We start from the raw sequence: 51,065 nt of genomic DNA, 5'->3' as shown, positions 1-51,065 counted from the left end.
TATCGGGGCGAGCCGATTTGAACGGCCGACCCCCTGCTCCCAAGGCAGGTGCGCTACCAAGCTGCGCTACGCCCCGAGCCTTTAGGAAGTAACACACGCACGATCGGCTCTCAACCGACGATCGTGCCCGCGTCGATTTTGTTCATCGATGTTTTCATGCGATCGAGCACCGCGCACGCGAGATCATTGTGGATAAGTGCGCATCGTAAATTCCGAGCGCGGAATCTCCGGCGCAATTCTGAACGAAACATGAATGCGGCGGAACGCATCACCTCTGTCGACACAATGGCGCGGAATGCCCCAGTGCAGTCGGTCTACGCAATCCACCGGATGCATCTTCGAAATGTTTTGGATTGTGAGATTGCATCCAGCGGAGAGGTCGCAGATTGCAAAACTCGCGATTTTCTCTGGAAAAGTGGCCGAATTCGAGACTGTCAGATGTCCGGCGTCGCAGAAAGAGAAAAAAATTGCTGGCGACGGGTAGTATTTGTTTCGGCTTTTTCGAGGCACAATGTTTGCTTCACCTATTCTCGCGCTGACAATCTCCTCCCCCGAGACCCAGCGCCTGTCCCCAAGCCAAGGCCGGGCTACTTGAACCGTCGGCTCCCCACCGCGGTCCCCACTCGTAGCCCGGCCGTTCTTTTTTCCTTCAATTGGTTTAGATTGCGAGTCGCGTTTCCGCCCCGGCATTTGTGCCTCGAAATTTCTGCTAATCTAGCCGCATCCGGACGCTGTCCGGCCGGGGGTCATATCGCTCGCTTGAGACGACATCTGTGCGCATCGCTGCTCGCGATATTCGCGGCAGCGGTTTCTGTTGCGCTCAGCGGATGCTGGATGGCGGCGGCACAGTTCGCGCCGCTCGCCGCCAACCTGGCCGAGGACGTCGGCGGCGGAGCCCTTGAGCTGGCCGCCGGCGTCGGCGCATCTACACATGCGGAAGCCACGCGCGCAAGGGAGGAGGAAGACGAGCGCCAAAGTGCAATGAACAGCGGCGACAACTGCGACCAGCTCGAAGTCGAAGTTCCGGATGTGATCGAGTTGCGAAGGAGCGCCACCGGAGCGCCCGAGTATCGCGAGCTGGAGATCAGCGATTCGCTCGCCCAGCGCCAGTGGCTGCCGCTAACGGACAGAGAAACAACGCCGGATGGTTGGCAGCCGGCGGTTAATTTTCTTCAAATGAATTTCTCGCCGCCCCTGGGCGCGGTGGTCCCTGAAACGGCGAGCAGCTTCCTGGCGTACACCCCCTCGAAAGTCATCACGGCCGCCGACGGCGATCGGCTCACTGCAATGACCTCGAATTTCGGCAAACCAGTCGGCACGTTCACCTGGAACGGCAACTTCTACCATTGCAACTTCTACCATTACGTGGTGACCAGCACTCTCCCATGCTATCCCCCGCCGCCCGAGCGGATCGCGCAGGATACCCCTGCCCGTCCCGGCCTCTAGATCGTTACTGCGGTATCGGTCGCGATGAGTGTCAGGCGCTGTCCCGCGCGTAGCGTCGTGGGATGCGCCATCCGCCGGGAGCCCTCAAATTTGCGCGCTGGAGAATGAACCGGCGCACGGCGCGGCGCGCTTCGTTGGCGCTGGCGCAGATCTGAAAACATCCCGCATTGATGAGAGCGTCGGACTGCTCCAGCGCTGCAGGACCGCCCGCAATGATCGTCACGCGCGACGAGATCGCTCGCAGCGCCGGCACCAGTTCGAGCGTCGCCGGGATACACTCGGCGGTCATGCACGAGATGAAGACGAAGTCCGGCGCGAACCGTTTGACGAGATCGCAAATCTCTGCCGGCGATTTCCCCTCGCCGGCAAAAGTCGCTACCACGCCCTCTTTGCGCAGCAGCTCGAGCAACATCAACAGCCCCAAAAAGTGGACCTCGCCGGGCGCCATCACGCCGAGCACTCGCACGCTCGGAGAAATCCGCGTCTTCGCAAACCGGTTGCCGAGTTCGGCGATCAACTGATGCGTCGTGTCGATAATCAGCCGCTGGTTCTCGTCGCTGATGTGGTTCTCCGCGCGCTCCTCACCCATCAGTTCCAGCGCCGGCTGAATCACTTCGTCAAAGGTGCGTTCGAGTCCGTTCTCATCGCAATAGGCGACGGCAACATCTCTCGCTCCGTCCGGGTTGAGTTCAAGCAGCATGCGGTAGAAGTCGTGGTAGTCATCGAGAACCCGGTTCGCCCCGAGCAAAATCGAAAGGAACCCCAGCGGTGGTATGAAGTCGCCGGCAACCTTCAGGCAAGCGGTCAACGGCGTCGAAAGCAGCAGCCCCGGGATTCCCCACAGCCATGACCAGTACATCGCCGAGATCAGCAGCGCCACCGGTGAGACGTCGATTCCGTGGCCGATGATAAACGGTTCGCCAAGCTGCGTCGCGACCTGATCGAGAATCACGAAGGCGCCAAGTATCTCGAGCGCCTTGCCCCATCCGGGGAACATCGCAAACGCGACCAGCGCCGGCAGCATCGCCGAGCTGATCGCGCCGACGTACGGGATGAACCGCAGCAGGAATGCGACCAGGCCCCACAACGGCGCGCTCGGCAGCCCAAGAAGCCAGGCGACGCTTCCGCAGGCGACTCCGTAAGCAAGATTGATGGCGGAAAAAAGTAGCAAGTAGCGGCCGACGGTGTAGCCCGCCGTTTCTATCGCTTGCGCCGCGATCGGAACTCTCCCTCGCGCCGCGAGCCGTACGAATCGATCGCGCAAATCCTTCCTGCTGTACAGCAGAAAAAACAGCAGCATGACGATCAGCAGCGCATTGACGATGCCATCGACGATCGGAGCCACCGATTTCAGGCTGTCGCTGAGAGTCGCAGGAACCGGGATCGCCATCACCTCGCGCGGCTGCCGGGGAGCGGGATTCGCGCCCGCCACCCGGTGCTGCACGTCGGTAACCGCCCCCTTGATATGCTGGAGCCATAGTGGCGAGGTCTTTTCGAGCGCCACCAGTTTGTTTCCGATATTGTCCGAGTATTCGGAGACCTGGTCGGCGACTGCCGTCAGCTCAACAGTCAGAAAGTAGCCCATCGACGAAATAATGCCGATCGCAACGAGCACTACCAGTGCCGCGCTTACGAGGCGGCCGCAGTAGGGCTCAAGGCGGGTTGCGACGGGACTGAAGACTACGCTCAGAATCGATGCAATCGCCAGCGGAAGCAAAACCGGTCTACCGAAGTACAACGCCGCGGTACCGACGATCATCGCGCAAATCGGCACCGCAACCCACAACAGCGAGAAGCCATCGTCACTCTCGCCGTAAACTTGCTCTGTTTCCTTTTCGATTTCCGGCATGAAGGATCTATCCGACTGACACTGAGCTATGCGCCACTACCCCCCTGCTTTTGAGATACATCCTAAGCAGCAACTGAGCCAAGTAGATACGTTCGACGCTCCACTGATTGCGACGTTGGGTATGTGTGGAACTTTTTCCGGGCAATTTCGATCCGAAAACTGTGCACTTGCCTGAAAAGCCCGGCTTTCTCTGCACTTTTTGGCGATTTTGGGTGACTCTGCCGGCTTTTCACGATACTCTAGAACAAGCATCGCGATTGCCCTACTGGATTTCCCTCGCCGCGAATTATAAGAAGGCAGGTCCGGGGAACGCTGACGGCTAAAGGCCCCGGGAACGCGATCGCGATACGATTCGCGCTGAGAGCGCGCGGGAGGTTGCAAGTCATGCCGGCTCGTTCGATATCTACCGCCAGTCTGACCTTCGGACTCGTCTCGATCCCGGTCCGATTGTTCCCCGCCACCAGTTCCAAATCAGTCTCGTTTCATCTGCTGCATGCGCCCGACATGAGCCGCATCCAGCAGAAGATCTATTGCCCCAAGGAAGACAAGCTCGTCGATCGCAGCGAGCTGGTCCGCGGCTACGAAATCGAAAAAGATCGATACGTCACCTTCACCGACGAGGAACTGAAAAAACTCGAAGCGCAGGCCGATCGCGCGGTTGAGATAACCGGCTTCATTCCCGCGTCGGAAGTCGATCCGGTGTACTTCGAGAATTCGTACCTGCTCGGATGCGAGCCGACTTCCGCCAAGGCTTACCATCTGCTGCAGGAAGCGATGACCAAGGCGGAGCGGGTAGGCGTCGCGAAATTCACCATACGCGGTAAGGAACGGGTCGTCCTGATACGTCCCTACGACGGCGGCCTGATGCTGCATACGATGTACTACAACGACGAGATTCGATCGTTCGGCGAGATCGATCACGGCGCCAATGCGCCCGTGAAGGAATCAGAGCTGAGCCTGGCGCAGCGCCTGCTCGACGACCTCACCCAGAAGAAATTCAATCCGTCCGAGTTCAAGGACAACTACCGCGAACGGGTGATCGGAGCGGCCGAACAGAAGCTCGCAGGCCACGAGCTGACCGAGCCTGCGCCCGAAGTGCGCCATGGCAAGGTGATCGATCTGATGAGCGCGCTCAAAGAATCGCTCAAAAAACGCGGCGTCTCAGTCAACGAAGATCGCGAAGAGGCGCCTGCCACAGCGGAAGGCGAGCAGCGCAAGGTTGCGCAAGGATCGCGGAGAGCACCGCGCACCCGCCGCGCCCGCTAGCAGCTGAATCGCGCGCCGACTTTGCTTATGGATGCGGGGTAATCGCCAGGATCGTCATCTGCCCTGTCTTCGGACCGTAGCAGAAGAATACTCGAAAAGCCGCTGGGGTTTTATTCTCCGCGTACGCCTCAAAGACCTTCTGGCCTTGCGGTCCGGAAAGCTTCGAGTACTCATGTGTATTTAAACTCGAATGGCGGGGATTCGTTTCCAGGAGTCCCAGTGTTTTCTGAACGGCGCGAAGTCGTTTGGCGGCACTGGCGTCCTTTGCCAGCAGCGAAAGCGCCTCTCGTGCAGCTGGCGTGAAAACCAGGTGAAACTTCCGCACCCGACCCGCACCTAGTCAATATCGTCGTCTGCGTATTTCTCGAACGATCCCAGGTCTACTAGTTTCCCCTCTCGAGCCTCTTCCAGACCTCTCACGACCATTTTCAGCGCTTCACGGTTCCGGTACAGCCAAAGCTCGTGCATCGGCACTGAGATCTCTGGTGAAAGCAGCACTTGCCCCGCGTCATTTACGTAGATGCCGAATCGAATTGCGGGATCCAATTCACCACCGAGTTTTTGCTTCAGGGATTCCAATATCTTCGCTAGAGAGACCCGTTTCCGTTCGTCGAGTGATGTCTCGCCGATTCGCTTAAAGTTGTCGTTCAATACCGTGGTAGCCGTATGGGCCATCTCTTTTCCCTTTTGTGTCAATGTTTCAAATACAATAATAGCAAATTGAGAATTCGTGTCAAATGTGAAATTACCCACAGGTAACACGCCTGACCAAAAGCAGTTGCGGGAAACCACTCAAGCTATTTCAGAAGGGGGGATGAACTTTTCAGCCTGACCTTTCCCGATTTTGCGTGCTAAGTATAAGGCATGCACATCCGTCAGAATGCCTCATACATGAAAGGCTCGCTCGAAATCGGGAGGCGCACGCTCCCTGCAGAAATAATTTTTGACGGAACGAAACTACCGATGGTAGCGGGCCGTCCGAAAAACCTCCACAGATGGTATGAACCGCAGCCTCCTCCCTCCGAGTCCGGTTCCCCTTGCCGGGCGGGAAGGAGTTAGGGGTTAGGTTGCCGGAAGTGTTCTCCCTACTCGCCAACCAACCATGTCGCTGACCAAGTACCGACACAAACGCAGCGCCGAAAACACTCCCGAGCCTTTCGGACGGGAAGTCCCAACCTCTCTTTCCACCGCCAGCGGCACCTTCGTCGTTCAGAAGCACGCCGCGCGGCGCCTCCACTACGATTTTCGACTCGAGATGGAAGGCGTCCTGCGCTCGTGGGCGGTCCCCAAACGACCGTCGATGAATCCCGCCGACAAGCATCTCGCGGTCGCCGTCGAGGACCATCCGCTGGAATACGGCGACTTCGAGGGCGTCATTCCTCCCGGCAATTACGGAGCGGGCTCTGTCATCGTGTGGGATCGCGGCGTGTATGACGTTATCGATCCTCCTGGCGATGCGGCCGACGCGGTCCGCAAGGGAAAAATCGACATCAATCTGCACGGCTTCAAGCTCACCGGCGCGTTCACGCTCGTCCGCACCGGCGGCCGCGCCAATGCCGGCCCGAAGGACAAGCAGAACTGGCTGCTGATCAAGAAGCGCGATCAATACGCGACTACGGAAAACGTTTTCGAAGCGCACCCGCGCTCGGTCCTGTCAGGCTTGACGCTCGAGGAACTCGCCGATGCACCGGCCGCGGAGCGCAAGCTCGCCGGCAATCTCGCGCGCAAGCATCTGCCCGAACTGGGCGCCAAGCTTAAGCATTCGGATTTCCCGCTGACCCTCGCCAAGACAGTTAAAGACCCTTTCGACAATGACAAGTGGCTATTCGAAATCAAGTATGACGGCGTGCGCGTACTGGCTATTCGAGAAGGCGAGAGTACTCATTTGTACGCGCGCAGCGGCACCGACATCACGAATCGATATCCGGAGGTTGTCCTCGCGTTGAACTCAATCGCGCTCGACCGATTCGTGCTCGATGGCGAGATCGTCGCGCAGGACGAGCGTGGGCGGCCGAGCTTCCAGCTCTTGCAAAGAAGAATGCACGTCAACAACGCGCGGCAGATTGCCCGCCTGAGCCTGGCGGTCCCCGCCAGCTACTACGTCTTCGATCTGCTGGGCTTCGATCGTTTCGACACGCGCACGCTGCCGCTCGAAGAACGCAAGCGTCTTCTGAGCGAATTGGTTCACAACGAGGGGCCGGTCCGCTACTGCGACCATGTGATCGGGCGCGGCAAGGATTTCTATGCCGCGATCTCGGAGCACGAGCTGGAAGGAGTGATCGCCAAACTGCGCGACGCACCTTATCGCGGCATGCGCACGGGAGATTGGCTGAAAATCAAACGGCCGCTGACCCGGCAATTCGTGATCGGCGGCTACAGCGATCCCGACGGCACGCGAACCCATTTCGGCGCGCTTCTGCTGGGTCAATACGAAGCGGACGGCGTGCTGCGATACACCGACAAAGTCGGCACCGGCTTCAATCAGGACAAGCTGCGCAAAATCCATGCGATGCTAGCGGAGCGCGCGCAATCGACGTCGCCGTTCCGCAAACCCGCCATCGGAGAGCCCCTGCCTGAAAAGAAGGCGCATTTCGTTAGGCCAGAGCTGGTTTGCAACGTTCGCTTCACCGAATGGACCGACAGCGGCGGCATCCGCCAACCCAGTTTTCTAGGCTTGGCCGAAGACACCGATCCTCGCGATTGCATCTACGACGGCCCCGGCGCTCAGCTGGAAGCGCTGGAAGATGCAGGAGATGCCAGGATGCCCGATCCTGAACAAAATGGAGGCGCCGAACCGAAAGGACGCAAAGGCCCCGGCGACGCCGCGACGCCCTCGGCCTCCGCACCGAAGGCGTCGGTGACCAATCCCGAGAAAATATTCTGGCCGAACGACGGCTACACCAAGGGCGACCTGGTCGCATACTATCGCGCGATTTCGAAATGGATGCTGCCCTACCTGAAAGACCGGCCCGTGATGCTCACGCGGTATCCTGACGGAATCGAGGGCAAGATGTTCTATCAAAAGGATGCGCCCGCATTTGTGCCCCATTGGATTCGCACCGAGAAGATTTATTCCGAGGACTCGCAGCGCGAGATTTCGTACTTCATCCTGGACAGCGAGGAGGCGCTCGCCTACGTGGCGAACCTCGCGGCCATCACGATTCACATGTGGTCGTCGCGAATCCCGCACCTCGAGCGTCCCGACTGGCTGCTGTTCGACATCGATCCCAAGGGCAGCACGACCCGCCATGCGGTCGAAGTCGCGCGCGAGGTAGCCGCAGTGTTGCGCGAGGTCGGGCTGGAACCTTGCCTGAAGACTTCGGGACAAATGGGTATTCACGTAGTAGTGGGACTTGCGCCGAAATATACTTACGATCAAGCGAAGATGTTTTCTGAGTTAGTATCGCAGGTAGTAGTCAATCGTGTGCCGGAAATCGCCACGATCAACCGCAATCCGCGCTCGCGCAACGGCCGCGTATATATCGACTTCCTGCAGCTCGGCCACGGCAAAACGATCGCGGCGCCATTCTCGGTACGCCCGATGCCGGCCGCTCCCGTCTCCGCACCGATGACGTGGAAGGAACTGAAGCCCTCGCTCGACCCCACCATCTACAACATCAAAACTATGCCGCCACGCATGTCCCGCCTGAAACGCGATCCGTTCCTCGACGCAATCGAAAAACACGCCAGCCTGGAGGACGCCCTGCCCCATCTCGAGTCGCTCCTGAGCCGCTCCGAGAGCCGGCCTCAGGTCACTCCTTAGACTTTGGCGGCGCGGTCACTTCGGTGAACGCACGAATCGCCTCGACCGCGGTCGGCACGCCGCTGTACTGCGAAACGTGGACGATCAGTTCCTTGATTTCCTCGGGCGCGATGCCGACGTTTAACGCGCCGCGCATGTGAAGCCGCAGCTCGGGTCCGCGCCCCAGCGCCATCAACGTCGTCATCGTCAGCATCGAGCGCAACTTGACGGGCAGACCTGGGCGATTCCAGATCGTGCCGAACAGTTGTTCGTTGAGAAAGTTAGCGAACCCTTCGTCGAAGTTTCGCAGGAACGCGTCGCCGTCCTGCGCGGCCTTCTCGCCCCACAACTTCGTGCGCAACTCCATTCCTTTTCTTGCAGAATCATCTGCCATGAGAAATCCTCCGCGATAATTTTGTAGTGTTATGCGTTGCGGATCATCAGGCCGCCGTCAACCGGGATGATCGCACCGGTGATGTACGAAGCGGCGGGGATGCAGAGGCTGAACGTGATGTGGGCGACTTCTTCCGGATAGCCGTATCGCTTCAAGGCGGTGCGGCGCTTGGCGAAAATCGTCTTGTGCTCTTCCGGAATCGCGTCTGTGAGCGCGGTGCGAATCGGTCCGGGGCAGATGCAGTTGACTGTAATTCCTTCCGGCCCGAGATCGACCGCCAGCGCGCGCGTGAGTCCTATGACTCCCGTCTTTGCGACCGCGTAAGGGCTGTCGCCCGGGGTCGCGCCGAGGCCTTCGGTTGATGCGATGTTGACGATGCGAGCGGCGTCGGATTTGCGCAGATGCACCAGCGCGGCGCGTACCATCCGCTGTTGCGCGGTCAGCAGGCCGGCGAGCGTGCGGTCCCAGATACGGTCGTAGTCGTCGGCGCCGAGCGGGGAGAAGCCGCCGAAGCCGGCATTGTTGATTAGGATATCGAGGCGGCCGAAGCGTGCGGCGACTTCCGCAACGACGCGCTTGATCTCGGCGTGGTCGGAGACGTCGAGCCGCCAGCCATGCGCGGTTCCTCCAGCGGCCGCTATTTCCTCGACAACGCGCGCGACGCCCGCCTCGTTGATATCTGTAATCGCGACGAGCGCGCCTTCTTGCGCAAACAAGTGAGCGGTCGCACGGCCCATCCCGCTGGCGGCGCCGGTGACGAGGACTGCGCGTCCCTTCACCGAGCGGTTAAGTTTTTTGACTGGATCCATTTCAATTCTCCGTTTCGAAAAAAACACCCTGACGATTGTCGAGCTATCACACTCGATGTTAGTTGGGGTAGTGAAGCGAGTGATCGTCACGACCTACGGAGAAAACTGTATGGAATTCGAACGCGCAAAACTCGACATCGAAGGACCGGTCGGAATTGTAACGCTCAACCATCCTGAAGTGATGAATGCGGTATCGCCCGAGATGCTTGGCGGTCTGATGAAGACGCTTGAACACGTCAAGGATCCCCGCAACGGCGTGCGATGCATCCTGATGACTGGTGCGGGGCGCGGCTTTTGCGCCGGCGCCAACCTGCAGCCGAGCGGCGGCGGTCCCAGTGGCTCGCGCGATGCCGGCTCGGTGCTCGAAACTCAGTACCATCCGTTTTTGCGCCGGCTGCGCGAACTCCCGATACCGTTCGTCACGGCGGTGAACGGCGCGGCAGCCGGCGTGGGAATGAGCTTTGCGCTGATGGGCGATCTCGTGCTCTGTGCGCGCTCGGCGTACTTCCTGCAGGCGTTCAGGCGCATCGGTCTGATTCCCGACGGCGGCTCGACCTGGATTCTGCCGCGGCTGATCGGCAAGGCCCGAGCGATGGAGCTTTCGCTGTTGGGCGAGAAATTGCCGGCCGAGAAAGCGCTCGAATGGGGCCTCGTCAATCGAGTCTTCGATGACGCGGAGCTGGTTGGCAAAGCTAAAGAGTTCGCGCGCGATCTGGCAAACGGCCCGACGGTCTCGCTCAGCCTGATTCGGCGGCTGTATTGGGAGAGTGCCGACAATACATATGAAGAGCAGTTGAACCTGGAGCGCCAGATGCAGCGCAGGGCCGGTAACTCGGCGGACTTCCAGGAGGGCGTGCGCGCATTCCTGGAGAAGCGTCCCGCGAAGTTCAGAGGCGAGTGATATGGCCAACAGCGAACAAGATCGAGAAGCGCGGCTCGCGCAAGTGATCGAACCGGCGCTCGAACCCGAACTGCCGATCGTCGATCCGCATCATCACCTGTGGGACCATCCGGACAGCCGCTACATGCTCGACGAGATTTTGCGCGACATCAACTCGGGGCATCGCGTGCTCGCGACGGTGTTCGTCGAATGCATGTCGACGTATCGCGCCGACGGCCCGGAATCGATGCGTCCGGTGGGCGAGACCGAGTTCGTCAACGGTATCGCGGCCCAAAGCGCGAGTGGCCAATATGGCGAGACTCGCATCGCGGCGGGAATCGTCGGCTTTGCGGATTTGACACTGGGAGAAGCAATCGCGCCAGTGCTTGAGGCGCATATCGCCGCGGCACCCCTGCGGTTTCGCGGGATACGGCATGCAGGCGGCTTCGACGCGAGTCCCGACGTGAGAAACTCGCACACCAACCCGCCGGCGGATTTGTACGAATCGGAGCGGTTCCGCGAAGGCTTCGCTCGGCTGAGCGAGTTGGATCTCACCTTCGAGGCGTGGCAGTACCATCCGCAGATGCCGGCGGTGACTGCGCTCGCGAGGAGGTTCCCGGATACGACGATTGTGCTCAATCACTTCGGCGGACCGCTGGGAATCGGTCCCTACGAGGGTCGGCGCGCGGAAATATTCGGCGAATGGAAGAAGAATATCGCGGAGCTCGCGCGATGCCCCAACGTCATGGCCAAGCTCGGCGGAATCAACATGCCGGTGAACGGATTCGGCTGGCATCGGAGGCCCACGCCCCCGAGCTCGGACGAATTGGTGTCGGCGACTCGCGACTACTATCTCCACACCATCGAGCATTTCGGCCCGCGACGATGCATGTTCGAGAGCAACTTCCCGGTGGACCGGGTTTCGTGCTCGTACGCCGTGCTGTGGAACGCGTTCAAGAAGATCGTGGCGGGTTTCACGAAAGACGAAAAAGCGCAGCTCTTCCATCGCACTGCTGCCGAGGTTTATCGCCTGAAGCTGACTCAGTTGTCCTGATAGCCAGCCAAATCTGCCTGTTCCGTTCGATTGAACGAAGCGTTCAATCGCTTGTGACGCCTTATTTGTGACGGCTCAGACCGAGCCGATGAGGCAGGTGGCTTATGGCGACGATGCTTACTAGGGACCGGGCGACGCAAGTTCACGAGTTGATCGATCATACGAAGGATTCTGAAATACCGGGGTGGGAGGTTGCGCTGGACCGCCTTATCGGCGAGCCGGTCTGCGCGTTCTTCGTGGCGATGGCTGTCATGTGGGTCGTGACTGCGATCGCCGGAATCTTTGGATAGCTGCTACACGTTGACGGTGCTCATGTCGTGGTAGCGTCCGCCGGCGGCGAAGCCCTTGGGCGCGACTTCCGCGATGCGGGCGAGATCGCTTTTCGATAGCTGGACTTTCACAGCCGCGACATTCTCTTCGAGATAAGTGCGGCGCTTGGTGCCGGGAATCGGAACCATGTCGCGTCCCTGCGCGAGCACCCACGCCAGCGCGAGCTGACTCGGCGTGATTCGTTTCTCGGCGGCGATTTCCTTGATGCGGTCGACGACCTTGAGATTCCTTTGCATATTCTCGGCGTCGAACCGCGGCGAGATTTTGCGCCGCATGTCGTCGTCCGGCAGCTCGCGAATGTTGCCGCTGAGGAACCCGCGGCCGAGCGGGCTGAACGGGACGAATCCGATCCCGAGCTCGCGCAGCGTAGGAATCACGTCGTCCTCGTAGTCGCGCGTCCACAGCGAGTATTCCGATTGCAGCGCCGTAATGGGATGAATCGCGTGCGCGCGGCGAATCGTATTTACGCCCGCCTCCGACAGTCCGAGGTAGCGGACTTTTCCCTGGCGTACCAGCTCAGCCATCGCACCGACGGTTTCCTCGATCGGCACCTTCTTGTCTACGCGATGCTGGTAGTAGAGATCGATGTAGTCGACGCCGAGGCGCTTCAGCGACGCATCGCAGGCGGAGCGCACGTACTCGGGACGGCCGTTGATCGCGCGCTTGCCGTCGGGCAGGACCTGGTTGGCGAACTTGGTCGCGATGATGACGCGGTCGCGATATTTCTTGAGCGCTTTGCCGACCAGCTCTTCGTTATGCCCGACACCGTAAACGTCGGCGGTGTCGAAGAAGTTGATGCCGAGCTCGACTGCGCGCTCGAGCGTCGCGGCGGATTCGTTGTCGTCGCGTGGACCGTAAAACTGCGACATCCCCATGCATCCGAGGCCCAGCGCCGACACTTCGAGTCCCTGCGTGCCAAGTTTTCGCTTTTCCATGACTGATGTCCTCGACTTTATATTGACATAGCGGAATCGATGCGCTGAGCGAAAGCGCAGTTTCACTGTTACTTCGTGGCGCAGGCCGCGGACGAGTGCGTGTGAACAGTATCGTTGCCAATTTCTGTCGGTGACAACGAACTGCTAAAATTGTAGTCTGGTTGTAGCGGTGGTGGGCCTTCACTTTCTCACTGGCCCGCTTGGACCGCATTCGAGAGGGAGGGCTCGAGACGATAGTGCGGCGCCGGTTGCGGTTGGTATCCTCACTTTGGACGATTGCGTCGTTCATCGCGGCTGCGATCTTTGTTGCGGCAAGTGCCCATGCCCAGATGACCAGCGGCGATGTCAGGAGCCGCGAGCATGTGAGCAAGCTGGTGGTCACGCCAATTCTGCTCGCCTTCAACAAGATCGATCTTTCCAGCCAGACTGTATCCGAGACAAAGTCCTTCATCGTTGAGGACACCGGCCGGATTGCACTATCTGTGACCGTCGCTCCCGCAAGCGGGAGCCCTTGTTTCAAGATCGCGTCGGGACAGGGTGCGTCGCGCTCAGAATGACGGCAAGCAGGCCTAGTCGAAATCCAGCTTCACGCCTGCCAGCACGTTTATCGTCGGCGCCTTAAATCCGAACGCCTGCGAATAGTTGCGGTCCATCAGGTTGTTCACGCGCGCGAAGACCTCCTCATCGCGCACGTGGCTCAGCGGGATTCCCATCGTGTAGGACACTACCGCGTTGACGAGGCTGTAGGCCGGGTGATTCGCGACCGTGGACTCGACCGTGATGTCCTCGCGATCGCCGATGAAGATGTAGTTCAGGTTGGCGGTGATTTTGTCGTGCGGCAGGAAAACCGCGCTGCGCACGTATTCCAGCAGCGCCGACGCCGTATGCTTCGCCACCCGCAGCGGCTGGGCCGTCGAGCCGCGTGTATCGGCGTGCGTCTCGTCGAGCACGGTCACGTTGCCGCTGAGCGTCAGCCCGGTGGCGATTGTGAGGCTCGGGACGATCTCGACGCCTTGCACGTCCACGCGCGCCGCGTTGCCCGCTACCGAGCCGAACACACACGAGGACGGGCTGGATTTGCATGGCACGGTGACAATCAGATTTTTCACGCGGCGCGAGAAGTAGGTCGCGGTGAGAGAGGCGCGCTCGCCGAAGTTGGTAGTGAATCCGCCGTCGTATTCGCTGGAAATCTCGGGCTTCAGATTGGGGTTGCCGAAGTTCGGGAAGTACAGCTCGTCAAATGAGGGCGCGCGAAAGCCTTCACTGTAGCTGCCGCGCAGCGTTGTCGAGATTTTTGTGAGCGGAATCGCGACCGACCACGCGGGGCTGACCTCCTCGCCGAACTGGCTGTTGCCATCGACGCGAAAGCCGCCGGTGACGAGAAGGCGGCCGTCGAAAAAACTGCCCTCCTGCTCGAGGTAGCCGGCGTATTCCTGGCGGCCCGCGTGGAATTTGGTCACCCCGACGCCGAACGGGGGCAGGGGATCGCAGAAGCTGCAGGCGCTGGTCGTGCGCAGCCAGCGATCGAGAAAATCGAAGCCTATCAGCGTGCGGAAGCCGGGGAGGCCGGCAGGCCAGGTGTAGATCGCTTCGGAGTTGCCGCCGCGGGTCTCCTCTGGAATCGAATCCGTCTCGAAATAGGGTGTTCCGAAAACGGTGCCTGCCGCAAACGGCGGCGCGTTCAGGCGCAGGTCCTGGCGCACGAAGGAGGCGCTCGCGCGGACGAGCAGGTTTTCGCCGAAATGATGCTCGATTTCGCCCTTGAACAGCATGAACTCGTCGCGCTGATGCGCCGTCGAATCCAGCGGCACGCCCGAAAACACCAGAAAATCGGGGAGGCTGACATTCGACGCTGAGTAACGCGCGAAGCCCCGGATCACGGTGTCGTCGCCGAGGTGGTAGTCGAGCCGTACATTACCGGCGAGGTCGTCAGAGTTGTCGTTGACCGGGCGAAACCCCTCAGTCGAGTAGTACGACACCGCGCCCGAGTAGTGGAGATTGCCCTCGGCGCCGCTGACGGTTCCAACTTGCTGGCTGCTCGCGCGATTACCGCCACCGGAAAGGATGCTCGCGGTCGGCGGACCTTCGCCTTCTTGCGAGAGCACGTTGACCACGCCGCCTATAGCCTGCGAGCCGTACAGCGAGCCGCCGGCGCCGCGCAGAATCTCGACGCGATCGAGATTGTCGGTCGTCAGGTTGGCCAGGTCGAAGCTGCCGGTCGCGCCCGCGTTGACTTCGACGCCATCGACAAGCACCAGCGTCTGCGACGGCGTCGCGCCGCGTATCGATACGTCGGTGACCGAACCGGGCGAGCCGCTTTGCGTGACCTGCACGCCAGGCACCTCGCGCAGCACGTTCGCGACGCGGTCGATCTTCTGTTCCTGGATTTGCGGATCTTCGACGACCGTGATTGTCGTGCCGATATCGGCGATGGGTTGAGGGATTCGCGTCGCGGTGACGACCACTGGAGTCAGCTTCTGCGCCTCTTCCTTGTTGGCGGGCGTCGCCGGCTGACTCGTCTTCGTCTTAGAAGATGCGGACCTGGTCTGATTGGCTGGCGAGGCTTTTTGGGTTTGAGTTTGCGCTGGCGACGGCGCGGACGCCGGCGTTTGAGCGCGTGCGATCGGCGCACAAAGCGATGTCGCAATAACTGCCGACAAGATCAAAATGAGAAACCGCATGAACTCCCTCCGAGTTCAAGGGCTGCCGTCGCACGCGGAGGAAAGTCAGGCGAGAAAAAAACCCGACCTCTCGCGATTCGAGGGATCGGGCTTCAGGAAATGCGTGCCTGAGGCCACCCTCCCCGCGGAAGGCAGACAGTTAGTGACCCGGCCGGTCTCCTGGCTTGGGGTTCGTCCTCGGACCCGCCTTCCCGCCGAAGCGGTGGCATGATGGGCCGTCGTCCCCCCACACAGTTGCGGGGCAGCGCCGGATTTGAACCGGCTTCCCGTGCACCGGGTGCGACGCCGAAGTTACGCGCGGCACTGCGTGCAGTCAACCGCGTTCGAGTCGAGCGAAAATTTTCGTCACGCGCGGCGCAATCGTGTACGCTTGATGATTCGCATGGGCACGATAACGCTAATCACCGGCGGCGCTCGCAGCGGCAAGAGCATGCAGGCGCTGAAGCTCGCGCTCCCGTATCAACGCAAATTTTTTCTCGCGACCGGGCAGGCGCTAGACGACGAAATGACGGCGCGCATCGAATTTCATCGCACAACGCGGCCGCAGGATTTTCAGACTGTCGAGGAGCCGGTAGAGGTTGTCGCCGCGCTCGAGAAGCTCGGCAACAGCACTGACCTCGTCGTCCTCGATTGCCTGACGCTTTGGATCTCCAACCTGATGCAGCGACACGGGATGGACGATGGGCCGGTTCTCGCGGAGGCGGACAAGCTCGCATCGGCCCTGAAGAGTGCGCCGTTCGCGAGTATCGTCGTGACCGATGAAGTCGGAGCGGGAATCGTGCCCACCGATCACGCGGAGTCGCGCCGGTTCCGCGATCTGCTCGGATGGACCAATCAGAAAATCGCGACTGTGGCGGACCAGGTCCTGCTGATGGTCACGGGATATCCGCTAAAGGTGAAGTGAGAGTCACGATGCGATCGTGACGAGGACTGCAATCTCGACCAGTTCGCCGCACGCGCCGATCGAGTCGCCGGTCACTCCGCCCAGCCATCGCCGGTAGAACAATCGCATCGCGAACACGATTGCGATTGCGGCCGCCGTGGCCAAGGCAGTCGTGCGCAACGCACCAAGCATCAGCATAACGGCGAGCGTGAAAACCGCGACGACGGCAGTTCGCGTACTCGAGATTTCGCCGCTGAGCAGCGTCGCGCCTGAGCCAGACGAGCGCAGATATGGCAGTCCCGTCGCGACCAGGAGCATTGCCCATCGTGCTAGCATCGGCGCGACGATCAGAGCGGAGTATCGGCGGTGACCAGCAAGCGTCGAGAGCGCGAGAATCTTCAGTGTGAGGTCGAAGAAAATCGCGCTCGCGCCGAACGTGCCGACGCGGCTGTCGCGCAGAATGTCGAGTGCGCGCTCGCGGTCGCGTCCCCCACCGAGTGCATCTGCCGTGTCGGCCAGTCCGTCGAGATGAACTGCGCCGGTGACAACGGTTAGCGAGACGATGATGAGCACCGAGCGAATCACTTGCGCAAAGAAATGAGCGAGCAACCAATCTTCGCCGGCCAGCGCCAAGCCGATGAGGAAACCGACAATCGGGAACCATGCGAACGACGCGGCAACGGTGTCATCGGAGGCGGGATGCTGATCGATCACCGGCAGGATCGTGAGGAAGCTGATGGCAAGGGGCAGCTCGGTGAGGATGCCGCTCGCGCGCGTCGCGTCGTCACTCATCGGACTTTGCCGGAGATCCCGGCGCCTGCGAATGTCGCCATGTTGTTGAGCAGGTCGAGCGCGGAGTCGATCACGTTCATCGCGAGCGCGGCGCCGGTGCCTTCGCCCAGCCTGAGATCGAGATCGAGAATGGGACGGAGCTTGAAGTGATCGAGTGCTAGCGCATGACCGCCTTCGGCCGAGCGATGGCTGAAAAAAAGATGATCGAACAATCCCTGATGAATCTTCTCCGCGACCGCGGCAGCGGCCGTGGCGATAAAACCGTCAACGACGACCGGGACCTTGAAGGCGGCGCCACCGATGTACGCGCCGGCCATCGCGGCGATCTCGAAACCGCCGAGCGCCGCCAGTATCGATTCGCCCGACGTGAGCGCGTCGCGACGAATCTCGAGCGCGCGCGTGACCACCTCGATTTTGCGCCGGACGCCGGCGTCGTCGAGGCCGGTGCCACGCCCCACTATCGCGCTTGGCTCTATCGCGGTCAGCGCGCAGAGAATCGCGGCGGCGGGCGTGCTGTTCGCGATGCCCATCTCGCCGACGCCGATTAACGTCGTACCGCTACCTGCGAGCTCCCGCGCGATTTCGATTCCCACTTCGAGCGCGCGCGTCGTTTCGTCGGGCGTCATCGCGGGGCCGTCGAGGAAGTTGCGGGTGCCGGCGCCGACGCGGCGATAAGTCACGCCTGCGAGCGGGTTGGCGCTGGTATCGACCTTGACACCTACGTCGACGACTTTGAGTGCGTAGCCGAAGCGACGCGCGAGCACGCTGATGGCGGCGCCGCCTGCGGCGATGTTGCGAAGCATCTCGGCGGTGACGGCTTGCGGAAATGAGCTGACACCTTCGTCCGCGACGCCATGATCGGCGACGAAGACGGCTATCGCGCCGCGTCCCGGTTTCACCGATTCATCGTGCCGGATTGCGGCATAACGGCGCACGAGTTCTTCGAGATGGCCAAGGCTGCCCGGCGGCTTGGTGAGAGTGTCCAGCCGCGCGTCGGCGGCCCGCGCCGCTTCGTTGTCCAGTGGAAGAATCGAGTCGATAGTTTGTTTGAGCAAAGACATGCCGCGTGATCGCATCACGAGGAGCGGCAGCTTACAAGGACGCGGTCCTCAACGCTCGAATCGGTTCACTGGCGGGTGGTTGAACTGCTCCAGTATTCCGCCCAGCCGCTGTAGTCGGGCGAATCCTCCTGGCACCATCGCTTGCTCTTAACGAAGTCCCACGATTTATCGGTGAACGGCGATTGGGCAGCAGGCGCGCCCAGTCGATTTTGCGATTTTGCGTGTCGACGTGACATTCGATATCGGCAACTACGTTGCCATCGGGATACCGGGCCCATATCTCGACGTCGGGATGCCGCGAGAAGCTTTGCTGGAAGCGCCGCCAGTCGTATTCGTCGCCGTTGTAGGTGAATGTCGGCTGGTCGATGAAAGTCTGGCAAACCTTCGCGAAGTCGATGGTGCATCCGTTGTGCTGAAGAATGGAAGCGTTCGGCGGAGCGGCTGCAGGCGGGGTTTGCGATGCGAGCGATGATGAGTTACCGGGCGCCGGATTTTGCGGGCTGCATCCAGCCAGTCCGATCAGCAGGCATAGCGTTAGCGGTCGGAGCAGTTTCATCGTCGTCCCCTCGGCGCGCTGTGTAGAGTCTGTCTCTAGCCGCTCATGTGCCCGCGCTCAAGACGCTGTTTTCTAGCGATACACTTTTGCCAGCCGCCACATCTGCGGCAGCGGCAGCTTTGGGTCGCGGCACAAGTAAACTGGGCTGTGTTCGTCCGGCATCGAGTATTTCTATTGCCGCGGCCTCGCCATAGTTCTGTGCGAAGATAGCGATCTTAGCCCGTTCGTCGCGGGGCAGGGAGTCATAGACTTTCGCGACGGTCGCCGTCATCTCGGGCCATCCAAACATATCGGCGTAGTTCTGCGGCAGGTCAGTCGTCTTACGCGTCTCGAAGCGAACGTTCATGCCGAGCGCGCGCTGATAGCCGATAAAGGTTTCGACCGGCAATACGGGAATCGCCAGAGGCGCAACGATAATCCCGACGACCACGATCACGGCGGGAAGCGCATAGCGGATAGCGGGACACCATCCGCGCGCATCGATCGATTCGAGCTGAACGGCGCCCACAGCCAGCAGGACCGGGAAGAACGGCGCAACTCGTCGCGGAAATATCCGTACGCGCCGTTGGTCAGGAAGTGAATGAGGATCGTGAGCGCGGCGAAGCCGCCGACAAGGCGCCAATCCGGCCGATTCGCGCGCGGATTCATGTTTGTGATTCAGTCGCGCGGGGGCGGCTTGTCGGGGGAATCTTCGGGGAAGATTGAGAGCCAGATCGAATGGTCGTCGATCTTGTTGAGCAGAGATTCGGCGGCGGGTGACGTTCGGTCGCCCGCGTCGTTCCATGAATCGAAGTGAATCAGCGATTTTGGCGGAAGGCGCTGTGCCCAATCCTTACTGGCTAGTATCGGGCGGTCGGGAAACTCACGGACGTAACCGATGCATAGATAGGCGACGGAAATGACGTCGCCGGGGATGCCGAAAATTTCCGCGAGCGCGTCGTTGCGCATGATGCTGACCCATCCCATGCCGAGGCCCTCGGCGCGCGCAGTCAGCCACATGTTTTCGACTGCCAGGCACGCCGAGTAAATCTCGACGTCGCGGATGCTGGTCTTGCCGAGCACGGCGGGGCCGAAGCGATCGGGCTTGCAGGTGACGATCAAGTTGAGCGGAGCTTCGAGGATGCCTTCGAGCTTGAGCGAGAGATATTTTTCGCGGCGCTCGCCGCTGAACTGGGCCGCATTCTTTTGGCGCTCGGCTTCAAAGACTTCCTTCACGCGGCGGCGCTGCTCGACGCTCCGCACGAGGATGAAGTCCCACGGCTGCGTGAAGCCGACACTGGCCGCATGATGGGCAGCGATCAGCACGCGCGCAAGCACGTCGTCGGGAATTGGATCGGAGATGAACTCGCGGATGTCGCGGCGGCGGAAGACAGCCTCGTAGAGACCGCGCTTGAGTGCGTCGGCGAACGCGTGACGATTGGGTGCGGAGATCGGCATGAAAAAACAGATCTATCACGGGCGGACGCATCGGTGACACGTCCGCCCGCGTCAAGGATCAGGCGTCAGGCGGCGGCGGCTTTTTTTGCGGCTGCCAGAGCGGCTTCGAAGTTGGGCTGCTCGGCGATTTCCTTGACGTATTCGACGTAGGTCACATTGTCGTTCTTGTCCACGACGAACACGCATCGCGCGAGCAGATGGAGTTCCTTGATCAACGCGCCGTAGGCGGTGCCGAAACTCGCGCTGCGCCAGTCACTCAGTGTCGTGACCTTGTCCACGCCGGCCGCGCCGCACCATCGCGCCTGCGCGAACGGCAGATCCATCGAGACCGAGAGAATCTGGACGTCGCCGGGAAGATTGCTCGCCTCGACGTTGAAGCGGCGCGTTTCGGCGTCGCATACGGGAGTGTCTATCGATGGGATGGTCGTGATGATTTTGACCTTGCCCTTGAACTGGTCGAGCGTCGCCGGCGCCATCCCCTTGCCGACGACATTGAAGTTGGGTGCTTTTTGTCCGACCTTGATTTCGGGGCCGACCAGGGTCATCGGGTTTCCCCGCATCGTAACGGCGCCTTTGCGTTCTTCCGCCATGAGCGAATTCTCCTTGAGTGATTAATCGAAGAGACTTTAGCCGCGGTGGAGGCGGTAGGTAAAGCGAAGGGGTACTGAAGAACTCGGCTAGAGGGCTTTGATTACGATCCAGATCAGGCTGCCCAGCACCAGGATGCCGTTGATTACGGCGGTGGCGATTGCGCCCGGTGCGCGCTTGGCGGCTGCTCTCAAGTAGCCTGAGGCGTAGATGATGCGCGCGATCACGAACAGCAAGCCGAGGGCGACACCGAAGTGATAGCTGACGGTGAGCGAAAAAATCCACACTGCCGGGATGAAGACGATCAGGCTCTCGAGCGTGTTTTCGTGCACGCGGAAGTAGCGCTCGAAGTCGGGATTGCCGGTGGTGGCGGGCGCCTCGACGCCATACGTCTGTCGCGCGCGTCCAACCATCACGCCGAGTATCGAGTATTCGAACAACGCCAGGAGCGTCACAATCTCTAGTTCGTGGTATCCGCCCATTTACATCCTTCCTCCCCGTGTAGTTGTCGCAACGACCCCCGCTCGCATGAAGGTACTCGCGCGAGTTGAAAAGTGCGAGATGTGAAGTGCGGACCTAACTGCGGCGGAATTTTGCCTGGCGCTCGGCTTCCTGGGCCTCGGCGGCTTCGCGCGACGGGCGCGCGGGCATCCATCCCTTGGTGTAGTCGATTTCTTCCCACAAGCGATCGTTCACGTCCCATACGTAGGGCAGCTCGACGATTGCTCCGGGAGTGGTGATCGTTTCGAACGCGCGCATCGCGTCAGTGACGATCCGGCGCTGCAGTTCGGGCTGATCTGGCGGCCCGGTCTGGTGGCCCAGCGGAAAATTTACGAACACCGCGCGCGGCGGTTTGACCGACTGAGTGATGTCCAACGCCGAAGTCATTGCGAGCGTCGGGATTCCTGCTCCTTCGACTGCGCGTGCGATCAGTCCAACGGACTGATGGCATACCGGTCATGCCGGGACGAGGAAGAAGGCGTCGGCGTGCGCGCGTTTGAGTTCGTCAACAATTTGCGGAGCGAGCTCGTCGCGGACCTTGCGCGCCGAATAAATTCCGCCCATGAAACTGAACGCGGGATCGACGAGTTCGCCGATGACGCCGGCTGCTTCAAGCTCGCGCATCCGCGCAAGCGGGAAGACGCAGTTGACGTCGCGCTCGGCGTCGCCGGTGGGATAGCCGAAATGCCACACGCTGAGTTCGTCGCGGCGCGCGTGAATCGGGATGCGGCGATACGACGCGTCCTCGCGATGGAAGCGCGGCTGATCGCGGTACATGATTCCGCCCGAACTGATCATGGCGACTCTGCACTTGGCGATGGGCTTGGTCAGCGCGGTGAACGGCGCCGATTCGTTCTCCACCCATCGGTAAGGAGTGTAATCGCTGTACAGATCGCGCGTGCGTGGAATGTATGCGACCGGCATGCGACTCACTTTACGATGGCGGTGAAGGATTCGGCAAACCTAAATTCGTCGCTCAAGACGTAGAAGGCCGCGTAAATATTCATTGCGGCGGGCGCAATTGGAGCGTGCAAGGCTCTGGCGATGAACAGACATTACGCACTCTCACAATCCATGTTTAGGCATCAAGGGAGTGAAAGAGACGACCGGTACCTGCGGCTAGGTCAAAATTGAGTTTGTCAAGACGATTGACTCTATATGGGGTTTTCTGCGACAAATGTTGCGGCAAAGTGGGGGGGACCGCGATTGATCTTCGGGTTTCCGAGTTGGACGAGGCAGGCCCCAAGGGCCATTTTCTGGCGCGAGTTTCTAGGGAGGGATGGTAATGCACGTATCACTCAGGCATGCGCGACGCGTGTTGCTCGGCGTCGCGGTGGGGGCGCTGTTTTCGGCGGGCGTGGCACACGCCAGTGCCGCCGAATATCTCATCTCGATCTGCGTATCGCCAAGGCATCAGAATATTCAGTTGCCGCCCGGTGGGACTTGCAGTCCGCCAAATCGGCTGATCACCTGGGACCCGAATGGTGTGATTGGCCCGAGTGGGCCGCAGGGTCCCCAGGGCAAGCAAGGACCAGCAGGACCGACCGGCGCCGGGGGTCCTACCGGACCGCAGGGTCCAGTGGGGCCGGCGGGCGTGATCGGGCCGACTGGGCTCACCGGGACGACGGGTCCTATCGGTCTGGCAGGAGAAGTAGGTCAGCAGGGACCGCAAGGGACGACCGGACCTACCGGAACGACTGGTCCGACCGGACCGAATGGATACCGCGGTGTTGACGGCATCAACGGAGCCCAGTACTACACGCTGGGCGGCGGGGACCTCGGCAGTAACGCCGAGCAATTGTTTGGTTACACCAGCATATTGGGCGGCCCGGGCGGTGTGGGCGGCGGAACCTTGCTCGGATGCACTACATCCACTTGCAGCAATAGCCCGATCTACTACGGTCCGGGTAATGGCGCCGACACCCAGCTCGAGAGCGAAGCGGTTCCAATAGACGCTTCGACCGTGACTCAACTCTGGGTGCAGACCAAGACCGCGCCTGGTGCCGGGGAGCACTATACGTTCCAGCTATGCATCAACAGCGATTGCAAGTCGTCGTATGTCTCCTGCTCTATCAATCTCCCGAACCTGACTGAGTGCAACGATTTGATTCACACTCAGGACTACAAGCCGGGCGACACGATCGCTTTGAAAGGCACGGCAACCTGGGCGGCGGCGCCGACGGAAGTGACGTGGATGGTGGTGATGCACCAGACCGGAGGAACGGGCGCGCCGATTCTGGCGCTGCCATGAGTCACAGGTATAGGGGAGCGGGAAATGCTGAGTACGCGAATGGTAACAGTCAGGGAGGGGACGAGAATGCCTCAATCTTTTAGGAATGCGTGGCGCTGGCTCATTGGAGCATCGGCGGCTGCGATGTTAATAGCAAGCATATCGCCGGCGGCAAACGCACAGACGCCGGACACGGGGATCATCACTCTCTGCGTAGCCAGGAACGGTAAGATCGTGGGTGTGGACATCCAGTGCAAACCCCATAATCTCCAGCTGACCTGGAACATCCCGGGCCCGCAGGGTCCGCAAGGTCTGCAGGGCTATATGGGCCCCGCCGGAGCGCCGGGTTCCGTGGGACCGACGGGATCGCAAGGCTTGGTCGGTATAGTCGGTCCTACGGGGCCAATGGGGTCGATGGGCCTGACGGGTCCTGAGGGAGATCCAGGGTTGACAGGTCCGACGGGGCCGACGGGAAACTCCGGTCATCCGGGACCGACAGGACCTACAGGCGACATGGGAATGACGGGACCGTCCGGCACGCCGAGCTTTCCTTTTCCATCCAATGACAACGTCGAGCTCTTGAGTGGTGGGACGTTAGGCGGAACCATCGGCGGCGCCGCGAATATCCAGCTAACCGAAAATACCGGGTCCCTTTCATCGCCGACCACGCCTATCTACATGGGACCGGGCAATGGCGCGTCGGGAAATGGTGTCTTCGCCGTTCCTGTTCCTCCTGTCCCGGTCGCTGCCCCTCAAACCAGCGTCCAGGTGCCAATGCCGGGCGGTACCGCGTTTAACCTGTATGTTTCAATCGCTCCGGGCGATTCGGGCCCTCTGGGCGCCCAGTACACCTTCATCGTGTGTAACGAGGCGAACTGCGATATAACGACGAATCCCTATTGCAGAGTTGAGCATGCCGCCGGCCCCGGGGGCGATACGACGACCTGCTCGTCTTCCACCCAACTGGGTCCTCCTCCGGTGACTCAGACCTTGGACTTCCTGCCAGGTGACACGCTCTCGATTCAGGCCTATAGCTCTGAGGGTGCAATTACCAACATCGTCGATGCGAGATGGTCGATGGACTTCGCGATCAACACTGCGGACGCCTTCTGATTGCGAGACGCGGAGGAGAAGAAACATGAAACCGCGATCGGAAGTCAGCACGGCTGGAGGGCAAAAGAAAATGGAGGGCGTCAACATGCCTGCTTCGTTTAAATTCGCGTGGCGTTGGCTGGTCGGTGCGACCGCCGCTACGATAGTCAGTCTGATAGCACTCCCGGGTGTTGGCCAGGCGACTAATATTGAAATTTGCATCAACAACACCAACGGCAGGATCAAAGGCATCAACCTCGGCATTGGCGGATGTACTGGAAATAGAACCGAGCTCGATTGGGTAACGACCGGACCAGCCGGCCCCACCGGACTAACAGGCGTGATTGGTGATCCGGGGCTTCCGGGCACGCAGGGACAAGCAGGTTACACAGGTTACATGGGACCTCCGGGAGGGCAGGGGGACTCGGGACCGCAGGGTCCACAGGGCGTTATCGGCCCAACGGGACCTACGGGTCCTGCCGGAATCATGGGTGAGGATGGAATCCGCGGGGCGACCGGTCTTGTTGGTCCGACGGGAATGACAGGAGCTTCGGGCTCACCCGGCGTCCCAGAGGGGAATATATCCGTCTTCACGGGCGGCTCGACGGGCACGTTTGGAAGGCCATCGGGAGGCCCCTACGACGTGGCACTGTCCGGGAATAACAGCGTCGGTAATCCCGGCACCATCCTGATACTGGGACCGGGCAATGGTTCGGATACATCGCAGGCCACCGAAGTGCCGATGGCCGAGGGTGGGACCGCGGAGCGCTTGTTCGTCAACGTGGATAACGATCCCGGTACTCAGATGAACAACGGAATCCCCAGCACCTTCTCCTTCTTCTTGTGCAATGGCAACAGCTTCCCGGGGAATTGCGGCCTGACCTGCTTCATGACTGGACCCGACACGACCTGCAGCGACCTGACTGATACTCAGACATTCGGTGTGGGTAACGAAATGAGCCTGTGGGCCTTCGCCAGCTACCCTGGCGCGAACGAGGCCGACGTGAAGTGGTCGGTGACTTACGACCACGGCCCGGAGATCCCCGTTCCGTATTAAGGACGCCTGTTCATTTGAGAGACCGAAAGCCCCCGGGTAACTCCGGGGGTTTTCTTTTCCTCGCGCCTAAGCTACTTCAGACGCGGCAGGATTTCCGCGCCGAATCGATACAGCGAGCGCCGCGCTTTGGCGGGCTCGAGCCCGGGCAACTGCGTCACGACGATCAGCTCGGTCATCGGAGTCGAAGCGAGTATTTCGTCGAGCCGTGCCGCAACTTCGGCGGCCGTTCCCAGCACGCTGGTGCGCCGCAGGCGCTCGGGGTCGGGACGAATCAGCACCTTGCTCTGGTCGGTCGTGCCGGCCGCGGCGGAGAGCCATTTGCCGTAAAGCTCGGCCTGGTACATCAGCGCGTCGCGCGTGTCGCGCCACGCATCCTCCTCGCTGTCGGCGACGTAAACCACGCGGCTGTTGACGATGCTGTAGCGCGCGGGATCCTTGCCTGCGGCCTTCAGCGCGTCGAGATAGATACCGATTTCCCGGCGGCCGCCGACGCATGCAAATCCCATATCGAGCTCGGCTGCGCGCCGAATCGATTTCGCCGCGCCCGCGCCCCACAACAATTCGGGATGCGGCTGGCTTACGGGCCGCGGCAGCACGCGCACCTCGCGCAACTTGAAGTATTTGCCGTCGAAGCTGAATCGCTCACCGGTCCACGCCAGCTTGAGAATCTCAATGGTCTCGAGCGTGCGGGTTAGTCGCTGCGCGCGCGGCACGCCGAAGCCCTCGAACTCCTCGGCGCGGTAGCCGAGCCCGATTCCCAGTCGGAGCCGGCCGCCCGAGACTACATCGACGAACGCTGCGTCCTCCGCCAGCTTCAGCGGATGAAAAAATGGCGCCAGCAGGACGTAGGTGCCGATCGTTACGCGGGTCGTGCGCGCCGCGATCGCGGCAGCCGCGGGCATCAGCGCGGGCAGATAGCCGTCGTCGGTGAAATGATGCTCGGTCAGCCAGATGGAATCGAAGCCGAGCCGCTCAGCGTCCTCAACCTGCGCGAGCGACTCGCGGTAGAGCTCGCGAAACGAAAGCGTCGAGCCGGGCGGATTGCGGAAATCGAGCTGGTAGCCAACTTTAACCTTGCGCACGATTCACCTCAACGCGCGGCGAGGCCGCCGTCGACGATCAACTCCGTGCCCGTGATGTAGGACGCGTCATCAGAGAGGAGAAAGACGATCGCGTTTGCGATTTCCCACGGCGTGCCCTGGCGGCGCAGCGGGATTCGCGGCGCGACGATGCTCTCGCGATCGCCGACGAGGCGGCGCACCATCGAGGAATCGATCAGGCCGGGCAGGATCGTGTTGACGCGGATGTTGTCGCGCGCGTGCGAGACCGCGGCCGAGCGCGAAAGTCCGAGCAGCGCGGCCTTGGTCGCCTCGTAAGAAATCTGCGAGTTGCTGCGCAGCGCGGCCAGCGACGACACGTTGACGATCGCGCCGCCGCCGGCTTTCGCGATCTCGGGCACCGCGTAGCGCATCATCAGGAAATGGCTGCGCAGGTTGACCGCGAGCATCTTGTCGAAATTCTCAGTGGTGGTTTTCAAAAGGTTGCCGCCGATCGCGATGCCGACGTTGTTCACGAGCAGATGGAGCGCGGAGAACGCGCGGGTAGTGGCTTCGACTGCGCCGCGGCATTGATCCTCGATGCTCACGTCGGCGGCGACCGCGTCGGCGCGTCCGCCTTCCTCGCGAATCGCGCCTGCGGTCTGCTGCGCGAGCTCGAGCGAGCGATCGGCGACCATCACGGTGGCGCCTTCGCTCGCGCACATTATCGCGGTCGCGCGGCCGTTGCCGATGGAGAGTTTGTCGCCAGCCTTGGCGGGTCCGTCCGCGCCGCCTCCTACGATTAACGCTACCTTGCCCGTCAGACGAGCCATGAGTTTGCCTCCTGCGAAGCCAGCTGCTACGCGCGCTGTCATTTGATTTCTTCGTCCGGTTCCTGGCAGAAGCATCCCGGACGTATCCATCCCACGCATTTGAAGCCCGGCCCTTGCGGCGTGCATTTTGCCTTCTTGCTCTGCGTGTGAAGGAACGTGCAGGATTCGCTGTCGCTTTCCTCGCATTCGAGTTTGTCGCAATCCGGCTTGGCCGCCGCGATCTTTTTGGCGAGATCGTTGTCGTAGGCGGTTTGCGCGTTCGGCTGAGTATCGCCGACCCCCTTGACCTGCACCTTCTTGAAAAAGCGGTTCGGACATTTTGCGCCGGCGTCCGCGATCGAGGCGGTCGACGCTGCTGCCGCGATCGCGAGCGCCAGAGCGATGGTCCGAAATCCGAAACGAGTCAATGCCTTCATAGCCAAGCACCTCGTGCTGGCTTAGTCCGCGGCCGGGCGCGCGGTTGGGAAGCGCCGCACGTATTGCAGGAAACGCGCGAGAGCGCGGTCGGCGTCTATCAGCAGCCCGTCGTGAAAGCGGATGGTCTTCATGATGGGCTCGTCTTCCTGGATCAGGCGGCGAAAGAATGCCTCGCCGATTTGCAGGCGCTGCTCGCGCTCGGCGTCGTTGCCCTCGGACTTCGGCGTCGCGGTGACGGACCATCCATGGGTGCGGCCGTCGGGCGTCGGTGTCCCGGTTGCCATCGAGAGAATCGCCATGCCGTTAAGCCGTCCCGCCAGCGCGATCGTGTTGGTGCCGGTCACGCGGATGCGCTGATCGAAGACGCCGAGGTTCGGGTCCTCGAAGCGCACGTCGTACTGGATGCGGTAGTCGCCGACCTCGATCGCGTCAGGATCGCATTCGATCTTGAGTCCGTGCAGGACGCGCAGATGCTGAAAGTCCATCGAGTTGGTGAAAGGCACCCATGGCTCGACCGGGAGATCGAAGGCCTCGGCAGTGCGGACCTCCAGGTCGGGCTCGGCGTAATCGACAAATTCGGGCACGTCGAACAGCGGCTTCGAGCCGTTGAATGCCCAAATCAGTCCCCACTTTTCGACGGTGGGGTATTTGAACATTTTCGCGGCCTTGGGAATTTTTTCGGATGCGGGAATTTTTGTGCATCCGCCGTCGGGGCCGTACTGCCAGTGATGGAACGCGCAGCGGATGTCGTTGCCGACGACTTTGCCCATGCTGAGGTCGGCGCCTAGATGACGGCAGTATGCGTTCATCACGACCGCCTGGCCATTCTCGCCCCGATATGCGATTGCACGGCCGTCCAGGAAGTCGCGGCCGATCACTTCGCCGGCGCCGACTTCGTCGGAGCGCGCGATCGCGTACCACGACTGATGAAACCCGGCCGGCTTCTTAGCGTGAGTCCTGGGAGTGCGGGCGCCATGCGCGCGCGGGATTACGGTCGTCGATGCCATCGTCGGGACCTCCAATAGTCAGTCGCGCGCAGTCTATGCGGCTGCTGCTGCGGATTTCGTGTCGAACTTCGGGAGCTGGACGAAGAACAGCACGCAGTCGTCCACGGCTTCGAGTTCGCGGCCGGTGTCTGCCGGATCGACGCGGAAGGCCGAATGGGTGTCGAGCACCTCGCCCGAGGTGACGTCGCGAATCGCACCGCTCTCGACGAACAGCAGTTCGGGCGCGCGATGCCGATCGACCTTGTGGCGTGCGCCGCGCGTGGCGCGGATCTCGCCGATGTTCAGAGCGCGCTCGCCGAACGTTGCCATGTGCTTCAGCTCGAAGCCGGGGTCGCGCGTCACAAGCCATCCGAAGCCCTCGGGATGAATGACTATAGGCTCCTCGTAGCGCGGCGCCGGATACTCGATGGGGCGCCCGTTCACGTGCTCCCAAATCGCCTCGTAGCCGTCCTTGCGAATGACCCGGCCGGCCGGAGTGGAACGCGTGAAGACGCCGCCGTCGAAACGGCCGAGGTCGGACAACTTTTCGTAGCCCGCGGTCAACTGTTGATAGCTCATGAAACCGTAGCCGGCCGAGCCGCCCATTTGGAGCACGAGCACGACGGACTTACTGGTGTCGGATTGCGGACCGTAGAAGGTGCCCTCGGGAAAATAGCCCACCGTGCCGGACTTCAGGTCCTTGCCGGGTGCGTAATTCATCGCGCCTTCGAGGCAGAGCCGCACCTGGTCGAAGTTATGGCGATGGCGCGGCGTGAAGTAGTCGCCCGCCGTTCGCACAATACTCAGTTCGAAATTGTCGGGCGTGCCGGGTGTGCCCTGGAGCAGGCGCTTGAAGTCGATCCCGCCCGAGCGATGCCCCGAGACTTCGCCCCATTCAACGTCGGCAGCGTGTATCGTTTGCATAGCTGTGGGGTTAGCGCGGGCGTGTGCGCCGCGTCAAGGATTACGATGGGTTCGCGGCAGGATGGTGTTCCTTAAGGATAGCGCCGCAGGCCGCGATTGCGTCGAGGACGCCGTCGGCGACGCGCCCGGCCTTCACGGTTGCCCGGAATCTGTCGACGATTTTGTTCCACGTTCCCTCAGGCGCGAGGGCGTGAGTCCCGTGGTCGGCGATGATTTCCACGTAACGCTCGCCGAGCGATAGGAATAGCAGGATTCGGTGTTGCTGCTCCGGATTTGCTATCGCATGCGCGTTGAATTCGCGGTGCGCGAGTTGCTGTGCGCGAGCATGTTTGACGCGTGTCGGCACAATCCAGAGACGGAGCGGAAGCCATTCGAGCAGTAGCGCCGTCACAATCAGGAACCACAGCTGGATCATGATCACGACGCTGCTCGCGATATCGGGCCGGAGCAGACTCACGAGCGCGCCCAGCAGAATCGCGCCGATAGCGGACCAAGAGACTGGATAAGGGGAGTAGCGATCGCTGGCGCGGGTCACCACGACGCAAAGATTTGCCGCAGTGCTGCGCCCAATCTCGGCGATGGCAGCGTCGATGCGTTCGTGCTCCGCGGGTGTAAATGGACTCTTCACTTTTTCACTTTTCATCTTCACCAGCTTCCCGAAGCGCCGCCGCCGCCGAAAGATTCGCCACCGCCGGAGAAGCCGCCACCACCTCCTCCTGAAAAAGGTCCTTCGATGTACCGGCCCTCCGAATCCCGGCCATAGCGGTCGAGGTGCCGAACACGAGCACGCTGTAAGGAGTGCCCACAAGGAAAAAAACATCATGCCTAGCAAAGGGATAAGCACAGCATACGGGAGAACGGCGACTGCAACCGGAACCCCGGATGTATTCGGTACGCTTGTCTGAGGGGAGTTACCGCCGAGTACGTCAAGTATCGATTTGGCACCGGCCAGAACGCCGGCGTTGAAGTCTCCACGTTTGAGGCTGGGCAGGATGTAGTTCTGAATTATCGTCGCACAGATTGCGTCGGTGAGTTCTCCTTCGAGTCCGTAGCCGACCTCGATTCGCACCTTGCGCTCCCTGGGCGCGACGATAAGCAGCACGCCGTTGTTCTTGCCCTTCTGCCCGATGCCCCAGTTGCGGCCGAGCTGGTAGCCGAAATCTTCAATCGTATATCCCTGCAGCGAGGGCAGCGTGACCACCACGACTTGCTCGCCAGATGCGCGCTCGTGCGCGGCTAGTATCTCGGTAAGTTCGCCGACGGTGTAAGAGTTCAGGACGGAAATTTCGGTTCGGAGGCGAGAGTGGGCGACGCGAGAACCAGAAGAAGAACGAGCAACGCCCATCGCGCTCGAGTGCCGGGCTGTTTCGCAGTAGTCACCAGCTTCCCGAGGCGCCTCAGCCGCCGAAAGATCCGCCACCGCCGGAGAACCCACCCCCCCGCCGGAAGATCCTCCTCCAGAAGAAGACCCTCCATAAGATCGTCCGCTGGACCCGCTATCCGAATCCCAGCGATAACTGCTGCTCCCCCGCGGTCCTGTAGTCAATGCCCCCACAAGAAGCACAGTGCCTATCAATGGGATGAGGAAAAACAACACCAGTGCGGCCAATGCTTTGCTGTCCGGAGGGTGGAAAAGACTTCCAAAACCTGCGGGCGCGGAGTTATTTTGGGGAAACCATGTCGCCGGTTCCCCTTCGTCAGGAGGGTTACCGCCAAGCGCGCGCACCATTTCCGTAGCGCCGGCCAGGACCCCGAAGTTGAAATCTCCGCGCCTGAAGCTCGGCAGGATGTAGTTGTCGATTATCGCGCGGCTTTTCGCGTCGGTAAGTTGTCCTTCGAGGCCGTAGCCGACCTCGATGCGAACTTTGTGCTCGTTGGGCGCCACGATAAGTAGCGCGCCGTTATTCTTGCCCTTCTGCCCGATGCCCCAATAGCGGCCAAGCTCATAGCCGAATTCCTCGATGGGATACCGCTGCAGTGAAGCGAGAGTCACGACCACAACTTGATCGCCGGTTGCGCGCTCGTGAGCGGCCAGCATGTCGGTGAGTTTGCGCCGGGTGTAAACGTTCAGGATGTCCGCATCATCGACAACCCGGCGTGTGAGCCGCGGAAATTTCGGTTCGGAGGCGAGAGTGGGCGACGCGAGAATGAGAAGAAGAACGAGCAACGCCCATCGCGCGCTGATGACATCCGCCCTCGCGCAGCGAGTGCGCATTAGAACTTGACCTGGGGTACCTGTTGGGCTTGCTCGGTGATCGTGAAAGTCTCGCGGACTTTCATGTCAGGGTAGAGAATCGCGGCTACCCATCGTCCAGGAATTGTCCTGAGGATGGTGTTGTAGTTTTGCACGGCGAGAATGTAATCGCGGCGCGCGACGGCGATGCGATTCTCGGTACCCTCGAGCTGCGATTGCAGCGCGAGGAAATTCTGATTCGACTTGAGGTCGGGGTAGGCCTCGGCGACCGCGAGCAGGCGGCCAAGCGCGCCGGTGACTGCGGCCTGGTTCTGCTCGAACTGGTGAAAGGCCTGAGGGTTCGACAGGATGTCAGCCGGAAGCTGCATCTGCGTCGCCTTCGCGCGAGCTTCCGTCACCTGGGTCAGCACCTGCTGCTCCTGGTGCGCATAGCCTTTGACCGTCTCAACGAGGTTCGGGATAAGGTCGGCGCGCGGCTGATACTGGTTCAGCACTTCGCTCCACGCGGCCTTGACCTGTTCGTCGAGGGTCGGGATCTTGTTGACGCCGCATCCGGACAGCCCTACGAGCACCAAGCCGATAGCGGCGATACGCATCAGGGCGTGAAAGTATTTCAAACGCATCAAGGCCGCATTAGCGCGGGTGTGTGTGAAGCGTCAAGAGAACCGTGGTTAGGCGCCTTCGCGACTCTTGAAACGGTGCTGATGCGGCTCGGGCGGCATCGTCAGCAGCTCGCGCGAATAAATCTCACCGAGATACTCGATCAGATTGCGCATCGAGACCACCGCGGTCGGATGGCCGGTGTCGTCGACCAGCGGGATGTGACGGAATCCCTCGAGCACCATCTTGCTCAGCGCGAACGCGACGTTGGCGTCGGCCGGGAGCGTGAACGGATCGGCAGTCATCGACGCCGACACCGGAGTGTGGATGAGGTCGAGCGGCTGGCCCGCCACCTTCATCAGGATGTCGCGCTCGGTGAAGATGCCGGCAAGGCGGTCGTCTTCCATCACGAGGACGCACGCGCGCCGCTCCTGCTGCATCCGGTGAATTGTGTCGGCGAGAGTCGTCGCGGCGGACACCATCAGCGGCGGCTGCGAGACCACCTCGCTGAGAGCGGTGTTGGCCAAGGCGGATTCGAGAACTTGGGGTCCGGGATGTTCGTCGTCAAACAGCATCTCGCGGTCATCGTCGTCGCCGGGCATGAGTCAGCCCTCCTGTACCGTAGTCTGGGATCAGACAGCCTAGGCTGTTCTCAAGCTTAGGGCAAAGGGGGCGGCGCACTTGCTCGGAGGTTTTGGAGTCGATTATCCGGACGCCACGATCATTTCTTCGACGTCGCGCAGGCGATCCTTGCCGAAGAAGATCTCGTTACCAACGTAGAAGGTCGGCGAGCCGAAGGTGCCGCGCTCAACCGAGCGATTCGTGTTGTCGAGCAGTTCGTCCTTCACCGGCTTGGTCTCGATCAGCTCGAGGATCTTTGCGGTCGGCAGCCCTGCTTCGTCGAGCGCCGCGCGGAACACGTTGGGCTCGTCCATCTTTTTGGGGTCAGCCCACATATCTCGGTACATCTCGTCGACGTAGCGCTCGAACACGCTGAGCGCGCGCGCGGCAATGGCCCCGCGCATCATCATAAGGGTGTTCACCGGGAAAAAAGGATTGCTCTGAAAACGCGTAATCTCATGACGCTTGATGAAGCGCGTCATCTCGAGCCGCTCGTACTCGGGTTTGTTCTTGATGCCCGCGAGGCTTTGCGCCGGCGAGCGATTGTTGGTCATTTTGAAAACACCACCCAGCAGCACGGGCACGTACTCGAACCTCACTCCCGTACGCTTTTCGATTTGAGGAATCACGAGATGGCTCAGATAGGCGTTGGGACTGCCGAAGTCGAAATGAAATTCCACCTTGACCATGGTCTCACCATTTTTCTCCGAAAGGACGGATTTCCTGCTCAAAGGTCCAGGCGTCGCGGGGCTGCTGGTAGAGCTGCCAATAGGTCTCGGCGACGGCGGCCGGCCTCATGAGGCGGGCGACATCGAGGTTCTTCATCGCCTCGTCGCCCTCTCGTTCCCTTATTCGATCGCGTACCCAGGCAGTGTCCACGCCCGCGTCGATTATGAGATGTGCGACGTGGATATTCTTCGGCCCGAGTTCGCGCGCGGCGCTTTGCGCAACTGCGCGCAGGCCGAATTTCGCGGCGGCGAATGCCGCGTATCCGATCCCGCCGCGCAGGCTGGCGGTCGCGCCTGTGAAGAAAATTGCTCCGCGCCCGCGCGGGACCATCAGGCGAGCCGCCTCACGCCCCGCGACGAAGCCGGAGTAGCAGGCCATCTCCCAGACCTTGCGGAACACGCGGTCGGTCGTCTCGAGCAACGGGAAGTTGACGTTGGCGCCGATGTTGAAAATGCAAACCTCGAGCGGCGCATGCTTGTCGGCGTCCTGCAGAAAAGCGGTAAGGTCATCTTCCTTGCGCGCGTCGAGCGAGCGCGCGAAGATTCTGCCGCCGCTTGCCTCGACGTCGGCGACCAACGGCGGGAGCTTGTCGCCCTGCCGGCGTCCCGCGAATACGGTGAAGCCCTCAGCTGCGAATTTTTTTGCGATCGCGCCGCCGATGTAATCGCCGGCTCCGATCACCGCCGCCGTGGCATTTCTGTGTTCCAAAGGACAGTCCTCCCTGCGTCTAACGGCGGGCGGCCGCTCGGACCTTGCCACGCTGGATCACTCGCTTGGCGGTACTCCTTAATATCAAATCAGAAAGCGCTTCGTCGCTAACCGCACGCGCGAGAATCAGCGCGCCGGCCATGGAAGCAAACGCGACGATCGCATCTTCGTAGCTGCGTTCGTGGCCGTCATCCGGCATCAGCCGGGACAGGAATTCGAGGTCGTCCTTTATCTCCCGGGTGAAAGCCTGGCGAACGCGCCGCGGCTGCCGTGCGATGTCGGTTCCGAGGGCCGCGACCACGCAGCCGGTGCCGGGTGCGTCGCGATGAGCGCGCGACAGGTAACTCTCCACGATCGCGGGGAGCGCCCGCTTGCCCGGGTTGCGTTCCAGGGCGCGCTGCCAGACGCGCTTGCCCCGCGCCAGCGCGAAGCGAACCGCCTCGGCCGCGATAGCCTCCTTGGAGCCGAACTGGCTGTACAGCCCGCCGTGCGTAAGGCCGGCATCTTCGGTTATCGAATCGACTCCGGTAGCGCCGATACCGTGCTCGCGGAACAGACGCGCGGCGGAGGTCAGAATTCGTTCGCGGTTCTGCGCCGCCTTTTCTTTCGAAACCCGCATTCAACTCCCCATGTGTATTCGGTCTCTTGACACATATGATTACGAGCGTCATTAATGTACCAAACATGACGAGCGCCATCAATATGCCGGCAGGAAATGACAATGAGCAATTCTACTCCAGAGAAATCAGCGAAAGTTTGTGTCGTGGTCGGCGTCGGCGAGGGTCTTGGCATGGCGCTGGCGCTGCGTTTCGCGGCGGGCTACAAGGTCGCGCTAATTGCCAGGAGCCCGGAGGTCATTGGCAAGACTTCCGGCGAGATCAAGTCGGCCGGCGGCGTCGCGCTTCCTGTGCAGAGCGATGCTACTATCGAATCGGAGATCGCGGCCGCGCATGAGCGAATCCACCGAGAACTCGGACCAATCGAAATTCTCATCTACAACGGCGGCCGGCGCCCAATGGGCCGCCTGATGGATACCACGCCGCAGGTGTTCGAAGAGACCTGGCGATTGCATACCTTCGGCGCATTTCTGTGGGCGCGCCAGGTGGTGCCTGAAATGCTCTCGCGCGGCGGTGGAGCGATTCTGATTACGGGCGCGACCGCGGGTATCCGGCCGTGGCCGACCTCCGCGGGGTTCGCGCCGGCCAAATTTGCGGTGCGAGGTCTCGCCGAGGTGATGTCGCGCGACCTTCATCCACAGGGAATCCACGTGGCCTACGTGAACGTCGACGGCCGCTGCTCCGGAAGTTCCGCCCCGATTCAAAGGACGAAGACCTGCTCAAGCCGTCGGCGATCGCCGACGCGTTCTGGTACCTGGCACATCAGGATCGGAGCGCGTGGAGTCACGAGCTCGACGTCAGACCGTTCAAGGAAAAATTCTAAGCCGGGAGTCGCAAGCCAATCCTATGGCGCATGATCTAACTCTTTGGGGAGTCGGGACCAGCCGTACGATGCGGCCTCATTGGATGCTGCTTGAGCTGGGACTGGAATACGAGTTCCACGCGATAGGATCGCGCACGGGGGAGACCAAGACCGACGAATTCATGCTGCTCAATCCCAGGCATAAGATTCCAGTCCTTCAACACGGTTCTTTTGTATTGACCGAGAGCGCGGCGATCATTCAGTACTTGAGCGAAACCTTTACCAGGCCCGAGTTGATGGCAGTGCCCCGCAATGCTGAGAGTCGGGCCGCCCTGAACGAGTGGTGCTATTTCATCGCGACAGAGCTGGACGCGGGTTCGCTTTATGTCATGCGGCGCCACCTAGGACTGGAGCACGTCTACGGCGCCGCGCCTAAGGCGGTCGAGGCGGCAAGGAACTACTTCATGGAGAATGCCGAAGCGATGGCGCCGAGGATCGCAAAGTCGGGGCGATATCTTGTGGGCGATCAGATCAGCGTCGCCGATATCCTTCTGATGACTTGCCTCGATTGGGCGGTCACGGACCGAATTCCCCTGTCCAACACCTTGCATGATGTATCGCTCGCGCGTGGCCGTCCGGCCGGCTTACCAGAAGGCCCTTGAAAGGAACTTTCCGGCGAGGGGTTAGTCCGGGTGAAACCGAACAGTGAGAAGGAGTAGGAAAATGGCGGGTGCGATGGACGGAGTGCGAGTACTCGATCTCACGACCATGGTCGCGGGACCGGTCGCGACCATGATGCTTGCCGACCAGGGCGCCGACGTTATCAAGGTCGAGTCGCCGCATGGCGACCTTATGCGTCACTTCAGCCGCGGTCGCAATGGGATGAACGCCTCCTTCCTATCCTGCAATCGCAACAAGCGTTCGTTGGCGGTCGATCTCAAGTCGGCAGAAGGTCTCGAGATCGTCAATAAGCTGATAGCTAGCGCGCAAGTGTTCGTTCATAACTTCCGGCCCGGAATCGCAGAGCGCATGGGTCTCGGCGAAGAGGCAGTCAGAGCTATCCGGCGCGACATTGTCTATGTGTCGATCACCGGGTATGGAACGAAGGGCCCCTATGTCAACCAACGCGCCTATGATCCGGTGATCCAGGCTATGTCTGGCCTCGCTGATATTCAGCGTGACAGGGAGACCGGGCGCCCAAGGATGGTGCGAACTATTATCGCGGACTACACCACGGCCTTGACCGCGGCCCAGGCGATAACCGCGGCGCTTTTCACGCGCGAACGATCCGGTGAAGGACAACACGTGCAGCTCTCGATGCTCGACGCGATGATTTCCTATATGTGGCCCGAAGCGATGCCGAGCTTGACCTTTGTGGGTGCCGAGACCGATCCGTCGGACGGCGAGGTCGGTCCCGATCTCGTGTTCGCCACGCAGGACCGTTACATAACCGCGGCTGCATTGTCGGACGACGAATGGGCCGGCATGTGCCGCGCGCTCAATCGGCAGGAGCTGATCGACGATCCCCGCTTCAAGACCGCGCGCGACCGGTCGATAAACGCGGTCGAGCGCCGCACGATAACCTCGACGGAGCTCGAGAAATGGCGCGCCGACGAGATCCTGCCGCGGTTGCTCGCCAACGATGTTCCATCAGCGCCGGTCCGAAGCCGTTTCGAATTGTTGCAAGACGAGCAAGTCCGCGAGAATCAGATTCTTGAAGAGTTTGAGACCGAGGCGTTTGGGAAGGTGCGAATGCCGCGGGCGGCGGCTCGCTTCGATCGCACGCCTGCGACAGTCCGCACGCTTGCGCCCCTGCTCGGCGCGGACAACACGGCCATCCTCGCCGAGCTTGGCTATCAGGCCGACGATATCGCGCGGCTCGAGAGCACTCGGGTCGTGCACAATCAAGCGAAGAAGGAATCCGCTGGTGGATAAAAAGAATCCGGTTGCAGTCGTGACCGGGGTAGGTCCTGGAACTGGCGCGGCGATCTCGCGCCGCTTCGCCCGCGGCGGATACGCGGTTGCGATGTTGGCGCGAAATCGCGAGCGTCTCGCCGCGCTCGAACGGGACATTGATAACGCGCATGCATATCAATGCGACGTCACCGATGAAGCGCAACTCGACGCCACTATCGACGCGATACGCGCCGAACTCGGTGCACCCAAGGTGTTAGTCCACAACGCGGTCGGCGGCGCTTTCGGCAACTTCATGGAAATCGATCCCAAGGTGCTTACTCAGAACTTCCAGGTGAATACGATGGCGCTGTTGTATCTGGCGCTGCGCTTGGCGCCCGCGATGGTCGCCGCCGGAGAAAGGTGCTATCATCGCCAGCGGCAATACCTCGGCTCTTCGCGGCAAGGCCAGCTTTGCCGGGTTCGCGCCGACCAAGGCCGCGCAAAGGATCCTCGCGGAATCCATCGCCCGCGAGCTGGGACCCAAAGGCGTGCACGTAGCCTATTTACTGATCGACGCCGTTATCGACCTGGAGTGGACGCGCAAGCGTTTTCCCGAAGCTCCTAGCGAATTCTTCATCACACCCGCTGCGATCGCCGACGAAGTGTGGCACGTCGCGCATCAGGAGCGCTGTGCCTGGTCATTCAACGTCGAGGTCAGGCCCTTTCGCGAAACCTGGTGAGCGTCTCATGAGTGACCTGCGAATATTTTCGTATTTGCCTAATCCACGCATTTGGAAGGCTACAATCGCGGCGCGTCTTTGCGGTGTCGAGGTTGAGGTGAGGGGAAGCTCGCCGAAAGAGCTACAATCATGGCTATGGGACTTTGACGCGCGGCCGCTCTCGGGCAGCGAGCTCGCTGCGTCCGATGACACCAGGACTGGCAAGGTCGGCTTCGCTGGAACTCTACACAAGACAGATGCCTTCATGCAGGCGCATCCGTTCGGCACCGTCCCGGCCGCCTTCAGTTCCGATGGCACGATTGGCATCTTCGAATCTAACAGTATCATGCGAGCCGTGGCCCGCCTCGGTGAGAGCCGCTTTCCGCTGTACGGCCGCAATGCCTATGAAGCGTCGCGGGTGGACAGCTTCCTCGATGCGAGTCTCGTGTTCGCGCGCGATTCGCAGATTTATCTGCTCTCCTTGATCAGTGGAACGGTTTCACCTGAGATTCACTCCAGGATGCGCGACGGATTCGCCGTCTACGCGGCTGGAATCAACCAAGCGTTGTGGCCGGACCGCGAGTTCCTTGTGGGCGAGAGGATCTCTATCGCGGACATCTGCTTCGTCGCGGAACTGGCGCTGTTCTTCAACGAAAAGGCGCGACCGGGCGTGCTGCTGAAGAAAGGTCTCGAACCGATTCTGCATGCCGGCGTTGAGGCCGAATTTCCTCGGGCCTTTGCCCACTTCGCAAAGCTGCGCAAGCATGCGGCGTTTGCGCCTGACATGGAGGCGTACCTGAAGAAATTTGAATCATCGCGGCAGTCCGATTCCGAACGTCGCGACAAGGCCGCAATTCGCGGGCGCTAGCAATCAGCCTTTGCGAATCGATTCACTCATCATCCGAATCATCGCCTGAGTCGTTGCGGTGTCGTTGAGCCGCGGAAACGGTTCGTCAGGGATGGGCACGTTGAGGAAGCGGCATAGCGGCACCCATCCTTCCCGCACGTCGAACGTCAGCAGGCGTGCCGGATCGATCGCGTCGCGCACCGCTTGATTGTGCCGCTTGAAGACCTCGATTGCGTGAGCCTTGTCTTCGAAGCGGTTGTCGAACGTCTCGGCGAGAACGGACTTCCGGATCATCTCGCTTTGGAGTCGAACGATTTCCGGTGCGCCATCGGGTGCGGGCAATTTCATCGGCTGGTAGATGGTATCGCTCATGCTTTTGTACCAAGCTTCCGGATCGCGCACCGAGAGCAGCACTTTCGCATCCGGATAGTGAGCGGCGATTTCGCGCCACCATCGCGCGGAGGGCCAATCGACCGTTGCCTGGAAGCCGCGGAAGATTTCGTCCCAGTCCATAGGATTCCCGAACGCGAGGCCGTGCCACATCGCGACGTGCTCAGGCCGCGGAAAAACTTCCATCATGTGATAGCAGGGGCCGAAGCCGAGCTTCTCGAGCGCGTTCTTGAGTGAGAGTGTGCCGGTTCGTCCAAATCCTGCGCCGACGACTTTCAGTGCCATGTGAAAGACTCCTACCCGAGTGTTCGAGTCCCTTTACAACAGTTCAGTCCTCGATGTCGACGCCGAGCGGAAACCGATGGCCCAATCGAAAGACTATCGGGTGGGGCCTTGCGAACCGGTGGAACCCGCGTCCGCATGATGGTGAATCATTTTCCATTTGCCGTCTTCGCGCCGGAAGATGTTGGTTGCGCGTTGATTGAAACTGACCATCGGACCTTCGGCTGAACGCAATTGGCCGGTCTCGGTGCAGACCGAATAACCCATGTCTCCGTCCGTGATAACAATGATGTCCCGCGGAGCGATCCGGCCACCAGGATAGAGCCGAACCATGTTTTGAAAGTCCGCGTGAACTTCGTTCCATCCGGCTGCTCGGCCTCCCGCCGCGCTCAGGTTTGAGACGTCAGGGCGATGGGACCATACGGCGCTCAGCGGATCGAGGTCACCCCGCAGGGCGCTGTTGAACGCGTCATAGAAAAGCATCGTCGCACTGCGGACCCTATCCTCAGCCGCCGCCGAAGCTTTGGGAGCCTGCGACTGCGCGCGTGCGTTCTGCGCGAGTGCCGGCGCGAGGCACAGCAACGCGATTATGGTCATCAACGAACCTGGATTTCGCCAACGCGGTGATAGTTCCACGGATGCCTCCGGGGAGTCGCGCCGCGGTCGAATCCACGGCGGTTACTCCTTTGCTGTTTGAACCGTAGCACATGGAGATTCGCTTGCGGGCGTCGTCCAATCTGTTTCACTAATTCAGGAGCGTCGTCGTGTTCCGGTTGTTCGAGCCGCCGCAAGTCCCTAATAGAGAAGGAACGGAGGAGGAAGGGGCCCGTTGGCCCCACCGGTCTTCAAAACGTGATCGGTAGATCATGGTAGGTCATCTGAGGTCGTGTGAGGTAGGAAATTGGCCAGTTTTTCCGAATCGAGGTTATGTAGGATCACGCTGGAGTGGGCACTCAGTGGGTGGGCACTCGACGGCGCTAATTTTAGGTTCCCGACTTGTCTAATTTTCGCCTGTCGGCTCATGACGATCCCGCGGCCTACGCCCGCCTTATTGCGCGCACAAATTGCACATTTTCGTGGTGCGCGTCGTAAATTCGCGCATCCGCCTGAAGGTCAGGGGCGTAGTTGGTTTAACCCCCAAAAATTACCGTTTCTTTTTTGACACCTCGGATCACATGAGAGTCCTCCTTAGTATAGTGTGCGTACTTTCGCTTTGTCGTCTTTAGGTCAAGTAACGACACTCTGCGCAGCTGTTATCTATTTGTTTCCAGGTGTTGAATTTCTCTTCCGGTTGTCGGATGGGAGGGCTGAACCTGGTGGAAATTCATAGGGTCGTGAAAAGCCTGTGGTCTGGAGCCGGAATTTCCGTTTTTGACTTCGCAACGAAGCTATTTTTAGCCCTGTAGCCGCTCCAGCGCGTCGCCTTTGCCGATCACCTGCAGTGTCAGCACCGCGTCTGCATGCTTTGACATCCCGCTGATAATGTCGCGCTCGGAGATGATCCCTATGAGTTGACCTTCCGCGTTGATCACCGGCACGGCTCCGATCCGATTTTGGGCTAGCACCTTGACGACCCACGCAACGTCTGCTGCGGTGCGACCGTGACGACATCATGACCTTTGTGCTTCAGGACCGACGCAACCTTTGTTCCCATGTTTCGATCTCCTGGCTTTAGATCTGAGGCCCTTGCAAACTCCTCAACACGTTTCATTAGGCCACGGTACCAGCGCTAATTTTCAGAAATGTGAGTTTGCGCCAAAAGACTCTCCAATCGATCGCGATTGACAACGAGTTGGCGACCGTCGCGTGAAATCAGATGCTTTCGCTCGAACAAAATCAAATGTTGGGTAATTCGGGGCCGCGAGGCGCCGATCAGTTCAGCCAAGTCCCTGTGCCGGACCGGTAATGTCAGCCGTATCTCTTTTCCATCGGAGGCCCCAAAAGTTTCACTCAATTCCAGCAGAATAAGAGCCAACCGCTCTTCCAAAGTACAGCTCATGAAATTTGCGCCGCGCAGTTGAACCAAATCCCAGCGGCCCTGGTAGCTCGCCGCCATCCGTTTGAAGTCTGCCGAAGCGATGCCCAGTGATATTTCGATCAACGACTCGAGTTCGATCGTCCCTATCCGACAAGGGGTAACCGCTTCGCAGCGAAAATCGTAACTGAAGCCGGGTACCGCCGGCGGGAAGCCGGGAACCATACCGGGCGCGACCATGATCACCAGGGTACGCCGGCCCTTGCGATTGCGGCAAGTGATTCGTGCCACTCCCGCGAGCAAGATGTATGCGGAGTCGGGTGAATGTTTCTCGTCGAAAATGATCGCGCGCTTTTCGATCGTGCTGACCGTCAGCTCGGTGGAGAGCTTGTCGAGCTGGCGCGCCGTGAGCCAGGAGAGGTTCTTGAGGCTTTCTAGTCTCCGGGGCGATGCACGAGGAGCGGCCATAGCTACAATATAGCAGGCTGGCTCACTCTCACGCGATCAGGCTGACCGCGCAGCGCAAATATTCATTCGACGGGATCGGTAACCGATTCACACAGGCTCAATTGCTTTTTTTGAAATACTCAGCGGTGCTGATTGGGACCATATCGACGCGGATATTGCTGTGGGGGAGGAATTCCACCACGCGCTCGATGATCCGTCTCTGGAATCGAGACACCTTTGTGCTTCATTTCGCCTTTTGCTTTTCCGGATAAATTATGGGCGAATGTACGCTCGATGCTCAGCCGGTCAGGGGCAAGATGCCCCTTGAGGTGCCGCGATGCCGAGTGAAGTATTGCGAGAGTTTATTCTTAAACTTACCGAACCCGATCGGCTTGAGATCATCCGCGAGGCAGAGATAAGTGACGATAGGCCGTCGCTCTTACGCGGAGACGCAGAGGATGGAGATCTGGAACAGGCCGATTCCTGGGTAACTCAAAATGGCGCCAAGATACTCCCGCACCTCTTACGAAGAATCGATCCTTCAGACGATGAGATGGTCCAGCTCGTTCAAAGCGGAATGTTGCCTTTTGACCGCAGTCTGCTAGAGCCACGCGAATTTCTTGTTCGATTTAACCACCCGGCGATGCGCGCTGCCCTCGATGGTGGGCTGCCACTTTCCGAAGTCGCAGCCACCTCATTAGCGCTGACAGAACTCGTTACATCGCTTCTGGCGGCAAATCGCTCGTTTGGCGCGGATGCCGCGATGCCGACTGTACAGGTTGCTGCAGGTTCGGTGGACTTTCTCGCAACGGGTCCTGGTTTGGTCGTCGGTGGGTTGAGTTTACTCGCTACGTGCGGCGTCGGTGTGATTTCTGCTCCTGTCATGGCAGGAACGGCTGTCCTCACAGGTGCTATCGATCTGACGCTGAATTGGCAGAAGCGAAGTTCCGAAAAGGGAAGAAGCGACGCCGAGAGGGCGAAAACCGATGCCGAACGGGGAAGAGCCGATGCCGACAGGGCAAGAGCCGACGCCAAAAAGATCGAAGCGGAGACAATAGGCCAAGAACTGGAGAATGAGATCAACCGCGTTCGACTAGGCAATTTGCCGGCTCAGGCGGAAGCCCACCGGGTGGAGAAGCCTGAAACGCATCCAGCGTCATTCTTTGTACCTTTTGCGCTGATTGAGCGAAGCTCCCGAGAAAATGGTTTGGCGGCAGCGCACGGTGTTCATCTAATCAATCGAGGATTGCCGTCGCTATTCGGAATTCTGCGAGTGATGCCTGGACTGGTGATTACCGTTGAGAATATAGCGAGGCAATAGTTAGCAGCTGCCGACTGGTGCATATTCCCTGATCCGATTCCGATCAGAGAATTGTCTTCCCAGGATCAGAATCGCAGATAGAACCCTGCGAGCGTCGACTCACGATCCGTGGCGAATCCGGGCGCCGCTCTAAAAAGCCAGCCCAGGAGGCGGTTGAGAATCCGGTTGAGCACTGAAGCGACATCTGCACTGGTCGCCGAACCAAGCTCTTGCCCTCCTTCCCTTACTTCTTGTGATAGCTCCATCCCGTCAACCTGATTCACCATAGAGCATTTCGCTCCTTTGAATGTCTCGTGCCTCCTGCAAATACTCCATGCTCATATTAGAGGAGAGCCCTGGCCACGGCTCCAGCATTCGCACGAGCGCGATCTAGGGCGACCAGGCCTCGCTGAGAACCGGAACGCCGCGACCGGTTTGAGGCCGATCCTGATCGAACAAGAGTGCCTCGAAATCGATGGGCTACCACGGCTGGCCAATGTCGTTAGCGCCAATCGCGGCGGTCGAAAATCTCCAAGCCGCGCCTCTGTTCGCGAGCAATCACGGCCTTTGCATGGCGATCGCACAATTCGATTTGACGAACCGGCCGGACTGCCGCACCAATGCACATTTGCTTTCTGATCGGATTCTGCGACCGCTTAATCGTGATCGTGGAGTGAGCGTGGACTTACGTCCGCAGCGACCGCGGCGCGTGCCTGATTGCGGGCTACGTAGAGCCGCTGCTAGAACGCGGCGAGAAGACGAGAATCGCGATCGAATGCTATCGTGATGAAGCCCCATGTAATGTTACGGCGCAGCACTTTGCGGGCCGCGTACCGCAACTCCCGACTGTTCTCCATGGCTCACGAAATCCGCGATGTATTGAAAGACCTGCGGCCACTGCTCGATGTCGCGGGCTGGTCTTTCCGACGGCGGACGGGAAGCCCATGCCGCGGGCCAAAATGCTTCAGATGCAATTTTCCCTAGCCCTCTCATGAGCAAAGTTACGGCGCGTAACATTCCACACGCTGCGCCATAGTTGCGCTTCGGCCATGATCGCGAGCGGCGCTCCGATTACCGAGGTGCAGCATCGGCTCGGCCACGCGAATCCCGCCATCACGCTCCTCGTCTATTCGCACTTTCTGAAACACGCGGAGAGCGACGTGGCCGATCGGCTTGCAGACGCCCTGTTGAACTCCCCCCTTAGCGCCGAGAACTCAAAAAGAGATCGAACCCGCCGCTAGCGCAATTGCATCGTAGTTCCAAGCAATGCGACGTGCGGCCTCTGGGCGACTGGCCGTGCGATAGCAAGTGTTCCCTACATTGTTTCTGCGGCGCCACGGCCGATGGCTGACAATCACTTCCGCTTCTGGTCCTTCAAAAAGTTCACTTCTTCCTGCGTGGATTGTCTTCCGAGGTCATGGTTTCGACCTGGGAACCTTCCAAATCGCCGGAATATTTCCAGATGCTGCTCCGCGTGCTCGAGGATTTCGGTGTAGTCGCGATTTTCCGCGACCAGTGCAAACGTGAGCCGGACCGACTCCAATTGATCATTCAGATTTTCGCTATGTTCGAGCGGAAGGTATAGGAACATTCGCATTATCGGAGACAACTCGCGGTCAAATCCGGCTGCGACAGCGTGGCGGGTCAGTTCACGCGCCTTCGCGTCGGTTGCGAACGCCCGGGCTGTGCCGCGGAACATGTTGCGCGGGAATTGATCGAGCAGCAGAACCAGGGCGAGACAACTTCGTGGCCCGTTCTTCCAGTCCTCAAGACGTCCGTGCGCGGCATCTTCGTAGCTGGCAAGGAACCGCGTCGTACAAAGCCTGTCGAATTCCGGAGTCGGGAAAAACCAGCGCGATTGAAACATGCTTTCCTTGGAACCCGGTTCATCCGCAAACCAAAAGAGCAGGACGCTTTCCGCCCGTGACGCCGTACTCTTACCGCTATCACTAACTTCACCCACGATCGTACCTCGTTTCAATTCGACGGTGTCAGTAACTACCCGCCTAGCTCTTCCAGCAGCGCTCTGCCGTCTTTGAGGTCGGGGGTATCGAAACCTTCGGTGAACCAGTCGTAAATTTCGGCGAGCATCGATCGCGCCTTTTCGCGCATGCCCTGCTTCGCTAGCAAGCGCGCGAAACTCGTCGTCGCTCGCAGCTCCCATGATTTCGCGTGCTGCTTGCACGAAATTTCTATAGCTGCACAGAAGGAAAGCTCCGCTTGGGCATTCGATGAGTCCTGGGCCAGCAGCAATTCGCCCTTCAGGCGATGGAGCTCCGCCGCATAATATTGTTGGCCGGTTCTCTCGATGAACTCGAATGACTCGTCGACGATGCGGAGAGCCTCATCGAACCGGCTCAGCCGTCCCAGAGCGGTAGCGATAAAGGCGAAACAACGGTCGCTGATATACTCGGAGCCGGCGGCCTTCAACTCCGACATATGCAGTGTCATGCGCGCGATGCCGCCATTGAGGTCGCCGGCCAGCGCATCTGCCCACCCGAGATAAATTTCGCTCAGGACGCGGCCCGTGAAGAAGCCCGATTCGGTCGCTAGTACCAGCCTTGCTGCTGCCCTCGCTTTCATCTGCTCAGGTTCTCGACGAAGTTCATAAATGTAGGTGGCGAATCCGTGGATGTCCGCCATCATCGTCTTTGGCCCGGAATGCGCGATTGTGGTCGCGATATTCATTCGCTCGAGTGCGCGATCCGGGTAACCAAGGAACCACAGGTTCCATCCCGAGAGGACGCGGTTGTTTTGCCGAGTCCCCGAACGCCACTCGAATGCCTGGCCCTCGGTCATTTGCCCAGCACGCTGCGGTGTCAGACCCGTGGCCGGCTTCGGGTTGGACTCCAGCAGCGCCCACGCCCGATCGAGGCCGAGGGCTGCGTGCTCGAAGTCGCCCGAGACCATTTTCGCGTACGCCAACCAGTTCGCCGCTTCGGCAATATATTCGGCTCTTCCGTGTTCCTCGGCTCGTGCGACCAGCTCGGCGCTTATCGCCTCGGCTTGGCGCACATCGGGACGGAGTTGTTGAACGAAAAAGATTCCGAAGAGTGCCGCCCAGGTCTTTTGCCGGTTGATACCCGATCGCTGGCAAACCTCCAGTGCGCGCGCCTGCGACTGCTCCACATCACGCGAGCTGAAACCTTTGCTATCACCCAGCGGCCCGGCGACTTCGATCCTGAGGTCCAACTCCAGTTCGGCGCGCCGGTCGTCGTCGGGTAGCTTGCTCAGCTGTTCAAGCCCTTTCTCAAACTGTGCGACCGCTTCAGCATTAGAGCCAAGATCGGCGCATTGACGGACCGCGCGTAGGCAGTATTTCACCGCCTTGGCCGGATTGCCGCTCTTCGCATAGTGATGAGCCAGCTTGGCAATGTGGTCGTCGAGGCTGTCGGCATAGGTTGATTCCAACGCCGCGCCGATTCGCTCGTGCAGCAGGCGGCGGCGTTCGTTAAGCACCGAGTGGTAGGCGACATCATGGGTCAGCGCGTGCTTGAAGGTGTACTCGAGGTCGCCGACCGAGGGCTGCTCGTAGATGAACTCGGCGAGCTGGAGTTCGGATAGCAGCCTCTCTATTACCTCGCCCGTTATTTCACGAGACAGGACGCCGGCCGCATCGCGGCCGGTAGGTGAGAGTTCTGCGCTCGCTTCCTGGTCCAGGACTTTGCGGATCAGTGCGAATTTGAACTCAGTGCCGATGACCGCGAGCGTCTGAAGCAGATCTTTGTGATCCGGCGCGAGCCGGTCGATGCGCGCCGCGAGAATAGCCTGCACGGTCGGCGGTATCTTTAGCTCCCCAAGCGACTTGGTGAGTTTTAGGGTTCCCTTGCGCACCAGCGCGCCGTCATCGAGCAACACCTGCACAGTCTCTTCCATGAAAAACGGATTGCCCTCGGTCTTTTCTAGAATCAGCCGCTTCAACGGCTCCAGGTTCTTGCCGTCACCGAGCAGTGCCGACAGCATCTCGTCTGCGCTCTCCATTCCGAGTGGGTCAAGCCGCAGCTGCGTGTAGTAAGTCTTGTTGCCCCACTCATGGCGGTACTCGGGCCGATAGTTGAATAGCAGCAAGATGCGCGCGGTGCCGATTGAGTCGGCGAGCAGGTTCAGGAATCCCTGCGTCTCGTTGTCGATCCAGTGAAGGTCCTCGAAAATCACGACCAGCGGCTGGTTGAGGCTTTCGCGCAGCAGGATGCGCTTGATCGCGTCGAGCGAGCGACGCTTGCGAGTCTGCGCCTCGACCTCGGCAACCTGGCTGTTCTCGTCAGTCAGACCGAGCAGCCCATAGAGATACGGAAGTGCGTCCTCCAGCGAGCGATCGAGCGAGAGGACCCGCCCGGTCACCTTCTCGCGTCGCGTGCGCTCGTCATCCTCGGGAGTGATCTTGAAATAGCTCCGCAGCAAATCGATCACCGGCAGAAATGCGGACGCCTTGCCATGCGAGACCGAGAATGCCTCCAGCACCATCCAGCCCGACTGTGAGACCGCATTGAACTCGAAGAACAGGCGCGACTTGCCGACCCCCGCCTCGGCCATCGCCGCGACAATCTGCCCGCGTCCAGCCTTCGCCTGATCCGCCGCGCGCTTCAGCGATTCCATTTCTGCCTGCCGACCTACGAACTTCGAGAGGCCGCGCCCCGCAGAGCGTTGCAGCCGGGTTCGTAGCGGCCCGAGGCCGGTCACCTCGTAAACGTTGACCGGCTCGCTCACGCCTTTGATTCGGGTCGGTCCAAGCGGCTTGAGCTGAAAGTATCCTTCGACCAGTTTGCGCGTCTGCTCGCTCACTGCGACGGTCCCGGTTCGCGCGAGCGATTGCAGGCGCGAGGCGAGGTTGGTGGTATGTCCGATCGGTGTGTATTCAACCTGCCCCTCGCCGGTAGCGATCGAGCGGACCACGACTTCGCCGGTGTTTATGCCGACGCGAATCTCGATCGGTGCGCGTCCTTCGGCCTGGAGCTTCGATCCATACGTCAGCAACTCATCCTGCATCCGCAGCCCGGCGTAGAGCGCGCGTTGCGGATGATCCTCGTGGGCCAGCGGAGCGCCGAACATCGCGAAGATGCCGTCGCCGGTCGATTGCACGACGTGGCCGTCGTAGCGATGGACCGCGGCGATCATCAGCTTGAGGGCGGGATCGACGATGGCGCGAGCTTCCTCCGGGTCAAGGTCTTGCTCCAGTTCGGTCGAGCCCTTGATATCGGCAAACAAAGCGGTGACGGTCTTGCGCTCACCGTCGATTTCCAGCGGTTCAGAACTCTTGAGCGTTGCGCCAATGACCGGGGGAGTTGCGCCTGATGTTGCCTTCGAAGGATGTCCGGCTTGTCCGGTCAGAGCAATTGCGCATCGCATGCAGAATTTGGCTTCAGGCGGGTTTTCGAAAGCGCACTTTTGGCATTTGCGCTTGAAGGGAGCCGCACACTGAATGCAAAACTTCGCCCCCTGAGGATTTTCAGTAGAGCAAGTGCCGCAGTGCATACGTGGCCGATCAGTTACGTTGGTTGTTCGGTAGCACTATGGTTTGACCACCTCGCCGCGGTGCCTTTTGTACATCTCGTCTCGCCAGGCAAATATAGGGGAGAAGGCCGGCTCGTCAGCCAGCGGGTCCATATAGATCCGCCGCACTTGCTGCGGGAAGACGAAGAATTCCTCCGGGGCCGGTCTGAGAAGCATCAGCATCGCCGCAGTGGTCAAGTCGGCCCGAGTGAATGCGTCACCAACCAAATATTGCCGCCCGCTCAACGTCTGCTTGAGGCTTAGCAATACGCGCCTCAGCGTCAGCTTGGCCTGCTCCTCCATGTACACTGAGTGCCCGTACTTTTCTGCAAAGTACTTTCCACTTCGTTGCGCTTCGGGGTCGTTGATACGGAGCTCGCGCCCGATGATTAATGTCCGACCATGAGGCCCCAGCACGCCGAGCATCAGCTCCTCCCAAAGCGTCACTTGAGCGCGATCTTTCTCCGATCTCGGCAAGAGGGCCGGCTCCGGTCTGGCATCTTCGAGCCATTCGAGGATTGCAGTCGAGTCAGGAATCACCTTCCCATCCGCGAGCAGGACCGGCACCAAAGCTTGGCCCGTCAGTTTCTTTATTTTTTCTTCGTCGATGCCTGGCTCGTAGTTCTCTTTCTCATAAGGCAAGCCTTTGAATGCGAATGCCCAGCGGGCGCGCTCGGACCAAGGCGACCCGTACATTGTGATTAGCTTCGGCGTGCTCATGAGCAGTCTCCTTTGAGTTTGGTCAGCAATGAAACTTTAACCTGTTGTTGGAGAGCATACCGCTGCGTCGTGGACAGTGGCATTAACAGGCGGACCGATTGAGCGCTTCGGAGCAGCTCTTCGGAAGTGCGGAAGATTGGGAGCACTCGCGAGCGGGGGTGGTGCACGCAGATGCTCCCTCGCGGATCACTTCACGTCAACTTCCATCCGCATCCACGGATGGATGCAGCATTGGAATAGATGTTTTCCCTTCGACAGGCCGGTGATATCGAGATGGCTGCCCTGAAGAATTCGGGTCCTCGCTACGGCGACGGTGGAAAAGCCACCCGCGCACTCCGGGATAACGCTGGTCGCACTGCCAGGATTGAGTGGCGGCAGAAATCCGTTTCCGAACGCTTTCACCTCTGTAAAGGTGTGAGGCTCACCGCCCTGGTTGACTGCGGAAACGATGTCCCCCTTGTTGATCGTCACCTGGTCGGGTTCGAAATCCCAGCCCGGATCGGGGGTTCCAGCCTCCGCCCCGGCAAGCAGATCGGCCAGCGTGGTGAACGCTCCGAGCGTGACGTTCTTGCAAAAGTCCGGGCCCGCGAACGCGTTGAACGTGGTCGGATCGCATTCGTCCAGTGCCACGACCTGGGTGAAGCCCGGCGAGTTTCCATTTCCTTGTGCGCTGGCGTGTGTTGCGCCGGCTAAAATCGCCCACCCGGTCATCAGACTTAGTATCGCTATCTTTTTCATTCCTGCTTCCTCCGTTTTGAAGCGAATCATTCGTTATCGCCGCCCATGTTCAGGCAGCCTGAGTCGCTCGCCAATGGACCGGGGCTGAACATCTCCTGAACTCTGTCTGAACTCGTTGAAGCGTCGCGGCTATGCGCTCGGTCGCGGCGCAAGTAGAATCCGCGATCGGAACAAATGCCTGAAGATCTCTTTGAGTTTGAGGATTTTGTC

General features: G+C 60.3%; 50 protein-coding genes, 1 tRNA gene, 5 pseudogenes and 1 riboswitch. Of the genes and pseudogenes, 18 read left to right on the top strand and 38 right to left on the bottom strand.

The window, feature by feature from the left end; genetic code table 11:
• Positions 1–2: 2 nt before the first annotated feature.
• Positions 3–76: transfer RNA gene (locus VJX68_RS18895), tRNA-Pro, on the bottom strand.
• Positions 77–759: 683 nt separating this feature from the next.
• Here VJX68_RS18895 and VJX68_RS18890 point away from each other — a divergent pair.
• On the top strand, positions 760–1,446 hold the full coding sequence (locus VJX68_RS18890) for a hypothetical protein (RefSeq protein ID WP_324097288.1): 687 nt from the start codon (positions 760–762) through the stop codon (positions 1,444–1,446).
• A gap of 31 nt (positions 1,447–1,477) precedes the next feature.
• Here the strand turns inward: VJX68_RS18890 and VJX68_RS18885 are convergent, their stop codons facing one another.
• Complete coding sequence (locus tag VJX68_RS18885) at positions 1,478–3,295, bottom strand: AI-2E family transporter (protein WP_324097287.1); 1,818 nt, start codon at positions 3,293–3,295, stop codon at positions 1,478–1,480.
• 384 nt (positions 3,296–3,679) lie between these two features.
• Here VJX68_RS18885 and ku point away from each other — a divergent pair, with 384 nt between their 5' ends.
• A complete protein-coding gene (gene ku / locus VJX68_RS18880; RefSeq protein WP_324097286.1) occupies positions 3,680–4,561 on the top strand; it encodes a non-homologous end joining protein Ku in 882 nt (293 codons plus the stop codon).
• Positions 4,562–4,897: 336 nt separating this feature from the next.
• On the opposite strand, the gene VJX68_RS18875 is transcribed toward ku, so the two are convergent.
• Positions 4,898–5,314, bottom strand: coding sequence for a hypothetical protein (locus tag VJX68_RS18875; RefSeq protein WP_324097285.1), 417 nt, complete (start codon positions 5,312–5,314; stop codon positions 4,898–4,900).
• A gap of 349 nt (positions 5,315–5,663) precedes the next feature.
• Here VJX68_RS18875 and ligD point away from each other — a divergent pair, with 349 nt between their 5' ends.
• Entirely contained in the window at positions 5,664–8,324 is a 2,661-nt protein-coding gene (gene ligD, locus VJX68_RS18870; RefSeq protein ID WP_324097284.1) for a DNA ligase D, read from the top strand.
• Here ligD and VJX68_RS18865 read toward each other — a convergent pair.
• The gene (locus tag VJX68_RS18865) at positions 8,314–8,697 is read right to left on the bottom strand and encodes a carboxymuconolactone decarboxylase family protein (RefSeq protein WP_324097283.1); all 384 of its coding nucleotides are present in this window, start codon (positions 8,695–8,697) and stop codon (positions 8,314–8,316) included. The two genes, ligD and VJX68_RS18865, sit on opposite strands and share 11 nt — an antisense overlap.
• A gap of 29 nt (positions 8,698–8,726) precedes the next feature.
• The gene (locus VJX68_RS18860; protein WP_324097282.1) at positions 8,727–9,506 is read right to left on the bottom strand and encodes an SDR family NAD(P)-dependent oxidoreductase; all 780 of its coding nucleotides are present in this window, start codon (positions 9,504–9,506) and stop codon (positions 8,727–8,729) included.
• Between the two features lie 109 nt (positions 9,507–9,615).
• On the opposite strand from VJX68_RS18860, the gene VJX68_RS18855 reads away from it, so the two are divergent.
• The 3 genes from VJX68_RS18855 (at position 9,616) to VJX68_RS18845 (ending at position 11,730) form a co-directional block, all read left to right on the top strand.
• Positions 9,616–10,407, top strand: coding sequence for an enoyl-CoA hydratase/isomerase (locus VJX68_RS18855; RefSeq protein ID WP_324097281.1), 792 nt, complete (start codon positions 9,616–9,618; stop codon positions 10,405–10,407).
• A gap of 1 nt (position 10,408) precedes the next feature.
• Positions 10,409–11,440, top strand: a complete 1,032-nt coding sequence (locus VJX68_RS18850; protein ID WP_324097280.1) for an amidohydrolase family protein — start codon at positions 10,409–10,411, stop codon at positions 11,438–11,440.
• A 104-nt stretch (positions 11,441–11,544) separates the two neighbouring features.
• Positions 11,545–11,730 carry a hypothetical protein gene (locus VJX68_RS18845; protein ID WP_324097279.1) on the top strand — a complete coding sequence of 62 codons (186 nt, stop codon included), beginning with the start codon at positions 11,545–11,547 and terminating at the stop codon, positions 11,728–11,730.
• 3 nt (positions 11,731–11,733) lie between these two features.
• Here the strand turns inward: VJX68_RS18845 and VJX68_RS18840 are convergent, their stop codons facing one another.
• Positions 11,734–12,705, bottom strand: a complete 972-nt coding sequence (locus tag VJX68_RS18840; protein ID WP_324097278.1) for an aldo/keto reductase — start codon at positions 12,703–12,705, stop codon at positions 11,734–11,736.
• 248 nt (positions 12,706–12,953) lie between these two features.
• Here VJX68_RS18840 and VJX68_RS18835 point away from each other — a divergent pair, with 248 nt between their 5' ends.
• On the top strand, positions 12,954–13,262 hold the full coding sequence (locus VJX68_RS18835; protein ID WP_324097277.1) for a hypothetical protein: 309 nt from the start codon (positions 12,954–12,956) through the stop codon (positions 13,260–13,262).
• A 12-nt stretch (positions 13,263–13,274) separates the two neighbouring features.
• On the opposite strand, the gene VJX68_RS18830 is transcribed toward VJX68_RS18835, so the two are convergent.
• On the bottom strand, positions 13,275–15,365 hold the full coding sequence (locus VJX68_RS18830; RefSeq protein ID WP_324097276.1) for a TonB-dependent receptor plug domain-containing protein: 2,091 nt from the start codon (positions 15,363–15,365) through the stop codon (positions 13,275–13,277).
• A gap of 153 nt (positions 15,366–15,518) precedes the next feature.
• Positions 15,519–15,679, bottom strand: a riboswitch (cobalamin riboswitch).
• A gap of 89 nt (positions 15,680–15,768) precedes the next feature.
• Here VJX68_RS18830 and cobU point away from each other — a divergent pair.
• The gene (gene cobU, locus VJX68_RS18825) at positions 15,769–16,290 is read left to right on the top strand and encodes a bifunctional adenosylcobinamide kinase/adenosylcobinamide-phosphate guanylyltransferase (protein ID WP_324097275.1); all 522 of its coding nucleotides are present in this window, start codon (positions 15,769–15,771) and stop codon (positions 16,288–16,290) included.
• A 3-nt stretch (positions 16,291–16,293) separates the two neighbouring features.
• On the opposite strand, the gene cobS is transcribed toward cobU, so the two are convergent.
• From cobS to VJX68_RS18775, 10 genes are all read right to left on the bottom strand, one after another.
• Complete coding sequence (gene cobS / locus VJX68_RS18820) at positions 16,294–17,061, bottom strand: adenosylcobinamide-GDP ribazoletransferase (protein WP_324097274.1); 768 nt, start codon at positions 17,059–17,061, stop codon at positions 16,294–16,296.
• Positions 17,058–18,122, bottom strand: coding sequence for a nicotinate-nucleotide--dimethylbenzimidazole phosphoribosyltransferase (cobT, locus tag VJX68_RS18815; protein ID WP_324097273.1), 1,065 nt, complete (start codon positions 18,120–18,122; stop codon positions 17,058–17,060). The genes cobS and cobT overlap by 4 nt, the downstream gene beginning before the upstream one ends.
• Positions 18,123–18,153: 31 nt before the next feature.
• Positions 18,154–18,678 carry a hypothetical protein gene (locus VJX68_RS18810; protein WP_324097272.1) on the bottom strand — a complete coding sequence of 175 codons (525 nt, stop codon included), beginning with the start codon at positions 18,676–18,678 and terminating at the stop codon, positions 18,154–18,156.
• A 43-nt stretch (positions 18,679–18,721) separates the two neighbouring features.
• A complete protein-coding gene (locus VJX68_RS18805; RefSeq protein WP_324097271.1) occupies positions 18,722–19,114 on the bottom strand; it encodes a hypothetical protein in 393 nt (130 codons plus the stop codon).
• Positions 19,111–19,326: a hypothetical protein gene (locus VJX68_RS18800; protein WP_324097270.1), complete on the bottom strand. Its 216-nt coding sequence runs from the start codon at positions 19,324–19,326 to the stop codon at positions 19,111–19,113. Before VJX68_RS18800 ends, VJX68_RS18805 begins: the two co-directional genes overlap by 4 nt.
• Before the next feature lie 9 nt (positions 19,327–19,335).
• Positions 19,336–20,115, bottom strand: a complete 780-nt coding sequence (gene bluB / locus VJX68_RS18795; RefSeq protein ID WP_324097269.1) for a 5,6-dimethylbenzimidazole synthase — start codon at positions 20,113–20,115, stop codon at positions 19,336–19,338.
• A gap of 65 nt (positions 20,116–20,180) precedes the next feature.
• Complete coding sequence (gene tpx / locus VJX68_RS18790) at positions 20,181–20,705, bottom strand: thiol peroxidase (RefSeq protein WP_324097268.1); 525 nt, start codon at positions 20,703–20,705, stop codon at positions 20,181–20,183.
• Between the two features lie 87 nt (positions 20,706–20,792).
• A complete protein-coding gene (locus VJX68_RS18785; RefSeq protein ID WP_324097267.1) occupies positions 20,793–21,185 on the bottom strand; it encodes an MAPEG family protein in 393 nt (130 codons plus the stop codon).
• A 94-nt stretch (positions 21,186–21,279) separates the two neighbouring features.
• On the bottom strand, positions 21,280–21,591 hold the full coding sequence (locus VJX68_RS18780) for a hypothetical protein (RefSeq protein ID WP_324097266.1): 312 nt from the start codon (positions 21,589–21,591) through the stop codon (positions 21,280–21,282).
• A gap of 69 nt (positions 21,592–21,660) precedes the next feature.
• Positions 21,661–22,128: a glycine/sarcosine/betaine reductase selenoprotein B family protein gene (locus VJX68_RS18775; protein ID WP_324097265.1), complete on the bottom strand. Its 468-nt coding sequence runs from the start codon at positions 22,126–22,128 to the stop codon at positions 21,661–21,663.
• Between the two features lie 361 nt (positions 22,129–22,489).
• On the opposite strand from VJX68_RS18775, the gene VJX68_RS18770 reads away from it, so the two are divergent.
• From VJX68_RS18770 to VJX68_RS18760, 3 genes are all read left to right on the top strand, one after another.
• On the top strand, positions 22,490–23,455 hold the full coding sequence (locus VJX68_RS18770) for a hypothetical protein (RefSeq protein WP_324097264.1): 966 nt from the start codon (positions 22,490–22,492) through the stop codon (positions 23,453–23,455).
• Positions 23,456–23,881: 426 nt separating this feature from the next.
• Complete coding sequence (locus VJX68_RS18765; RefSeq protein ID WP_324097263.1) at positions 23,882–24,547, top strand: hypothetical protein; 666 nt, start codon at positions 23,882–23,884, stop codon at positions 24,545–24,547.
• Between the two features lie 25 nt (positions 24,548–24,572).
• The gene (locus VJX68_RS18760) at positions 24,573–25,583 is read left to right on the top strand and encodes a collagen-like domain-containing protein (RefSeq protein ID WP_324097262.1); all 1,011 of its coding nucleotides are present in this window, start codon (positions 24,573–24,575) and stop codon (positions 25,581–25,583) included.
• A 71-nt stretch (positions 25,584–25,654) separates the two neighbouring features.
• On the opposite strand, the gene VJX68_RS18755 is transcribed toward VJX68_RS18760, so the two are convergent.
• The 12 genes and pseudogenes from VJX68_RS18755 to VJX68_RS18705 form a co-directional block, all read right to left on the bottom strand.
• Positions 25,655–26,665 carry an LLM class flavin-dependent oxidoreductase gene (locus tag VJX68_RS18755; protein ID WP_324097261.1) on the bottom strand — a complete coding sequence of 337 codons (1,011 nt, stop codon included), beginning with the start codon at positions 26,663–26,665 and terminating at the stop codon, positions 25,655–25,657.
• A gap of 8 nt (positions 26,666–26,673) precedes the next feature.
• Entirely contained in the window at positions 26,674–27,453 is a 780-nt protein-coding gene (locus tag VJX68_RS18750; protein WP_324097260.1) for an SDR family NAD(P)-dependent oxidoreductase, read from the bottom strand.
• A gap of 38 nt (positions 27,454–27,491) precedes the next feature.
• The gene (locus tag VJX68_RS18745) at positions 27,492–27,869 is read right to left on the bottom strand and encodes a hypothetical protein (RefSeq protein WP_324097259.1); all 378 of its coding nucleotides are present in this window, start codon (positions 27,867–27,869) and stop codon (positions 27,492–27,494) included.
• A 21-nt stretch (positions 27,870–27,890) separates the two neighbouring features.
• Complete coding sequence (locus VJX68_RS18740; protein ID WP_324097258.1) at positions 27,891–28,877, bottom strand: Rieske (2Fe-2S) protein; 987 nt, start codon at positions 28,875–28,877, stop codon at positions 27,891–27,893.
• Positions 28,878–28,910: 33 nt separating this feature from the next.
• Positions 28,911–29,780, bottom strand: a complete 870-nt coding sequence (locus VJX68_RS18735) for a cupin domain-containing protein (RefSeq protein ID WP_324097257.1) — start codon at positions 29,778–29,780, stop codon at positions 28,911–28,913.
• 40 nt (positions 29,781–29,820) lie between these two features.
• Entirely contained in the window at positions 29,821–31,125 is a 1,305-nt protein-coding gene (locus VJX68_RS19415) for a TPM domain-containing protein (protein WP_414643504.1), read from the bottom strand.
• Positions 31,126–31,177: 52 nt separating this feature from the next.
• Positions 31,178–31,995, bottom strand: a pseudogene (locus VJX68_RS19410) (TPM domain-containing protein).
• Entirely contained in the window at positions 31,995–32,570 is a 576-nt protein-coding gene (locus VJX68_RS18725; protein WP_349255938.1) for a LemA family protein, read from the bottom strand. Before VJX68_RS18725 ends, VJX68_RS19410 begins: the two are co-directional and overlap by 1 nt.
• A gap of 75 nt (positions 32,571–32,645) precedes the next feature.
• Positions 32,646–33,176, bottom strand: coding sequence for a CBS domain-containing protein (locus tag VJX68_RS18720; protein ID WP_324097254.1), 531 nt, complete (start codon positions 33,174–33,176; stop codon positions 32,646–32,648).
• A 102-nt stretch (positions 33,177–33,278) separates the two neighbouring features.
• Entirely contained in the window at positions 33,279–33,884 is a 606-nt protein-coding gene (locus VJX68_RS18715) for a 2-hydroxychromene-2-carboxylate isomerase (RefSeq protein ID WP_349255937.1), read from the bottom strand.
• Between the two features lie 4 nt (positions 33,885–33,888).
• On the bottom strand, positions 33,889–34,632 hold the full coding sequence (locus VJX68_RS18710; RefSeq protein WP_324097252.1) for an SDR family NAD(P)-dependent oxidoreductase: 744 nt from the start codon (positions 34,630–34,632) through the stop codon (positions 33,889–33,891).
• A gap of 19 nt (positions 34,633–34,651) precedes the next feature.
• Entirely contained in the window at positions 34,652–35,251 is a 600-nt protein-coding gene (locus VJX68_RS18705) for a TetR/AcrR family transcriptional regulator (protein WP_324097251.1), read from the bottom strand.
• A 102-nt stretch (positions 35,252–35,353) separates the two neighbouring features.
• On the opposite strand from VJX68_RS18705, the gene VJX68_RS18700 reads away from it, so the two are divergent.
• The 5 genes and pseudogenes from VJX68_RS18700 (at position 35,354) to VJX68_RS18680 (ending at position 39,534) form a co-directional block, all read left to right on the top strand.
• Positions 35,354–36,106, top strand: a complete 753-nt coding sequence (locus VJX68_RS18700) for an SDR family NAD(P)-dependent oxidoreductase (protein ID WP_324097250.1) — start codon at positions 35,354–35,356, stop codon at positions 36,104–36,106.
• A gap of 49 nt (positions 36,107–36,155) precedes the next feature.
• On the top strand, positions 36,156–36,713 hold the full coding sequence (locus VJX68_RS18695; protein ID WP_414643503.1) for a glutathione S-transferase family protein: 558 nt from the start codon (positions 36,156–36,158) through the stop codon (positions 36,711–36,713).
• Positions 36,714–36,774: 61 nt separating this feature from the next.
• Positions 36,775–37,986 carry a CaiB/BaiF CoA transferase family protein gene (locus VJX68_RS18690; RefSeq protein WP_324097248.1) on the top strand — a complete coding sequence of 404 codons (1,212 nt, stop codon included), beginning with the start codon at positions 36,775–36,777 and terminating at the stop codon, positions 37,984–37,986.
• Positions 37,979–38,687 (top strand): annotated as a pseudogene (locus VJX68_RS18685) (SDR family NAD(P)-dependent oxidoreductase). The gene VJX68_RS18690 and the pseudogene VJX68_RS18685 overlap by 8 nt, the downstream one beginning before the upstream one ends.
• Positions 38,688–38,784: 97 nt before the next feature.
• Complete coding sequence (locus VJX68_RS18680) at positions 38,785–39,534, top strand: glutathione S-transferase family protein (RefSeq protein WP_324097246.1); 750 nt, start codon at positions 38,785–38,787, stop codon at positions 39,532–39,534.
• Between the two features lie 3 nt (positions 39,535–39,537).
• Here the strand turns inward: VJX68_RS18680 and VJX68_RS18675 are convergent, their stop codons facing one another.
• From VJX68_RS18675 to VJX68_RS18660, 4 genes and pseudogenes are all read right to left on the bottom strand, one after another.
• A complete protein-coding gene (locus VJX68_RS18675) occupies positions 39,538–40,188 on the bottom strand; it encodes a sulfotransferase family protein (RefSeq protein WP_324097245.1) in 651 nt (216 codons plus the stop codon).
• A gap of 93 nt (positions 40,189–40,281) precedes the next feature.
• Positions 40,282–40,782, bottom strand: a complete 501-nt coding sequence (locus tag VJX68_RS18670; RefSeq protein WP_324097244.1) for a YybH family protein — start codon at positions 40,780–40,782, stop codon at positions 40,282–40,284.
• A 797-nt stretch (positions 40,783–41,579) separates the two neighbouring features.
• Positions 41,580–41,762 (bottom strand): annotated as a pseudogene (locus tag VJX68_RS18665) (CBS domain-containing protein); the annotation flags it as partial.
• A 152-nt stretch (positions 41,763–41,914) separates the two neighbouring features.
• Positions 41,915–42,628, bottom strand: coding sequence for a Crp/Fnr family transcriptional regulator (locus tag VJX68_RS18660; RefSeq protein WP_324097243.1), 714 nt, complete (start codon positions 42,626–42,628; stop codon positions 41,915–41,917).
• 316 nt (positions 42,629–42,944) lie between these two features.
• Between VJX68_RS18660 and VJX68_RS18655 the strand changes: the two genes are divergently transcribed.
• Positions 42,945–43,928, top strand: a complete 984-nt coding sequence (locus tag VJX68_RS18655; RefSeq protein WP_324097242.1) for a hypothetical protein — start codon at positions 42,945–42,947, stop codon at positions 43,926–43,928.
• Between the two features lie 998 nt (positions 43,929–44,926).
• Positions 44,927–45,148 (top strand): annotated as a pseudogene (locus VJX68_RS19405) (tyrosine-type recombinase/integrase); the annotation flags it as partial.
• 113 nt (positions 45,149–45,261) lie between these two features.
• On the opposite strand, the gene VJX68_RS18650 reads toward VJX68_RS19405, so the two are convergent.
• The 5 genes and pseudogenes from VJX68_RS18650 to VJX68_RS18635 all read right to left on the bottom strand — a co-directional run bounded on the left by VJX68_RS18650 (position 45,262) and on the right by VJX68_RS18635 (position 50,828).
• Positions 45,262–45,870 carry a DUF924 family protein gene (locus tag VJX68_RS18650; RefSeq protein WP_324097241.1) on the bottom strand — a complete coding sequence of 203 codons (609 nt, stop codon included), beginning with the start codon at positions 45,868–45,870 and terminating at the stop codon, positions 45,262–45,264.
• Positions 45,871–45,905: 35 nt separating this feature from the next.
• The gene (locus VJX68_RS18645) at positions 45,906–49,253 is read right to left on the bottom strand and encodes an ATP-binding protein (protein ID WP_324097240.1); all 3,348 of its coding nucleotides are present in this window, start codon (positions 49,251–49,253) and stop codon (positions 45,906–45,908) included.
• A 3-nt stretch (positions 49,254–49,256) separates the two neighbouring features.
• A pseudogene (locus tag VJX68_RS19400) lies at positions 49,257–49,379 on the bottom strand (zinc-ribbon domain-containing protein); the annotation flags it as partial.
• 36 nt (positions 49,380–49,415) lie between these two features.
• Complete coding sequence (locus VJX68_RS18640; protein WP_324097239.1) at positions 49,416–50,117, bottom strand: glutathione S-transferase family protein; 702 nt, start codon at positions 50,115–50,117, stop codon at positions 49,416–49,418.
• A gap of 186 nt (positions 50,118–50,303) precedes the next feature.
• Entirely contained in the window at positions 50,304–50,828 is a 525-nt protein-coding gene (locus VJX68_RS18635; protein WP_324097238.1) for a cupredoxin domain-containing protein, read from the bottom strand.
• Between the last annotated feature and the right edge of the window lie 237 nt (positions 50,829–51,065).

Source organism: Binatus sp. (SeqCode), assembly GCF_035272065.1.
Classification (GTDB): domain Bacteria; phylum Desulfobacterota; class Binatia; order Binatales; family Binataceae; genus Binatus.
Note: the sequence above shows the minus strand (reverse complement) of the source record. Positions and strands in the feature narration are given on the sequence as shown.

What these genes read in the sequence shown, in the direction of transcription:
- VJX68_RS18670 (WP_324097244.1), bottom strand. Translation starts at nt 40,782, where the DNA reads ATGACCATAATCGCGTTGCTGTGCCTCGCGCCGGCACTCGCGCAGAAC.
- VJX68_RS18770 (WP_324097264.1), top strand. Translation starts at nt 22,490, where the DNA reads ATGCACGTATCACTCAGGCATGCGCGACGCGTGTTGCTCGGCGTCGCG.
- VJX68_RS18675 (WP_324097245.1), bottom strand. Translation starts at nt 40,188, where the DNA reads ATGGCACTGAAAGTCGTCGGCGCAGGATTTGGACGAACCGGCACACTC.
- VJX68_RS18865 (WP_324097283.1), bottom strand. Translation starts at nt 8,697, where the DNA reads ATGGCAGATGATTCTGCAAGAAAAGGAATGGAGTTGCGCACGAAGTTG.
- VJX68_RS18635 (WP_324097238.1), bottom strand. Translation starts at nt 50,828, where the DNA reads ATGACCGGGTGGGCGATTTTAGCCGGCGCAACACACGCCAGCGCACAA.
- bluB (WP_324097269.1), bottom strand. Translation starts at nt 20,115, where the DNA reads ATGCCGATCTCCGCACCCAATCGTCACGCGTTCGCCGACGCACTCAAG.
- VJX68_RS18845 (WP_324097279.1), top strand. Translation starts at nt 11,545, where the DNA reads ATGGCGACGATGCTTACTAGGGACCGGGCGACGCAAGTTCACGAGTTG.
- VJX68_RS18760 (WP_324097262.1), top strand. Translation starts at nt 24,573, where the DNA reads ATGAAACCGCGATCGGAAGTCAGCACGGCTGGAGGGCAAAAGAAAATG.
- VJX68_RS18690 (WP_324097248.1), top strand. Translation starts at nt 36,775, where the DNA reads ATGGCGGGTGCGATGGACGGAGTGCGAGTACTCGATCTCACGACCATG.
- ligD (WP_324097284.1), top strand. Translation starts at nt 5,664, where the DNA reads ATGTCGCTGACCAAGTACCGACACAAACGCAGCGCCGAAAACACTCCC.
- VJX68_RS18735 (WP_324097257.1), bottom strand. Translation starts at nt 29,780, where the DNA reads ATGCAAACGATACACGCTGCCGACGTTGAATGGGGCGAAGTCTCGGGG.
- VJX68_RS18855 (WP_324097281.1), top strand. Translation starts at nt 9,616, where the DNA reads ATGGAATTCGAACGCGCAAAACTCGACATCGAAGGACCGGTCGGAATT.
- cobT (WP_324097273.1), bottom strand. Translation starts at nt 18,122, where the DNA reads ATGTCTTTGCTCAAACAAACTATCGACTCGATTCTTCCACTGGACAAC.
- VJX68_RS18705 (WP_324097251.1), bottom strand. Translation starts at nt 35,251, where the DNA reads ATGCGGGTTTCGAAAGAAAAGGCGGCGCAGAACCGCGAACGAATTCTG.
- VJX68_RS18885 (WP_324097287.1), bottom strand. Translation starts at nt 3,295, where the DNA reads ATGCCGGAAATCGAAAAGGAAACAGAGCAAGTTTACGGCGAGAGTGAC.
- cobU (WP_324097275.1), top strand. Translation starts at nt 15,769, where the DNA reads ATGGGCACGATAACGCTAATCACCGGCGGCGCTCGCAGCGGCAAGAGC.
- ku (WP_324097286.1), top strand. Translation starts at nt 3,680, where the DNA reads ATGCCGGCTCGTTCGATATCTACCGCCAGTCTGACCTTCGGACTCGTC.
- VJX68_RS18785 (WP_324097267.1), bottom strand. Translation starts at nt 21,185, where the DNA reads ATGGGCGGATACCACGAACTAGAGATTGTGACGCTCCTGGCGTTGTTC.
- VJX68_RS18740 (WP_324097258.1), bottom strand. Translation starts at nt 28,877, where the DNA reads ATGGCATCGACGACCGTAATCCCGCGCGCGCATGGCGCCCGCACTCCC.
- VJX68_RS18655 (WP_324097242.1), top strand. Translation starts at nt 42,945, where the DNA reads ATGCCGAGTGAAGTATTGCGAGAGTTTATTCTTAAACTTACCGAACCC.
- VJX68_RS18640 (WP_324097239.1), bottom strand. Translation starts at nt 50,117, where the DNA reads ATGAGCACGCCGAAGCTAATCACAATGTACGGGTCGCCTTGGTCCGAG.
- VJX68_RS18725 (WP_349255938.1), bottom strand. Translation starts at nt 32,570, where the DNA reads ATGCGTATCGCCGCTATCGGCTTGGTGCTCGTAGGGCTGTCCGGATGC.
- VJX68_RS18780 (WP_324097266.1), bottom strand. Translation starts at nt 21,591, where the DNA reads ATGACTTCGGCGTTGGACATCACTCAGTCGGTCAAACCGCCGCGCGCG.
- tpx (WP_324097268.1), bottom strand. Translation starts at nt 20,705, where the DNA reads ATGGCGGAAGAACGCAAAGGCGCCGTTACGATGCGGGGAAACCCGATG.
- cobS (WP_324097274.1), bottom strand. Translation starts at nt 17,061, where the DNA reads ATGAGTGACGACGCGACGCGCGCGAGCGGCATCCTCACCGAGCTGCCC.
- VJX68_RS18645 (WP_324097240.1), bottom strand. Translation starts at nt 49,253, where the DNA reads ATGCGATGCGCAATTGCTCTGACCGGACAAGCCGGACATCCTTCGAAG.
- VJX68_RS18800 (WP_324097270.1), bottom strand. Translation starts at nt 19,326, where the DNA reads ATGAATCCGCGCGCGAATCGGCCGGATTGGCGCCTTGTCGGCGGCTTC.
- VJX68_RS18860 (WP_324097282.1), bottom strand. Translation starts at nt 9,506, where the DNA reads ATGGATCCAGTCAAAAAACTTAACCGCTCGGTGAAGGGACGCGCAGTC.
- VJX68_RS18810 (WP_324097272.1), bottom strand. Translation starts at nt 18,678, where the DNA reads ATGAAACTGCTCCGACCGCTAACGCTATGCCTGCTGATCGGACTGGCT.
- VJX68_RS18775 (WP_324097265.1), bottom strand. Translation starts at nt 22,128, where the DNA reads ATGCCGGTCGCATACATTCCACGCACGCGCGATCTGTACAGCGATTAC.
- VJX68_RS18745 (WP_324097259.1), bottom strand. Translation starts at nt 27,869, where the DNA reads ATGAAGGCATTGACTCGTTTCGGATTTCGGACCATCGCTCTGGCGCTC.
- VJX68_RS18840 (WP_324097278.1), bottom strand. Translation starts at nt 12,705, where the DNA reads ATGGAAAAGCGAAAACTTGGCACGCAGGGACTCGAAGTGTCGGCGCTG.
- VJX68_RS18700 (WP_324097250.1), top strand. Translation starts at nt 35,354, where the DNA reads ATGAGCAATTCTACTCCAGAGAAATCAGCGAAAGTTTGTGTCGTGGTC.
- VJX68_RS18750 (WP_324097260.1), bottom strand. Translation starts at nt 27,453, where the DNA reads ATGGCTCGTCTGACGGGCAAGGTAGCGTTAATCGTAGGAGGCGGCGCG.
- VJX68_RS19415 (WP_414643504.1), bottom strand. Translation starts at nt 31,125, where the DNA reads ATGGGCGTTGCTCGTTCTTCTTCTGGTTCTCGCGTCGCCCACTCTCGC.
- VJX68_RS18715 (WP_349255937.1), bottom strand. Translation starts at nt 33,884, where the DNA reads ATGGTCAAGGTGGAATTTCATTTCGACTTCGGCAGTCCCAACGCCTAT.
- VJX68_RS18720 (WP_324097254.1), bottom strand. Translation starts at nt 33,176, where the DNA reads ATGCCCGGCGACGACGATGACCGCGAGATGCTGTTTGACGACGAACAT.
- VJX68_RS18660 (WP_324097243.1), bottom strand. Translation starts at nt 42,628, where the DNA reads ATGGCCGCTCCTCGTGCATCGCCCCGGAGACTAGAAAGCCTCAAGAAC.
- VJX68_RS18850 (WP_324097280.1), top strand. Translation starts at nt 10,409, where the DNA reads ATGGCCAACAGCGAACAAGATCGAGAAGCGCGGCTCGCGCAAGTGATC.
- VJX68_RS18695 (WP_414643503.1), top strand. Translation starts at nt 36,156, where the DNA reads ATGCTGCTTGAGCTGGGACTGGAATACGAGTTCCACGCGATAGGATCG.